General features: G+C 41.6%; 58 protein-coding genes (1 of these 58 only partly in view). 25 read left to right on the top strand and 33 right to left on the bottom strand.

Going from position 1 to position 57,465, the window contains the following annotated elements; genetic code table 11:
• From lpxL to FTV03_RS06465, 3 genes are all read right to left on the bottom strand, one after another.
• Positions 1-873, bottom strand: partial view of an LpxL/LpxP family Kdo(2)-lipid IV(A) lauroyl/palmitoleoyl acyltransferase gene (lpxL, locus tag FTV03_RS06475; RefSeq protein WP_180040581.1) — the 5' portion only. The gene continues 63 nt to the left of window position 1, outside the view; 873 of the gene's 936 nt are visible here — the first part of the coding sequence; the start codon lies at positions 871-873; its stop codon lies off the left edge, out of view.
• Positions 874-960: 87 nt separating this feature from the next.
• Positions 961-1,722 (bottom strand): 3-oxoacyl-ACP reductase, encoded by a 762-nt coding sequence (locus FTV03_RS06470; protein ID WP_180040579.1) that lies wholly within the window; start codon positions 1,720-1,722, stop codon positions 961-963.
• 186 nt (positions 1,723-1,908) lie between these two features.
• Positions 1,909-3,813 (bottom strand): ATP-binding cassette domain-containing protein, encoded by a 1,905-nt coding sequence (locus FTV03_RS06465; protein WP_180040577.1) that lies wholly within the window; start codon positions 3,811-3,813, stop codon positions 1,909-1,911.
• Between the two features lie 34 nt (positions 3,814-3,847).
• On the opposite strand from FTV03_RS06465, the gene FTV03_RS06460 reads away from it, so the two are divergent.
• The 7 genes from FTV03_RS06460 (at position 3,848) to FTV03_RS06430 (ending at position 10,781) form a co-directional block, all read left to right on the top strand.
• Positions 3,848-4,093, top strand: a complete 246-nt coding sequence (locus FTV03_RS06460) for a SlyX family protein (RefSeq protein WP_078189840.1) — start codon at positions 3,848-3,850, stop codon at positions 4,091-4,093.
• Between the two features lie 132 nt (positions 4,094-4,225).
• Positions 4,226-5,227, top strand: a complete 1,002-nt coding sequence (locus tag FTV03_RS06455; RefSeq protein ID WP_180040575.1) for a hypothetical protein — start codon at positions 4,226-4,228, stop codon at positions 5,225-5,227.
• Between the two features lie 70 nt (positions 5,228-5,297).
• Positions 5,298-5,747, top strand: coding sequence for an ammonium transporter (locus FTV03_RS06450; protein ID WP_180005286.1), 450 nt, complete (start codon positions 5,298-5,300; stop codon positions 5,745-5,747).
• 38 nt (positions 5,748-5,785) lie between these two features.
• Positions 5,786-8,428, top strand: coding sequence for a type I DNA topoisomerase (gene topA / locus FTV03_RS06445; protein WP_078192741.1), 2,643 nt, complete (start codon positions 5,786-5,788; stop codon positions 8,426-8,428).
• A 90-nt stretch (positions 8,429-8,518) separates the two neighbouring features.
• On the top strand, positions 8,519-9,322 hold the full coding sequence (locus tag FTV03_RS06440; protein ID WP_180010183.1) for an NYN domain-containing protein: 804 nt from the start codon (positions 8,519-8,521) through the stop codon (positions 9,320-9,322).
• 1 nt (position 9,323) lies between these two features.
• Positions 9,324-10,082: a hypothetical protein gene (locus FTV03_RS06435; RefSeq protein WP_180010184.1), complete on the top strand. Its 759-nt coding sequence runs from the start codon at positions 9,324-9,326 to the stop codon at positions 10,080-10,082.
• A gap of 126 nt (positions 10,083-10,208) precedes the next feature.
• Positions 10,209-10,781, top strand: a complete 573-nt coding sequence (locus FTV03_RS06430; RefSeq protein ID WP_180010185.1) for an HdeD family acid-resistance protein — start codon at positions 10,209-10,211, stop codon at positions 10,779-10,781.
• A 78-nt stretch (positions 10,782-10,859) separates the two neighbouring features.
• Here FTV03_RS06430 and FTV03_RS06425 read toward each other — a convergent pair whose 3' ends face one another.
• Positions 10,860-11,309: a carboxymuconolactone decarboxylase family protein gene (locus tag FTV03_RS06425; protein ID WP_168377894.1), complete on the bottom strand. Its 450-nt coding sequence runs from the start codon at positions 11,307-11,309 to the stop codon at positions 10,860-10,862.
• 83 nt (positions 11,310-11,392) lie between these two features.
• On the opposite strand from FTV03_RS06425, the gene FTV03_RS06420 reads away from it, so the two are divergent.
• Entirely contained in the window at positions 11,393-12,562 is a 1,170-nt protein-coding gene (locus FTV03_RS06420) for a glycerate kinase (RefSeq protein ID WP_180040574.1), read from the top strand.
• Positions 12,563-12,574: 12 nt separating this feature from the next.
• Here FTV03_RS06420 and FTV03_RS06415 read toward each other — a convergent pair whose 3' ends face one another.
• The gene (locus FTV03_RS06415) at positions 12,575-13,687 is read right to left on the bottom strand and encodes a S41 family peptidase (protein ID WP_180040572.1); all 1,113 of its coding nucleotides are present in this window, start codon (positions 13,685-13,687) and stop codon (positions 12,575-12,577) included.
• Between the two features lie 251 nt (positions 13,688-13,938).
• Between FTV03_RS06415 and FTV03_RS06410 the strand changes: the two genes are divergently transcribed.
• From FTV03_RS06410 to FTV03_RS06390, 5 genes are all read left to right on the top strand, one after another.
• Positions 13,939-15,927 carry an ATP-dependent helicase gene (locus FTV03_RS06410; protein ID WP_168377891.1) on the top strand — a complete coding sequence of 663 codons (1,989 nt, stop codon included), beginning with the start codon at positions 13,939-13,941 and terminating at the stop codon, positions 15,925-15,927.
• Between the two features lie 86 nt (positions 15,928-16,013).
• Positions 16,014-16,265: an RNA-binding protein gene (locus FTV03_RS06405; protein ID WP_078189697.1), complete on the top strand. Its 252-nt coding sequence runs from the start codon at positions 16,014-16,016 to the stop codon at positions 16,263-16,265.
• Positions 16,266-16,306: 41 nt separating this feature from the next.
• Positions 16,307-16,669, top strand: a complete 363-nt coding sequence (locus FTV03_RS06400; protein WP_180040570.1) for an ASCH domain-containing protein — start codon at positions 16,307-16,309, stop codon at positions 16,667-16,669.
• 75 nt (positions 16,670-16,744) lie between these two features.
• Complete coding sequence (locus FTV03_RS06395; RefSeq protein ID WP_111884067.1) at positions 16,745-17,248, top strand: DUF6586 family protein; 504 nt, start codon at positions 16,745-16,747, stop codon at positions 17,246-17,248.
• Positions 17,249-17,353: 105 nt separating this feature from the next.
• Positions 17,354-17,632, top strand: coding sequence for a hypothetical protein (locus tag FTV03_RS06390; RefSeq protein ID WP_078192732.1), 279 nt, complete (start codon positions 17,354-17,356; stop codon positions 17,630-17,632).
• Positions 17,633-17,710: 78 nt separating this feature from the next.
• On the opposite strand, the gene FTV03_RS06385 is transcribed toward FTV03_RS06390, so the two are convergent.
• The 5 genes from FTV03_RS06385 to FTV03_RS06365 all read right to left on the bottom strand — a co-directional run bounded on the left by FTV03_RS06385 (position 17,711) and on the right by FTV03_RS06365 (position 22,017).
• A complete protein-coding gene (locus FTV03_RS06385) occupies positions 17,711-17,953 on the bottom strand; it encodes a hypothetical protein (protein ID WP_180010191.1) in 243 nt (80 codons plus the stop codon).
• A 187-nt stretch (positions 17,954-18,140) separates the two neighbouring features.
• Positions 18,141-19,859: a cation:proton antiporter gene (locus tag FTV03_RS06380; RefSeq protein ID WP_180040568.1), complete on the bottom strand. Its 1,719-nt coding sequence runs from the start codon at positions 19,857-19,859 to the stop codon at positions 18,141-18,143.
• A 142-nt stretch (positions 19,860-20,001) separates the two neighbouring features.
• Positions 20,002-20,157 (bottom strand): 50S ribosomal protein L33, encoded by a 156-nt coding sequence (gene rpmG, locus FTV03_RS06375; RefSeq protein WP_001205031.1) that lies wholly within the window; start codon positions 20,155-20,157, stop codon positions 20,002-20,004.
• Between the two features lie 12 nt (positions 20,158-20,169).
• Positions 20,170-20,406, bottom strand: coding sequence for a 50S ribosomal protein L28 (gene rpmB / locus FTV03_RS06370; protein ID WP_000048256.1), 237 nt, complete (start codon positions 20,404-20,406; stop codon positions 20,170-20,172).
• A 162-nt stretch (positions 20,407-20,568) separates the two neighbouring features.
• Entirely contained in the window at positions 20,569-22,017 is a 1,449-nt protein-coding gene (locus tag FTV03_RS06365; RefSeq protein ID WP_180040566.1) for a coniferyl aldehyde dehydrogenase, read from the bottom strand.
• A gap of 116 nt (positions 22,018-22,133) precedes the next feature.
• On the opposite strand from FTV03_RS06365, the gene FTV03_RS06360 reads away from it, so the two are divergent.
• The 5 genes from FTV03_RS06360 (at position 22,134) to FTV03_RS06340 (ending at position 25,814) form a co-directional block, all read left to right on the top strand.
• A complete protein-coding gene (locus tag FTV03_RS06360; RefSeq protein ID WP_168377888.1) occupies positions 22,134-22,835 on the top strand; it encodes a TetR/AcrR family transcriptional regulator in 702 nt (233 codons plus the stop codon).
• Between the two features lie 79 nt (positions 22,836-22,914).
• Complete coding sequence (purU, locus tag FTV03_RS06355; protein WP_078192727.1) at positions 22,915-23,781, top strand: formyltetrahydrofolate deformylase; 867 nt, start codon at positions 22,915-22,917, stop codon at positions 23,779-23,781.
• A 210-nt stretch (positions 23,782-23,991) separates the two neighbouring features.
• Positions 23,992-24,756, top strand: coding sequence for a TonB family protein (locus FTV03_RS06350; RefSeq protein WP_180040564.1), 765 nt, complete (start codon positions 23,992-23,994; stop codon positions 24,754-24,756).
• A gap of 30 nt (positions 24,757-24,786) precedes the next feature.
• On the top strand, positions 24,787-25,410 hold the full coding sequence (locus tag FTV03_RS06345) for a MotA/TolQ/ExbB proton channel family protein (RefSeq protein WP_078192725.1): 624 nt from the start codon (positions 24,787-24,789) through the stop codon (positions 25,408-25,410).
• Positions 25,410-25,814 carry a biopolymer transporter ExbD gene (locus FTV03_RS06340; RefSeq protein WP_078192724.1) on the top strand — a complete coding sequence of 135 codons (405 nt, stop codon included), beginning with the start codon at positions 25,410-25,412 and terminating at the stop codon, positions 25,812-25,814. The genes FTV03_RS06345 and FTV03_RS06340 overlap by 1 nt, the downstream gene beginning before the upstream one ends.
• Before the next feature lie 84 nt (positions 25,815-25,898).
• Here the strand turns inward: FTV03_RS06340 and msrA are convergent, their stop codons facing one another.
• The 5 genes from msrA to thyA form a co-directional block, all read right to left on the bottom strand.
• A complete protein-coding gene (msrA, locus tag FTV03_RS06335) occupies positions 25,899-26,423 on the bottom strand; it encodes a peptide-methionine (S)-S-oxide reductase MsrA (RefSeq protein WP_180004565.1) in 525 nt (174 codons plus the stop codon).
• Between the two features lie 159 nt (positions 26,424-26,582).
• Positions 26,583-27,041 carry an META domain-containing protein gene (locus FTV03_RS06330; protein ID WP_180004564.1) on the bottom strand — a complete coding sequence of 153 codons (459 nt, stop codon included), beginning with the start codon at positions 27,039-27,041 and terminating at the stop codon, positions 26,583-26,585.
• Positions 27,042-27,125: 84 nt separating this feature from the next.
• Entirely contained in the window at positions 27,126-28,196 is a 1,071-nt protein-coding gene (locus FTV03_RS06325) for a DUF4105 domain-containing protein (protein WP_180040562.1), read from the bottom strand.
• 27 nt (positions 28,197-28,223) lie between these two features.
• Complete coding sequence (locus FTV03_RS06320; protein WP_180040560.1) at positions 28,224-28,736, bottom strand: dihydrofolate reductase; 513 nt, start codon at positions 28,734-28,736, stop codon at positions 28,224-28,226.
• 99 nt (positions 28,737-28,835) lie between these two features.
• Positions 28,836-29,678 carry a thymidylate synthase gene (gene thyA / locus FTV03_RS06315; RefSeq protein ID WP_180040559.1) on the bottom strand — a complete coding sequence of 281 codons (843 nt, stop codon included), beginning with the start codon at positions 29,676-29,678 and terminating at the stop codon, positions 28,836-28,838.
• Between the two features lie 560 nt (positions 29,679-30,238).
• On the opposite strand from thyA, the gene FTV03_RS06310 reads away from it, so the two are divergent.
• Positions 30,239-30,751, top strand: coding sequence for a peptidoglycan amidohydrolase family protein (locus FTV03_RS06310; protein ID WP_180040557.1), 513 nt, complete (start codon positions 30,239-30,241; stop codon positions 30,749-30,751).
• A 21-nt stretch (positions 30,752-30,772) separates the two neighbouring features.
• Here the strand turns inward: FTV03_RS06310 and FTV03_RS06305 are convergent, their stop codons facing one another.
• The 3 genes from FTV03_RS06305 to lgt form a co-directional block, all read right to left on the bottom strand.
• Positions 30,773-31,141 carry a hypothetical protein gene (locus FTV03_RS06305; RefSeq protein ID WP_180040556.1) on the bottom strand — a complete coding sequence of 123 codons (369 nt, stop codon included), beginning with the start codon at positions 31,139-31,141 and terminating at the stop codon, positions 30,773-30,775.
• Positions 31,142-31,534, bottom strand: coding sequence for a hypothetical protein (locus tag FTV03_RS06300; RefSeq protein WP_180040554.1), 393 nt, complete (start codon positions 31,532-31,534; stop codon positions 31,142-31,144).
• A gap of 156 nt (positions 31,535-31,690) precedes the next feature.
• Complete coding sequence (gene lgt / locus FTV03_RS06295; protein WP_078189677.1) at positions 31,691-32,503, bottom strand: prolipoprotein diacylglyceryl transferase; 813 nt, start codon at positions 32,501-32,503, stop codon at positions 31,691-31,693.
• Positions 32,504-32,596: 93 nt separating this feature from the next.
• Here lgt and FTV03_RS06290 point away from each other — a divergent pair, with 93 nt between their 5' ends.
• Positions 32,597-33,376, top strand: coding sequence for an NRDE family protein (locus FTV03_RS06290; RefSeq protein ID WP_180040552.1), 780 nt, complete (start codon positions 32,597-32,599; stop codon positions 33,374-33,376).
• A gap of 42 nt (positions 33,377-33,418) precedes the next feature.
• Here FTV03_RS06290 and FTV03_RS06285 read toward each other — a convergent pair whose 3' ends face one another.
• The 4 genes from FTV03_RS06285 to tatA all read right to left on the bottom strand — a co-directional run bounded on the left by FTV03_RS06285 (position 33,419) and on the right by tatA (position 37,334).
• Positions 33,419-35,635 (bottom strand): PhoX family phosphatase, encoded by a 2,217-nt coding sequence (locus FTV03_RS06285; protein ID WP_180040551.1) that lies wholly within the window; start codon positions 35,633-35,635, stop codon positions 33,419-33,421.
• A 221-nt stretch (positions 35,636-35,856) separates the two neighbouring features.
• Positions 35,857-36,627, bottom strand: coding sequence for a twin-arginine translocase subunit TatC (gene tatC, locus FTV03_RS06280; RefSeq protein ID WP_180040549.1), 771 nt, complete (start codon positions 36,625-36,627; stop codon positions 35,857-35,859).
• Entirely contained in the window at positions 36,624-37,100 is a 477-nt protein-coding gene (gene tatB / locus FTV03_RS06275; RefSeq protein ID WP_180040547.1) for a Sec-independent protein translocase protein TatB, read from the bottom strand. The genes tatC and tatB overlap by 4 nt, the downstream gene beginning before the upstream one ends.
• Before the next feature lie 12 nt (positions 37,101-37,112).
• Positions 37,113-37,334: a Sec-independent protein translocase subunit TatA gene (tatA, locus tag FTV03_RS06270; RefSeq protein ID WP_078189673.1), complete on the bottom strand. Its 222-nt coding sequence runs from the start codon at positions 37,332-37,334 to the stop codon at positions 37,113-37,115.
• Between the two features lie 141 nt (positions 37,335-37,475).
• Here tatA and FTV03_RS06265 point away from each other — a divergent pair, with 141 nt between their 5' ends.
• The gene (locus FTV03_RS06265) at positions 37,476-38,357 is read left to right on the top strand and encodes a permease (protein WP_180040587.1); all 882 of its coding nucleotides are present in this window, start codon (positions 37,476-37,478) and stop codon (positions 38,355-38,357) included.
• A 36-nt stretch (positions 38,358-38,393) separates the two neighbouring features.
• Here FTV03_RS06265 and FTV03_RS06260 read toward each other — a convergent pair whose 3' ends face one another.
• From FTV03_RS06260 to FTV03_RS06215, 10 genes are all read right to left on the bottom strand, one after another.
• Positions 38,394-38,687, bottom strand: a complete 294-nt coding sequence (locus tag FTV03_RS06260; RefSeq protein WP_180040545.1) for a hypothetical protein — start codon at positions 38,685-38,687, stop codon at positions 38,394-38,396.
• Between the two features lie 65 nt (positions 38,688-38,752).
• Complete coding sequence (gene rdgB / locus FTV03_RS06255) at positions 38,753-39,376, bottom strand: RdgB/HAM1 family non-canonical purine NTP pyrophosphatase (protein ID WP_078192870.1); 624 nt, start codon at positions 39,374-39,376, stop codon at positions 38,753-38,755.
• Between the two features lie 103 nt (positions 39,377-39,479).
• Positions 39,480-40,070, bottom strand: a complete 591-nt coding sequence (locus FTV03_RS06250) for a tetratricopeptide repeat protein (protein WP_078189669.1) — start codon at positions 40,068-40,070, stop codon at positions 39,480-39,482.
• On the bottom strand, positions 40,067-40,660 hold the full coding sequence (metW, locus tag FTV03_RS06245; protein ID WP_067763682.1) for a methionine biosynthesis protein MetW: 594 nt from the start codon (positions 40,658-40,660) through the stop codon (positions 40,067-40,069). Before metW ends, FTV03_RS06250 begins: the two co-directional genes overlap by 4 nt.
• Complete coding sequence (locus tag FTV03_RS06240) at positions 40,660-41,820, bottom strand: homoserine O-acetyltransferase (RefSeq protein ID WP_168377871.1); 1,161 nt, start codon at positions 41,818-41,820, stop codon at positions 40,660-40,662. The genes metW and FTV03_RS06240 overlap by 1 nt, the downstream gene beginning before the upstream one ends.
• A 104-nt stretch (positions 41,821-41,924) precedes the next feature.
• Complete coding sequence (leuA, locus tag FTV03_RS06235) at positions 41,925-43,622, bottom strand: 2-isopropylmalate synthase (RefSeq protein ID WP_111884051.1); 1,698 nt, start codon at positions 43,620-43,622, stop codon at positions 41,925-41,927.
• Between the two features lie 263 nt (positions 43,623-43,885).
• Entirely contained in the window at positions 43,886-44,986 is a 1,101-nt protein-coding gene (locus FTV03_RS06230; protein WP_180040543.1) for an alpha-hydroxy acid oxidase, read from the bottom strand.
• A complete protein-coding gene (locus FTV03_RS06225; RefSeq protein WP_180040541.1) occupies positions 44,983-45,666 on the bottom strand; it encodes a Fe2+-dependent dioxygenase in 684 nt (227 codons plus the stop codon). The genes FTV03_RS06230 and FTV03_RS06225 overlap by 4 nt, the downstream gene beginning before the upstream one ends.
• Positions 45,667-45,763: 97 nt before the next feature.
• Entirely contained in the window at positions 45,764-48,052 is a 2,289-nt protein-coding gene (locus FTV03_RS06220; RefSeq protein ID WP_180040538.1) for a catecholate siderophore receptor Fiu, read from the bottom strand.
• 301 nt (positions 48,053-48,353) lie between these two features.
• On the bottom strand, positions 48,354-50,564 hold the full coding sequence (locus tag FTV03_RS06215; protein WP_180040536.1) for a TonB-dependent receptor domain-containing protein: 2,211 nt from the start codon (positions 50,562-50,564) through the stop codon (positions 48,354-48,356).
• Between the two features lie 274 nt (positions 50,565-50,838).
• On the opposite strand from FTV03_RS06215, the gene tig reads away from it, so the two are divergent.
• The 4 genes from tig (at position 50,839) to FTV03_RS06195 (ending at position 55,187) form a co-directional block, all read left to right on the top strand.
• Entirely contained in the window at positions 50,839-52,170 is a 1,332-nt protein-coding gene (tig, locus tag FTV03_RS06210) for a trigger factor (protein WP_180040534.1), read from the top strand.
• 194 nt (positions 52,171-52,364) lie between these two features.
• Positions 52,365-52,970 (top strand): ATP-dependent Clp endopeptidase proteolytic subunit ClpP, encoded by a 606-nt coding sequence (gene clpP / locus FTV03_RS06205; protein WP_078189662.1) that lies wholly within the window; start codon positions 52,365-52,367, stop codon positions 52,968-52,970.
• 29 nt (positions 52,971-52,999) lie between these two features.
• Positions 53,000-54,310, top strand: a complete 1,311-nt coding sequence (gene clpX / locus FTV03_RS06200; protein WP_078189661.1) for an ATP-dependent protease ATP-binding subunit ClpX — start codon at positions 53,000-53,002, stop codon at positions 54,308-54,310.
• A gap of 163 nt (positions 54,311-54,473) precedes the next feature.
• Positions 54,474-55,187, top strand: coding sequence for a DUF2846 domain-containing protein (locus FTV03_RS06195; protein WP_180040532.1), 714 nt, complete (start codon positions 54,474-54,476; stop codon positions 55,185-55,187).
• 129 nt (positions 55,188-55,316) lie between these two features.
• Here the strand turns inward: FTV03_RS06195 and FTV03_RS06190 are convergent, their stop codons facing one another.
• The gene (locus tag FTV03_RS06190) at positions 55,317-56,843 is read right to left on the bottom strand and encodes a fumarate hydratase (RefSeq protein WP_078189659.1); all 1,527 of its coding nucleotides are present in this window, start codon (positions 56,841-56,843) and stop codon (positions 55,317-55,319) included.
• Positions 56,844-57,465: the final 622 nt, after the last annotated feature.

Genomic DNA, 57,465 nt, shown 5'->3' with positions numbered 1-57,465 from the left:
TGTCGGTGCGATTCGCAGCTGATTTTCAATAATTTTATTGGTTCGAATAGCATCCGAAACTTCATCGTCACTCGGAAAATTGTCTAAAGCAGGTTCAATCAGCACATGATATTGAGGGTTGCTGATGTCGCCGTCTCGATAAAAATACAATGGGATCGCTACCGCTTTAGCAATTTTTAATAAGCGACGATGCGCAGTAACAGTGGCTGCGGGAGTACCAAAAAACGGAGCCATGACCCCTTGTTTTAAACCAAAGTCTTGATCGGGAGTGTACCAAATGGCATGGCCATTTTTCAGATTGCGAATTAAGCCACGCATATCATCATGGTCGATTTGGTTGGCATAGATGGTGGCACGGCAACGCACAATCAACATATCCAACAGCGGATTATTTTGCGGACGATAAACCACATCCGGCTCAAAGAACTGTGCGCATAAATAGCCACCAGCATCGAGCAGGGTAGAATGTGTGCCGAGGAGTAAAATACCTTTGCCTTCAGCTTGTGCATTTTGAATATGTTCTAAGCCTTCAATTTGCACCCGATTTTTGAACCACTGCGGGCTGTACCATGCATTTAAGGTTTCAAAAATACCAATCATTTGGTCGATAAAAACCTGTCTTGCATTGGCTTCAACCTGTTCTGCCGTCCATTCAGGAAAGCAAACTTCCATGTTGCGAATCGTGGTTTTACGACGTGATTTGAGATTATTAAATGCAACAGAACCGAGGAATTGCCCAAGGCGATATTGAACTGCCCATGGAAGAATCGCCAAAATCATAAGAAATACAATCCCTATCCAAATTCCCCAATACTGAGGAAGTAAGAAAGACCATTGGAATTTTCCGGGTTGATATGTTGGCTTTTGACTCATAGGGCTAAATCAAAGATTAAAAAATAGGGTTCAGTTTAGCATGAAGCTGAATTGAAAGAGAAAGTTCAAACTCATGCTGCGCTAGACTTAACCTTTGACTAAACCGCCATCGACAATCAAATTCTGCCCGGTGACTGCACGTGAGTAAGGGGACAAGAATATCATGATGGCCGCAGCAAATTCTTCAGGCGTGGTCACTGTGCGTAAAGGTGTCGATGCCGCAATTAAATCAAACACGGCATCGGGTGTGGCTTTACTGGCATCGGTGCTTTGTAATAAGCCACCTGAAAGCATATTGATGTTAATCCCAAACTCACCTAGCTCATGCGCCGCTGTGCGGGTGAAGGCCAACAGAGCTGCCTTTGCTGCAGTGTAGTCGTGGTAAGGCACGACAGGGTTTTGTATCAGGTTGGTACCAATATTCACAATGCGACCAAAACCCTGTGCTTTCATCTTGGGAAGCGCCGCTTGCGTGGTGTTGAGTGCAGCGACGACTGCGCCATCAAACTGTTGCTGTAAGTGCTGTGCAGTCAGTTCTTCAATTTTAGGACGGGCATCGCCATTAAATTGAAAATGGATAAGGGCATTATTCACGACAGAGGTGATCGCGGTCCCAAAATGTGATTCTGCTGCAGCAAAGAGCTGTTCTACTTGAGCTTTATCGGTGACATTTGCTTGATAGGCAAACACTTGCTGAGGAAATTCGGTAGTCAATTGTTCTGCTGCAGTTTGACTGGATAGATAGTTCACGACCACGCGTGCGCCTTCAGCAATTAACGTTTGGCTAATCGCCAAACCGAGGCCACGTGCGCCCCCTGTAACCAAGACAATTTGATCTGAAATTTGCATGCTCGTGACTCAATCTAATATTGAGCGTCACCATAGCAAGCTTTTCACATTAGCGGAATCGTCTTTACAGACGCTGTATGCTCCAATTTGAAACTGAGTCATCCGATCTAATAATTCAGTCGAGTCATACGAGATAAAAAAAGCCGTATCGAAATACGGCTTTTTCTGTGTGGAATATTTGTGGACTTAGCCTTTAGCAAGCGTTTCTAGCTCATCTAGACGTTCCATTTTTTCCAGCATTTCGTCATCAATTTCAGCTAGACGTTGTGATGCTTGGGTTGCAGCATCTGCGTCAGTCATGAACCAAGAACCGTCGGCTAATTTTTCAGACAATTCAGCTTGCTCTTGTTCCAATGCTTCAATTTCAGTCGGCAGTTGTTCTAGGGCACGTTGGTCTTTATAGCTGAGCTTGACTTTTTTAGGCACCGCAGCGGCAGCCGCTGCTTCGGCTTTAGCCATGGCTTTTTTCACATCGCTTTTTTGATCCACGACAGTTTGGTCAGGACGCTGTTCCAAATAGTCTTGGTAACCGCCGATGTATTCATCGATTTGACCTTTACCATCAAAGACCCAAGTTGATGTCACCACGTTGTCCATAAAGGCACGGTCATGCGAAATCAGTAACAGTGTGCCTTTGTAAGCGCTGAGCATTTCTTCCAACAGTTCAAGAGTTACCATATCCAAGTCGTTGGTCGGTTCGTCCATCACGATAAGGTTCGATGGTTTCAGTAGCAGTTTCGCCAACAGAATACGGTTACGCTCACCCCCAGACAGTGCTTTAACCGGTGTACGTGCGCGTTCTGGAGAGAATAAGAAGTCTTGTAAATAACTGTAGATGTGACGACGGCTACCATTTACATCGACATGGTCTGAGCCTTCAGAGACGTTATCTTTCACTGATTTTTCAAGATCAAGTGCATTTCGAAGCTGATCAAAGTAAGCAACTTCAAGCTGTGTACCTGTTTTTACTGTACCAGTATGTTCTTGCTCACCCAAAATAGCTTTGATAAGAGTGGTTTTACCCACACCGTTGTCACCGACTAAGCCGATACGGTCACCACGTAATACCAGTGCCGAGAAATCTTTGATGATTGGCGCGCTGTTGCCAAATTGCACAGCTAAGTTTTCAATTTCAAAGACCACTTTACCTGAGCGCTGCGCATCTTGCGTTGCCATGCTCACTTTGCCTTGTTGTGAACGGCGCGCTTTAGACTCTTCACGCAATGCTTTTAAGGCACGAACACGACCTTCGTTACGGGTACGACGCGCTTTAATGCCCTGACGAATCCATACTTCTTCTTCAGCGAGTTTTTTATCGAATAGCGCATTTTGCTTTTCTTCAGCTTCCATTTGCTGAGCTTTGAGTTCGAGGTAACGTGAATAGTTGCCTTCATAGCTACGCAAAATGCCGCGGTCAAGTTCCACGATACGAGTCGCAATATTGTCGACAAATGACCGGTCATGCGAAATAAACAACAGAGTTAAGTTGTTTTGATCGAGTAAGAATTTTTCGAGCCATTCAATACTTTCAACGTCCAAATGGTTAGTCGGTTCGTCGAGTAGCAATACATCGGGCTGCGTTAAAAGGGCGCGTGCTAACAAAACACGACGCTTACGACCACCAGACAAATCTGCAAGGTCAGCTTCTGGGTCTAGGCCCATTTTACTGAGGATGGCATTCACCTTGGTTTCAAGTGACCAGCCATCCATTTGATCCATCTGATGTTGTAGGTTACCCATGCGCTCACAGGCGTCCATATCGCCGAGTACGCAGGCTTCGCTGGCTTCATGATAAGCACGTAATACAGTTGCAGCTTCACCTGCACCATCGGCAACAATATCAGCAACTTTGCCCGAATCCATGGGTACATCTTGAGCAAGCATTGAAATCGTAATGCCATTTTGCAATGAAACTTCACCCCCGTCTGGCAATAAAGTTCCCTCAATCAGTTTAAGTAAAGTAGACTTACCTTCACCATTACGACCGATTAAACACACTCGTTCGCCACGCTCTAAACTGAAGTTCGCGCCGTCGAGTAGGGAAGGTCCGCCAAACGCAAGCTGGACGTCCCTTAAGGTAATATAGGCCATAATGTTTCCTGAAATCTTATATGAGGAGTGTAAATTGACTACACAACAAAATCTTGATGAACAGGCGTCATTTTCCGCACCCATTGAAGATTTGCAAGTCCGAATTGCATTTTTAGATGATTTAGTTGATCAATTGAATGATCAAGTTGCCCGTCAAAATGCCGAAATCGCTGATTTAAAGAAACAAATGCAGATGTTGTATCGTCGTATTGAATCGGCAGATTTATCTGAAGGCATCGCAGCATTTGACCCAATGACCAACCGCCCACCGCATTATTAATGTCGATATTGAATGACAGGCAGATGACGAATCAGCGCCAAAGCTGTGGATTGGTGTAAATTTATTTGACCTTTTGCAGCGTGACAGGTCTAATGCACCGCATCTGCTGATCGAAACCCATTATTTCATCTCATGAGTCAAAAAGTTGTCCTGCTAGATTTGGAAAATAACCCGCCCACAGCAAATCTATTGCGCAATATCATTGAACATTACAGTACTTTGTATGTGTTTAGCTGCAGCGGAAAATTTGAATATGCACTTGAAGATTTAACTGAAATTGCAGGGTGGATCGTGAGTGGCCAATTGGTGGTTTTGGATATTCCAGAAACGCCGCAAAAAGAATTTGAATATGCGGTGATTGTGGGGCAACTGATGGCCTTGATGGATCTAGATGCGCATATTGAAGTGATTTCAGCGATGCCTGATATTGAATTACTGATGGAACAATTGGACGGCTCTAGACTCAGCGCACATCTCATTCAAATTCAGTCAGAACAAGAAGTTTCACATAAAGTGAAATATAAAATTCCTGACCTTGAAACCATTCGGAATAAACCTGATTTATTACTGATTAAACACTATTGTGATGGTCTGGAAAAACTCAGTGGCAAACCCAACAGTTTGCATAAACTGAAAAACTCGCTGATGAATATTTTGCAAGTCTCTAGCGAAAAAGCTCAGCATTTGGTTGGTATGTTGATCAATCTAAAAATCGTCAAACGCTTTGATGAGCAAATTTCGATTCGAAAAAAAGTACTCAAACAATGGGTACAGCTAGATTTAAATGCGACTGCTGAAACAGCATTGCCGATAAAAACAGACCTGAATGCATTTACTGCTTCACTCGAAGATCAAACCTCAAAGACTGATGATACGGCATCGATGATTCAGGCTGCACAACAAGGCTTATTTAAAAATTTCAATAAAATTGATCCTGTGCAAATGGAAGTGATCCGAAAATTGCATGAATTAAAGTCAGATAAACCAAAAGATATCTACGCCTTACGTGATTTATTGGAGCAAATGTTCCCACAATCTGATGTTCGATTATTACTTAAAGAGTTGATCGAAAAAGGATATATCTATTGGAATGGTCACGAAGTGCTATATAGCCACGAGATGTTCCTGAATTAATTTTATCGAGTGAACTTGCGTTTTATATTGCGCTTATGCAACTCTAATAAAGGAATATAAAGGTTGTGCTATGGAAAATACTGGAATCTGGGTTACTGTTTTTATTGTGGTCTTTGTACTTGGGTCGATTTTTGGACTTCGAGTAAATCCTAGAGAAAAAGCCTTAGGCATTATGCGCGAGAAGGCGCGTAAGATGGGGCTGCACCCACGTTTAGTGGCTGCACCTGCTTGGACCAAGATTCCAATGGCTTCTGAAAAACGTGCCAGTATGGTGGCGTATTACAGTGTGCTGATTCCAGATGCGCGTTTGCCTTTAATGCGTGCTTTAGTGGTCGATGACAAACTTGAACTGGTACATGGTGATGACAAGTTCAAGGATTTAGCCATTACATTAAAGGGCATTTATGCTATTGATATGCAGGCAAACTGTGTAGGACTCTATTGGAACGAAGAATCTGACTTAAGAGCCACACAGCTTGAAGATATGAAAGCATTTTTACATTCATTGGCTGAACTTTAAATTTTAAAAAACCTATTAAACAGGAATGATGGTTAACTATGGCGAACGCTCCTCGGTCCACATCTAAAAGTACCACAGCAAAATCTGCCGATGCTGGGAAAAAGCGTGCGTTAGTGATTGTGGAATCGCCTGCAAAAGCGAAAACAATCAATAAATATTTGGGCTCTGATTACATCGTAAAATCATCGGTGGGTCATGTCCGTGATTTGCCTACAGGCGGCTCGAGTAAAACAGCAGAGAAAAAGCCAGTAACTCGTGCGAAATTAACTGAAGCTGAAAAAGCCAAAAAAGCACAAAAAGCTTTGGTTAATCGTATGGGTGTAGACCCTGAAAATGACTGGAAGGCACAGTACGAAGTCCTACCGGGTAAAGAACATGTTGTTGCGGAACTGAAAAAGCTTGCATCGCAAGTTGACGAGGTCTATCTCGCAACGGATATGGATAGGGAAGGAGAAGCAATTGCTTGGCATTTAAAAGAAGTCATTGGCGGTGACGACTCACGTTATCAACGTGTGGTGTTCAACGAAATTACCAAAAATGCCATCCAAGAAGCGTTTAAACATCCTTCTCGCCTGGATACAGATAAAGTCAATGCTCAGCAAGCCCGTCGTTTCCTCGACCGTATTGTGGGCTTTATGATCTCGCCACTCTTATGGGAAAAAATCGCCCGTGGTTTATCGGCAGGTCGTGTGCAATCTGTGGCTGTTAAACTTGTGGTTGAGCGTGAACGTGAAATTCGTGCCTTCGTTCCAGAAGAATTTTGGCAAGTTTTTGCAGATACCAAGTCGAAGAAAGACGATATCCGCTTAGAAGCGGTGAAGCAAAATGGCAAGACTTTAAAACTGCACAATAAAGCTGAAACGGATGCTTTACTGAACCTGATTAAAGATGCCGACTACACAGTTTCAGCACGTGAAGACAAACCCACCAAGGTTAATCCAAGCGCGCCTTACATCACGTCTACATTGCAACAAGCAGCAAGTACACGTTTAGGTTTTTCTGTGAAGAAAACCATGATGTTGGCACAGCGGTTATATGAAGCCGGCTTTATTACCTACATGCGTACAGACTCAACATTCTTGAGTGATGACGCTGTAAATATGGTTCGTGGTCATATTGAAACTGAGTTTGGTCAAAAATATTTACCGGCTAAACCAAATCGCTACGGCAATAAAGCTGGTGCGCAAGAAGCCCATGAAGCGATTCGTCCATCAAATGTCGCGCTAAAAGGCGATAGTTTGGTGGGTGTAGAGCGTGATGCACAGCGTCTTTATGACTTGATCTGGCGTCAGTTCGTTGCATGTCAAATGACCCCTGCAGAATATTTATCATCAACGATTTTAGTCAATGCCAATGGCGTCGAACTCAAAGCCAAAGGCCGTACATTGGTCTTTGATGGTTTCACTAAAGTGCGTGGCCAAAACAAATCGGATGATGATGTACTGTTACCTGCTGTAAAAGTCGGTGAAGTACTGAAACTTGAAAAATTAGATCCATCGCAGCACTTTACTAAACCACCTGCGCGCTTCACTGAAGCATCATTGGTCAAAGAGCTTGAGAAAAAAGGGATTGGTCGTCCATCGACGTATGCTGCGATTATCTCAACCATTCAAGACCGTGGTTATGTGAAGCTTGATAACCGTCGTTTGTTCGCCGAGAAAATGGGTGAAATCGTGACAGACCGTCTCGATGAAAACTTTAATAACTTGATGAACTATGCATTCACGGCAGATCTTGAAGGTCAGCTGGATAAAGTCGCTGATGGTGATCGTAACTGGAAAGAGTTACTCAATAGCTTCTACGGTGATTTTAAAACACGTTTAACCACAGCTCAGGGTGAAAATGGCATGCGCCGTAATTTACCTGTAGAAGTGGATGCGGTGCACTGTAAAGAATGTGATCGTCCGATGCAGATTCGTACAGGGACTACAGGCGTGTTCTTGGGTTGTTCAGGTTATAACTTACCGCCAAAAGAGCGTTGTAAGGGAACTTTAAACCTGACACCTGTAGAATCATTGGCTGCACTGTCTGACGATGACTCGGCAGAAACAGCAGATTTGATGTCGAAAAAACGTTGTCCAATCTGTGAAACAGCCATGGATAGCTATGTGATTGATGGTGGGCGTAAGTTGCATATCTGTGGTAATAACCCAGACTGCGCTGGTTTTGAGCTTGAAGAAGGTGAGTTCAAAATCAAAGGTTATGATGGCCCAACTATTCCTTGCGACAAATGTGATGGCGAAATGCAATTGAAGACAGGCCGTTTCGGTCCATACTTTGCATGTAATAGCTGTGACAATACACGTAAAGTGTTGAAGAGCGGTCAGCCTGCACCTCCACGTGTAGATCCAATTAAAATGGAACACTTACGTTCAACCAAACATGATGACTTCTTTGTCCTTCGTGATGGCGCAGCAGGTTTATTCTTAGCTGCGAGTAAGTTCCCGAAAGTACGTGAAACCCGTGCGCCTAAAGTCGCGGAACTACGTTCTGTCGCAGATCAGTTGGATGCGAAATATCAGTTTATCTTGCAAGCACCGGATGTCGATCCTGAAGGAAACCCAACATTGGTGAAATTCAGCCGTAAGAATCAAGCACAATATATTGGTTCTGAAAATGCTGAAGGCAAACAAACCAAATGGTCTTTGGTGTACCAAGACGGTAAGTGGGTTGAGGCTTAAGCTTTAAAATCAATAAAATGCTGACTTCGGTCGGCATTTTTTATGTCAGAATTAATCAAAATTTAAATGATAAAAATGATTGGGGGAATAGTGGAAATTCAAACAAAAAAGTTTGCTGTACTCATAGATGCGGATAACTCATCAATCAATGCTATTCCATCTGTGTTGGAAGAAGTTGCAAAATATGGAATCGCAAGTGTTAAACGCGTTTATGGAGATTGGAGCAGCGAAACCTTAAAAAATTGGCGTGAAGTCTTACTTCCTCATGCAATCACACCTGTTCAGCAGTTTGCTTACACAAAGGGCAAAGATGCAACGGATATGATTTTGATCATTGATGCGATGGATTTGCTGTACGCAGGTGCATTGGATGGCTTTTGTATTGTTTCAAGCGACAGTGATTTTACCCCTTTAGCATCTAGAATTCGTGAAAATGGGCTAAGTGTTTACGGTTTTGGAAAAAAGTCGACGCCAGAGGCATTTAAAAAAGCATGTGATAAATTTATTTATGTTGAAAACTTACTGCAAGATAATGAGCTAAAAAATACTGAAGAAGATCTTATTGTTTCACCAATTAAAGAAGTCATTGAAAATACAAAAGTAAGTGAACCAAAGCCATCTGTGCAGATTAAAGAGAATACAATCACTGAAATCATTGATAAACCCACATTAAATTTGATTTATAAAGCTGTGAAAGATAATGCGGATGAAAATGGATGGGCCAATTTAAGTATGGTTGGGCAATATATCAGCGCAGTCAAACCTGACTTTGATTCTAGAAACTACGGTCGAGCAAAATTATCTGGACTGATTAAAACGCTAAATTTGTTTGAAACAAAAATAGAAATGAGTCAAATGTATTTAAGAAAGATAAAAAAGCAGAGTATGATTTAAAATGTGGAAAAAAATTCGGGTACTGTGCTTATTGTTGATTTTATTGGTTGTCGCAGTCAATGCCTATAAAGACAAAAATCAAGACTGGAGTAAACCGATCTTTGTATTGTTACATCCAATTAATGCAGATGGTCGAGAGAGCACACAAGCTTATATACAGCAGCTTTCTGTCAATGATTTAAACGATGTTCAACAATATTTACAAACGACGGCACAGAAATACCGAGGACAACCGACTTATGTGTATTTTAAGTTAGGTCGTGAGCTGAAAGTTTTACCTCCCAAAGTACCCAATGATGCTGGCATGTTGGACGTTATCTTATGGAGTTTGAAATTCCGCTACTATGCTTGGCAGCAGCATGAAAATGTAGATGGTGTTTCGAGTGTGACGCTATTTTTAAATTATTACGATCCGACTCAAACCAAAGAACTTAAACATTCCACAGCTTTGGAAAATGGTCGAATTGGATCGGTGAATTTATTTGCATCGAATAAACAGACTGCGCAGAATAAAATCGTTTTAGCCCATGAGTTATTACACGCTTTTGGTGCAACGGATAAGTATGATTTGGCCACAGGTCAGCCAATCTTCCCTGTCGGTTATGCAGAGCCCCAGCGGCAGCCTTTGTTTCCACAAAGCAAAGCTGAATTAATGGCAGGGCATATTCCTACCTCACAGACGCAAAGTAAAATGCCTGAAGATTTAGCTGATACTGTGGTGAATGACGTCACAGCGATTGAAGTGGGATGGAACAAATAATGTGGATAAAGCGTATTTTATCCACAGTTTCAATTGGCAGTGTGGATAAGATTTGGACTTTTCTTTCATTTTTCTTCATCATGAAGTTGCATAATCCATTGAATAACGAATAACTTGAGAAAAAACATGAGAACAGTAGGCAACGATTTAATTCGCAGTCAGCTCCATGAAAACCGTAAGTGGTATCTCGGTTTAGGTGCTTTATTGGTGGTCTTCGGATTGGTCCTTTTGGCAGCTTTGCCATTTGCGACACTTACGGTGATTTATATTTTTGGTGTGCTGATGATGTTAGGTGGCGTAATCCATTTCATTGCAGCATTTAAAATTTTTGAAGGCGGTTACCGCTGGTTCTGGGCACTATTTGGTGTGCTGTATTTGGTCGCAGGCTATTATGCATTTTCAACGCCTGTCAAAACGGCCATTGTCCTGACCAATTTATTGGCGATTATTTTGATCATTGCAGGGGTCATTCGTATCTTTAATGCTGTGCTATTTCGAGCATTTCAAGGTTGGGGATGGACACTATTTTCAGGTCTATTGACCTTGATTACGGGTGTGATCATTTTGATGTCGCCTGATGCGCCATTTTGGGTATTAGGATTATTCTTGGCGGTTGATATTTTATTCCAAGGGGTCAACTACCTTACTTTGGCTTCTTATATTCGACGTGAAGTGCCGAAAAGCTCGGCAGAGCAGTAAGCTGCTTGCGGATCTGATAAATAAAAAAAGAGTGCTGAGGCACTCTTTTTTTTATTCACTTTTAATGTGTACAACCCGTTAAGGTTTAACGCTATAGCGGCTACTAATTGCAATTCGGTTCCATGTGTTGATCACAATAGCCAGCCATTCCACGGCACTGATTTGCTCATCTGTTAAAAAGGGCAAAGCATCTTCATAAACTGCATCGGGAACTTGGCCTTCAGCAATTAACGTGATCGCTTCGATCAAGCTTAAAGCCGCACGTTCTTTTTCATCGTAGTACGCAGTTTCACGCCATGCATTGAGTAGGCTAATACGTTCAATGCTTTCACCTGTTTTAAGTGCATCTTGCGCATGCATGCGAATACAGAACGCACATTCGTTGATTTGGGATGCACGTAATTTGAGTAAATGAGCTAATCCTTCACTTAGGCCAGCTTCATTTATTTTTTTCATTGCCAGTGCATCAAGTTCTGCGACTTTTTTATATAGCTCAGGTGCAGACTGACCTAGATTGATTCGTGACATTTCGAGCCTTTCTGATGTTTTTAGATATACCTGCTATTTTAAAACCGTTATGGTTGAGGACAAGTTTTATTTTGAGCATTTAGATGACCACTTTTGTTCTTGCGCCCGATTCATTTAAAGAAAGTATGAGTGCTCAACAAGCCTGTGACGCGATGCGGCGTGCAATTTTAAAACTCATACCTGATGCAAATGTCATCGCTGTGCCAATGGCAGATGGCGGTGAGGGAACTGTGGATGCGTTACTCAGTGCTTGCCACGGTCAAAAAGTGCCGATAGCGCTTACAGGTCCTTTGCCCAATCAACGTGTGACGACGTATTTCGGTTTGATTGACGGAGGAAAAACCGCGGTGATTGAAATGGCAAAAGCCAATGGAATTCATCTTGTCGATATGGCTCAGCGAAATCCATTACTGACGTCAACTTATGGTACGGGCGAAATGATCAAGGCTGCTCTAGACTTTGGAGTAAGTAAAATTATCATTGGCTTGGGCGGGAGTGTGACCAATGATGGCGGTGCAGGTATGGCGCAGGCCTTGGGGGCGCAATTTTTAGATGAAAATGGCTTCGAAATAGCAGTTTGTGGTGGTTATCTGGATCAAATTAACAGTCTTGATTTGACGCAGCTCGACTCACGTTTAGCGCATACAGAAATTATCATTGCCAGCGACGTCATTAATCCACTATGTGGTGAAAATGGTGCATCCCATATCTTTGGCCCGCAAAAAGGCGCAACGCAGGAGATGGTACGTCAGTTAGATCAGAACCTCAGTCATTATGCCGATGTGGTTGAAGCGACACTGGGTTGTACTTTACGTGCTCTCGCAGGTGCAGGTGCTGCGGGTGGATTAGGTTTTGGGTTGATGGCTTTTGCAGGTGCATCAATGCGATCAGGTGTGGAATTGGTCATTGAACAAAGTCAGTTGAATGAAAAAATAGCACAGGCAGACTATGTACTGACTGGTGAGGGGAAAATTGATCATCAAACCAAGTTAGGTAAAACACCATTTGGTGTGGCGCAAGTTGCAAAAAAATATAATAAACCTGTGATCGCATTTACTGGTCTAGTGGGTGAGGGGATAGCAGAACTCTATGATTTAGGTTTCACACAGATTGTTGGGATTAATCCACCAGATTGTAAGTTGAAAGATACATTAAAAAATGCAGAAACATACTTAGAAAAAAGTTGTAAAGATCTCATCAATTCTATATGTAAAAGATCAGAACCTACTCCTCTTAAGATGGATCGGTTCTGAAAAGTGTTATTTCTATAAGCGATTTTCTAAATAGTGCTGTGCAAATGTAACTTCTGCTTGGTACTCGGTTAGATTTTGCGGTTTAGGGAGACGAATATTAGGTGCAATACCAATGTCGTCAATTTGCTGCCCGGTACGGCGGTGGATAAATGTGGTTGCATAATACAGTGTGAATTGTTGAGATGGCGTTTTGATGGTTCGAATATTTGAAGCATCTAAAGCCCCATAAGTGTTACGCCCCATGACTAAAACATTCGGATTTTGACGTGCGGTTAAAATAAACATTTCACACGAACTACCGCATTCTTCATCTGACAGAATAACAACTTTTTGGGGCGTAGCTTTTACGTCTGAATGGGCGATCACATATTTTTCCTCTTTCTGCTTTGTCATCCCAACCCAGCTATTTTTGTTGCTTTCAAGTTTAGCAATCATACGATTAAATTCTACCTTGATTTCTCCATCAGGTAAGGTTTTGGCTGTTTCTTTCCATGATTGAATATTATCTGTAGATGCATAAATTTGGGGCATTTCAAACCAATACTCAGCTGCTCCCAAAAGTGGATAAAGGGGTTGTGCTGATGTATCAAAACCGCCTGAGTTTTTGCGTAGATCAAGAATTAAAAAACGTGCGTCTAACACTTGGTTTTGATTGTCTTGAATGATCTTTTCAAGTTGATTTTGAACAGACAGATCAAAAGTTGGGATGGTAATTAAGGTTGTCTGCTCGGATAATTTTTGCGTGGTCACGAGATTGCTTGATTGTATTGTTGAACTCTCTGTGATGGCTTCTGATATGGTTTTTTGGCCTAAGCTCAGATGGCCTTTACGAATAGATTTGAGAAAGTGATTGGTAATTTCTTTACAGGCATCGACCGAATTTACTTGTGTAATTTTAGTGTTTTGCTCATTTATGACCTTTTGAATATTTTCTGGATAGTTGTCCCAGTTTTTTGCTCGAATACCAGCATCATTTTTGAGTATAAATTCAGAGCTAAAGTTAAAATCTTTTTGGCACTCACTAGGTGTCATGGGACTAAGTCCATCTGCAGCTTGAATACTTGGGCTTAGAAAAAAACTACCACTCAGTACCAACAATGAAAGCTGTGAACATTTATTGAACATGTCATGATTCCTAGAGACGGTTATTTTCTAAAGTTATAAGCCTATGGATTTAAATAGGTCTTTGTTTTTCTAATGATATTGAATTGTAAATCTACTGATTTTTTACTGTATAAACAATGAAAATTTTAAATGAATAGTCATGGTTAAAACGGTGTGTTTCCGCGTCAAGTTGAGTCACTTTGTAGTCGTCTACGCTGTGAATTTAGGGTAGCTCTGTTAAACTACCAATTCACATAGCACGATGAGACACCATGAGTTTAGCCAACCTGATTGATGAATTAAATCCTCAACAAAAACAAGCCGCAACAACAGAAGCACAGCATAGCTTGGTTTTGGCGGGAGCAGGTTGTGGTAAAACCAAAACTATCGTAGCGCGTGCAGCTTATTTAATTGATCAAGGCGTGCCTGCTAATCAAATTCAAATTTTGACTTTTACTCGTCGTGCAGCGAGTGAAATTGTTGCTCGTGTGGAGTTGGCTCTAGGTGAGCAAGCCAAAGGGTTACGTGCATCAACCTTTCATACCTTTTGTATGTACCTCTTGCGCCGTATTCCAAAAGCCTTTGGTCTAGAACAGTTTTCGATTATTGATCGTGATGATCAACTCATGATGTTCCGCCTGATTCGTGGCCGTGATGATAAGAAAAACCCCAATCACTTGCCCAAGCCAAAAGAACTCTGTGACCTATATTCTTTTGCGCGGAATACGCGTCAAAAACTTAGCATTGCCATGGAAAAGCAAATGCCTGAGTACTTTGCTTTAAAAGATCAAATCGCGGATATCATGAAAGAATACGAAGCTCGTAAACGTGCGCGTAGTTTTCTCGATTATGACGATATCTTGGCGATTGTGGCGAAAGCTTTGGCGGAATCAGATGGACTGGTCGATTATGTCGCTTCAATTTGTCGCCACATGTTGGTTGATGAAATGCAGGATACCAATCCGCTGCAATGGGCGTTACTTGAGCCACTAAAAGAACGTGTCAGCTTGTTCTGTGTCGGCGATGATGCACAGTCCATTTACGGCTTCCGTGGTGCAGACTTTGAAAATATTCATCATTTCAAAGAGCGTGTACCCGACGCACAGATTTTCAAACTCGAAAAAAATTATCGTTCAACCCAAGAAATTTTAGATCTGTCGAATTGGTTGTTGGATGAAAGTGAAATTAAATATGACAAACGCCTAGATGCCTATCGTGGTGAAGGGATTAAGCCGAAAATGCATATTTTCCCGAATGAGTTTGATGAAGCCAAATGGATTGCCATCGACATTAAAGAACGTCATTACCTCGAAGGCAGCAAATGGTCGGATCATATGGTGCTTGTGCGTTCAAGCTTTGCTGCTCGTCATATTGAAGCAGCCTGTATTGCCGCAAACGTGCCGTATCGCTTTATTGGCGGCATGAAATTACTTGAAACAGCCCATGTAAAAGACTTGCTCAGTGTACTGCGTGTAGTGGCCAATCCTTTAGATGATATCGCGTGGATGCGCTTTTTAACCTTATGGAATGGTGTGGGTGATGTCGGTGCGAGTAAGTTATCGCAGCAGATTTTACTTGAGCCAGAAATGCAAGCCATTGCAACCAAGTTGGAAAAGTTTGGCAAAGTACCTGACCAAGCGATTCTGATGATGAAGCAAATGTCGGTGTTGAAAGATCAGGTCAAAGAATGCGTAAGCTTGGCTGTTCAAGCGATTTCTGAGCAGCTGGAAGAAAACTATAAAAAAGATTGGAACCGCCGTGTCGGGGATTTTGATCTGGTGAAACAACTGGCATCCAAACATACGCAGTTGAGTGAATTCTTAGAAGAATATGTCCTTGATCCAGTTTCCATTTCTGAAATTGAACGCCAATCTGACAGTGATGTCGTGACCTTAATTACCATTCATTCGGCAAAAGGAACGGAGCAAAAAGTCTGTTATGTGGCGAATGTCACACCAGGGCAATATCCACATGCACGTGCTCAAGGTAATTTCGATGAAGTGGAAGAAGAGCGTCGTGTGTTATATGTGGCACTGACACGTGCGCAAAATGAATTGATTTTGACTAAGCAAAACTTGAACCACTGGGCGCGTGAAACTGTCGATGAGCAAGGGCGTAAAGTAGAAAGTTACTTTATGAATGATTTAACTCGAAATTTATGTAGTTTGGAAACACACTATAAAACCCGTCAGCAAACCGTAAAAAGTGCGTTAATCGAAAGAAAATCGATTAATTTAGATTTTGGTATCGATCTCGATTAAAATAGATTTTTGACGTGATTTACACGCAAGTTAAAAAGCAAAATAGACAAATGCTTTTTGATGATGCTGTCTATTTGGAAGATTGAATGAAAATTTTAGTACGTAACTTAGAGCGTTCAGTTACTGAAGCAGAATTGGTTGAACTGTTTAAACCATTTGGCGCAGTAGAGTCTGCTGTTGTTGTTATGGATGCAAGCACAGGTAAATCGAAAGGGTTTGGTTTTGTCGAAATGCCAAATGGTCGTGAAGCTGTAAAAGCGATTAAAGGCCTGAATACTTTGAAAGTCAAAGGTGCGGGTATTCGCGTAAAAGCGGCTGAAGATAAGCCTAAAGCATAAATTCAAAAAGGAGCGTAACGCTCCTTTTTTATCGGTGATCTATGAAAAAATGCTACTCGGCCTTGTCGATTGTTGCGCCATCTGGTTCGAACATTGCGTGCGGACGTAAAACGCTTGAAGTCCGCTCATGGCAGCCTGAGCATTTGCCTTTAAAAGATTTAGTGATTGTGGAAAATCAACGCTACTTACATGAAAGTGGAGATGAAGATATTGGACGTGCGGTGGCGATGGTCGATGTATATGACGTTCATGCATGGACTGAAAATGAGGTAGAGCTAGCGCAGGCGACATATTGGACAGCAGGGTACTGGGCTTGGCGTTTGGAAAATATCAGGATGATCCATTGGGATATGTCTGTTCCTGCAAAGCGTGACATTTATTTAATTGAAATCGATCATCCATAATATTTATTGTGAATTTCCTAAAAATCCGTTTAAGCTTATTCATGTAGAAAAACGCCAAAATTTAGGGAATTGTTCATGTCTCGTGTTGCTCGCTTTCATGCTGATCGTACCAATCAAAAGTTATATTTTAGCCGTCTTGCATGTCAGCAAGCCGAGCAGACCGATCATGTTCAACAAGCTCAGGCTTATCGCGAAGCAGCGGTTTTTCATTTGCATGGTGCAGTACTTGCGTTTTTACAAGAGTTGGTGCGTTACTATCGTTTAAATGAGCCTGCGCCCACGTTAAAGTCGATTGAAACGCTGATGGCTGAAAAAGGTCAGGTATCACCTGAAGTGACTGTTATGCAGCAATTGGCAAAGCAGGGTTTTATTGCAGAGCTGAAACGCGCACATCGTATGTGTCAGTATGCACCTGAACCGTCTGCACCAGAGCCAGAAGATGAAACGTCTTCAAATTTAATTATTAAAGTCACTCAAACACCGCAAGCATGGTTGCCAGATACCGCTATTTTGCGTGAATGGCATCGTGATCTAACCCAATTGATTGATGGATTTCGTAACGAGATGGTGGAATTCTAATCGGACTATTGCTACTTGAAATAAATTTATTTAACCCGATATAAGATTATCTAAGTAATACAAAGTGCAGATGCCTTTATCACCATGTTGCGCATGGAGGGATATATGTCTATAGAACAGTTGAAAGAACTCTTTGGGAACCAGGAAGCAATTTTAGAGCTGGTTCAATTGGAAGGTGGTGAGTTGGCATTGCGTAATGCAGGCTCAGAAAAAGAGCCTTTGGTGACTATCCAATTCAATGAAGAATTACGCAATATTTTGGGCGATCAAATGAGTGTGATCGCTCAGCAAATGATTCAGGCTGCATTGTTTGGTTTGTTAGAAAAACAAGTGGATGAATGGCATGCCGAAGTGGTTGATGAAAAGCCAAAATATATGAGCTAATCATATAGCTGCTGATTTTGTGGATCATGTTGATGAAAACGCACCTTTTGGTGCGTTTTTTTATACTCAAAATGGCACTTAGACTTTGCTCAGTTCAGCAGGTGAGATCAGTATCGAACCTAAAAATACAATAAAGACCCCGATGAGCTGTAAGAAAAAAGGATTTTTGGCATCTTGCCAATACAGAATCAGAAAGACGATGGAAATGGGATAAAACAATAGACAGCCCAGTCCCCATAAAATACTGGTTTTAAATGCAGCGATGAGAAAGCCCAGACCGCCAATCAAAATAATGGCAAGGCCTAAATAGAGGATGTACATGTTTTTCTCGTTTCTTGTTTGAAGTATTTAACATGATGCTTCGTTTGATGCTCATTTTATCAATATGTTTTTTAAATTCAATTATTTGTAATTTTAAAATTACTGAATTATATCAATTAAAAAAAGGCGATGCTTTAATGCATCGCCTTTTGGGTTTTGCTCATAAGAACTTAATTAGGCACTTAGTTTAGTGTGTCGGAGTTTGGTGATGGGCAATTTGGATTTGATTTAAAATATGATTGCTCATATTTTTCGCCATTTCCTCTTTGGCATAATAAACCTCACCGATATTGTCACGACGAATGACTTCAGCTTCTTCTTTACTTTCCGCACACACCAATACTTGGATAGAAGGATTCAGCATTTTGGCAATATCGACAATTTTATGAATATCTAAAATATCCATAGGTGAAATGACCAAAAGGCGTGCGTGTTGAATATGGGCCTGAATTAAAACACCCGGTTCTGTTGCTACACCGGATACCGCAGCGATGCCTTTTTCCCGCAAGTTTTCCACGATTTCACGGTTTTCTTCAGCAATAACCACTTTAATGTTTTCATTCATTAATTCACGGGTAATACGACGACCGACTTCACCATGACCAATTAGTACCACCTGATCACGTAGATAATCCTGTGAGACCTCATCCGGCAACATAGCTAATGGGTCACTACTACGTTCCAGTAATCGGGCCAAATTCGAGCGCTCACGGATGAGTCGCTGCATAGGCTCGATGGCTGAAAATACAAATGAGTTGAGTGTAATCGAGATTAAAGCACCTGCCAGTATCAGGTTTTGTCCTTCCATAGAAAGGAGGTTTAGAGATACACCTAAGGTCGCCAAAATAAATGAGAACTCACCAATTTGCGCCAAGCTTGCCCCAACGGTTAATGCGGTATTGATGGGGTAACGGAAGAACAACACCAACGCCATTGCAGCGATGGTCTTACCAATCATGATAATGCCGACCACAGCTAAGACGTGAAGCGGTTGTTCAATCAAGATCCGTGGATCAAACAGCATGCCGACGGAGACGAAAAACAAAATCGAAAAAATTTCACGTAGCGGAAGGGTTTCTTCTTCTGCACGGTGACTAAAGTCAGACTCTTTGACCACCATACCGGCAAAAAATGCGCCCAGTGCCATGGATACACCAAATACCTTGTAGGCACCAAAGGCAATAGACACAGCTGCTGCAACCACGGTAAGCGTGAATAATTCACGTGAGCCTAAGCGTGCAACCACTTGCATAATCATTGGCACTAAGCGTTTACCAATGATCAGCATGAAGGCAATAAAGCCAGCAACTTTGAGTAAAGTTAGACCTAAGGTCAGCCAAATATTTTCATCGGCACTGCCTGATGTGAGCGGTTGACCGCCAAGCAGTACGGCAGTCGCAGGTAGAAGGACCAGGACCAGAACCATCACCAAGTCTTCAACCAAGAGCCAACCCACGGCAATTTTACCATTGACGGAGTTGAGTAAGCCGCGATCACCTAAGGCTTTGAGTAGAACGACAGTACTTGCACACGACAAACTTAAGCCAAACACTAAGGCTGAGCCCATGCTCCAGCCCCAAAGCATGGAAATTCCCATACCGAGTAAGGTCGCCACTGCAATTTGTAAAATGGCACCCGGGAGGGCAATACGACGTACTTGCATCAAATCATTGAGTGAAAAGTGCATACCCACGCCAAACATCAGAAACATCACACCGAGTTCGGCCAACTGGTTAGCGAGATGGATATCGCCAACTACCCCAGGTGTGTTTGGGCTAATAATAATACCGGCAATCAGATAGCCGATAAGGGGAGGAAGTCGCAGGCGTGCAGCAATATAGCCAAAAATTAAGGCAAAACCAAAGCCAACAGCAAGTAATATTATGAGTTCTACATCATGAGGCACTAAAAACTCCTTAAGCCTAAGTTAAGGGTAAAAAAGACAAGCACAAAAAGTGCCAAAAAGCATTTTAAAAGTTTAGCAATTCGAATAAAAAAAATGCAAAAAAAAACGACCTAAGTAGGTCGTTTTTTTCAAAAAACTAAAATTATTTGATTTTAGCTTCTTTGAAGATTACGTGTTGACGGATTTTTGGATCAAATTTTTTGATTTCCATTTTTTCCGGCATAGTACGTTTGTTCTTAGTGGTAGTGTAGAAATAACCTGTACCAGCAGAAGAAACTAGGCGAATTTTATCACGCATGTTCGTAGCTCCTTAGATCTTTTGACCTTGAGCACGTAGGTCAGCAACAACCTTTTCGATGCCCAATTTGTCGATAATACGCATACCTTTAGTAGTTAGACGAAGACGTACGAAACGTTTTTCGCTTTCTAACCAAAAACGGTGGTGATGCAGGTTCGGCTCGAACCGGCGTTTAGTTTTGTTGTTGGCGTGTGAGACGTTGTTACCAACGACTGGACGCTTGCCGGTAACTTGGCAAACCTTAGACATGGTGTAACTCCATTGATTTAGCCAACAGCAAATCTGTATGGCCAGTCAAAAAAAACATTGAATTCATTCAAGGGGCGTTTTATATCAAAAATGCGCTTAAAAGACAAGCGATTTTGCATAAAACGAACGATCACCTAGTGTGATCGTTCATGCCTTGATCGTTTATCGAAGAAGTGTCTTCGAAATCAGTTTGTGGATCGGCTTATTGAACGGTGGAAGAATGAATTTCAAACTATAGAGTTTTGGATTCGACATCACCGAGCGTTCATGCGACAAACTGAAGAAACCTTCTGGACCATGATATTTCCCCATACCCGAAGCCCCCACACCGCCAAACGGCAGGTCATCTTGAGCAACATGGGTTAATACCGTGTTTTGTCCGAAATGTCCTGAATGGGTACGTGTTGCGACATAGTCGGCACGTGCCTGATCAAAGTCGAAATAGTATAAAGCAAGTGGACGAGGACGGCTATTAATAAAAGCAATAACCTCGTCAATTTGATCATATTCCATGATCGGAAGGATCGGACCGAAGATTTCATGCTGCATAATTTGCATGTCTGGAGTGACACCCGTTAAAACAGTCGGTGCAATTTTACGTACAGCGTCCACATCTTCATTTTGTGGGTTAAAACTGATGATTTGTGCGCCTTGATCACGCGCATCTTCTAAATAACCTTGTAGGCGGTTGTACTGCTTGTCATTAATAATCGAGGTGTAGTCCTGATTATGGGCAATACTTGAGTACATGGCTTCAACGCACACTTTATAGTGATCTAAAAATTCAGCCGTTTTACCACGAGGTAAGAACACATAGTCAGGTGCAACACAAGTTTGACCTGCATTCCAAAGTTTACCAACAGCAAGACGCTGTGCGACATCTGCTAGGTCAATAGACGGATGAACCAATACAGGTGACTTTCCGCCTAATTCTAAAATCACCGGAACTAAATTTTCAGACGCTGCCGCCATGACGGTTTTACCGACATTGGTCGAGCCAGTAAAAATCATTTTGTCGAAGGCAAGGTGACTAAACGCATCTGAAATTGGGCCACCACCGTTGACGACTGCGACCAATTCTTGAGGAAATGCTTCTGCGAGAGCTTTTTCTAGCACATCACCAAATGCCGCAGAGGCACTCGAAATTTTGATCATGGCATGGTTGCCCGCAGCCAAAGCACAAATCAGTGGGCCTATAGAAAGAAGCAGTGGGTAGTTCCATGGCGTAATAATGCCGACGACACCAAGCGGTTGATATTGCACCCATGCTTTTGCAGGTTGGTGAATAATTCCGACATGGCGTTTGGATGGTTTCATCCAGTCTGTCAAATGCTTGCTATAATATTTAATGTGTTCAAGACATGTAAGTAACTCACCAATCTTGGTTTCACCAATAGAACGGTTACCATAGTCTTGATTAATTGCATCAGCAAATTGATCTTGATACTTAACTAAGATACGCTTAAGCCGAGCCAAACGATCAATACGTTCCTTCGCTGTAGGCAATGGGTAACGTAAATACGCTTGTTTCTGCTGTTCCAACATATTGTTGAGATGCTGCTGATCAAAAGAATGTGGTGTCATTGAAGTTGTTTTTGTCTGACTATTCATGTCGCACGACCATATCCAAATTAGCGATTAATTAATTTTTAGAGTAAATACTCTAAATAGTCAAGTTACTTTATGTGTTAGTGTTCTAATGCTTTGAAATAAATGGTTGTTTTAGGATGTCTCACACCAAAACCTTAAAAACGAAAGAACGTATTTTGCAGCTGAGTTTGCAGTTGTTTAATGAGCGTAGCGAGCGTTCAGTGACAACCAATCATATTGCTGCTGAACTGGGAATGAGCCCAGGTAACTTGTATTACCATTTCCGAAATAAAAGTGAAATTATTAAGGAATTAATGGAGCAATATCAGCATGAAACGCTAGAAATGTTAGCGCTTCCTGATGATCGTCAGCTTGATGCCAATGATAAAATTCGCTATTTCCAAGTGTTAAGTAGCCAATTATGGGCTTATCGCTTTTTACATCGTGATGTTTATCACTTGGTCGAAAATAATGAAGATTTCCGCAAAATGTATCCACGTTTTGCCGGTCAAGTCATGCAACAAGGGCAGAAAATTTATCGTGCCTTTGTTGACGCAGGCTTAATGCAGATGACCGATTCTGAAATTGAGGCCTTAACCATTAACTTGTGGATCGTGCTGACCAACTGGACCAACTTCCTTTATATGTCTGGCCATATTACTGACTCAAACACTTTGGAAGAAAAATGGGTGTGGCAAGCACTACGACAAATGGTGTTCTTAGAAGGTGCATATCTACGTGGTGAAAGCCGTGAAACCTATGAGCGATTGCTCGAAACTTTAGGGCCGTCGGACTTATTTGCAAGTCTTTCAAACGCAAAGCATCAGGTTACTGAATAAGACTATTTAGTCTGGCTTTAAAAAGCGTTAGAATACTCGGCTCTTTTTTCAATTTAACTGATTAGTGATATAAACCAACATGAATATGTCGACCGCTAACACAGCACGCTTACTCATTACCTGTGAAGATAAACCGGGGATTGTGCAAGCTGTATCGAGCTTTTTGTATCATCAGGGAGCAAATATTACCGCACTTGATCAATACGCGACTGAAGCTCAAGGGGGGCGATACTTCATGCGTGTTGAGTTCGAATTGGACAATTTACAAAGCCGTAAAGAAAGTCTAACTCAAACATTTGCGAGCAATGTTGCTGAGCGTTACAACATGCACTGGCGTTTAGCTTTAGTCAGTGATGTGAAGAAAGTCGGTATCTTGGTGTCTAAAGTTGACCATGCTTTGCTTGAACTGTTATGGCGTCATGCACGTGGTGGTTTACCATGTGAAATCACCAAAGTCGTGTCTAATCACGATGCTTTACGTGAATCTGTAGAAAATTTCGGTATTCCGTTTGAAGTGGTTCCTGTGAACAAAGAAAACAAACGTGAAGCTTATGAGCAAATTGATCAATTGATGCAAGGCAATGATTTATTGGTTCTTGCTCGTTATATGCAAATTTTAGACGAAGAATTTGTTCAAAAATGGGAAATGAAAGTGATTAACATTCACCATTCATTCCTCCCAGCCTTTGTTGGTGCGAACCCATATAAACAAGCGCATGAAAAAGGTGTGAAGTTGATTGGTGCGACAGCACACTATGTGACTGCGGATCTTGACCAAGGGCCGATTATTGAGCAAGACGTAGAGCGTGTAAGTCACGACTTTACCGTTGAACAATTGCGCGAGTTAGGTCAGGACGTAGAGCGTAATGTACTCGCACGTGCAGTCAAATGGCATCTTGAAGATCGTATTATTGTCGATGGTAATAAAACTGTTGTATTTCAATAAAACGAGATAAATTTTTGAATAAAAGGGCATACTTTAGGTATGCCTTTTTTATATTATGATTAAAAAAAGTCATTAAAACTGACGAATTAATAGTTGCAAATGAAAACACTTCTCATTTATTATTGCCGTACTTTAATTGTGCTAACCGATGAGCATGATTGTATTTTTGACAAAATAAATGCAATCGCTTCTTCAAGGTAACTGAGTTTAATGAGTCAATCTCCCGCTCCAATGATGCAATCACCTAACCCGATGAAAAAGAAAATCATTACTGCGCTTCTCGCTGTTGTGGTAGGGCATATGGGGGTATTGTGGGCGGTCAGCAATATGAAAGCACCAGAACTTAAACCGATCGAAAAAGATCCGATTAAAGTTCGCTTTGTGAAGATTGTTGAAGAGAAAAAACCAGAACCTCCGAAGCCAAAACCAGAACCGAAGAAAGAGCCACCAAAGCCAAAAGAAGTTAAAATTGTAGATAAGCCTTTACCACCTCCACCGAAGAAAGTGGAAAAACTGGAACAGGTGAAAAAGAAAGATGCGCCGAAACCAACTGTTGAAGCGGTCAAAAACGTACCACCAACACCTGTTGTTTCAACTGTGGTTTCTGAAACGAAAGTCGTTCGTGTTGAACCAACACCTCCGGCACCTGTTGCACCACCACCTGCGCCTCCAGCACCACCTGCGCCACCGACACCTAAAACTGTGAGCATTGGTAATGGTGTCAGTTGGATTAAGAAACCGAATGTTCAATTTGAAAATGGTGAATTAAAAGCGTCGTGTACAGTTGAAGTTGCGATTGCTGCAAGTGCTGAAGGTAAAGTCGAATCAGCAACGATTAAAAACTCGACTTGTGGCGCTGCTGTAAACCGTAAAGTGACTGATGCAGTGAAGCGTGCACGTTTATCCAAATATATTGATAATGGTGTGGCAACTCCGACGCGAGTTGATCAACCATTCAACTTTAAACTTAATTAAGATTCCGGCTAACCCATTAGGAGTTCGAATATGAACTTTTCAGTTTATTGGCAACATGCAGATGCAGTCAGCAAAACACTGTATTTCGTGTTACTTGCAATGTCGATTGCGACTTGGACGATCTTCGTTCTTCGTATTATGGGCACACGTCAGCTCAAACAAGTGGCGTATAACCACCTTGCAGATGCACTAAGCAAACTGAAAGCGAAATTTGCTCCTTTGGCTTTTGAACAACGTAAGGCTGTGGCTGAACAAGCATTACTACGTCAAATTTCGGTAGAAAAAGCTAATGCTGAAAAAGGCGTATCTGTATTGGGTACGATTGCTTCAATTGCACCGTTCGTAGGTTTGTTCGGTACAGTATGGGGTATTTTTCATGCCCTTGTAGCAGTGGGTAAAAGCGGTCAAGCGGGTTTAGCGCAAGTGGCAACTCCAGTCGGTGAAGCTTTGATCATGACCGGTCTTGGTTTGGCTGTGGCGATTCCTGCGGTATTGGCTTATAACATCTGTGTTCGTTTTAACCGTACACTGTCGAATGAATTGCAAGATCAAGCGCATGGTTTATTGATTGATACTATGTTGCAACAAGAATCTGCAGCGAAGAAAGAAGACGTGAAAACTGCACAGCAAAGTTTAGCTGGAGGTCAAGCTTAATGGCTTTTCAATTGGGTGAAGACAACGATGCTGGCATGAATGAGATGAACCTCATTCCGCTCATCGATATTATGTTGGTATTGATGATCATCTTCTTGGTGACTGCGACTGTTGCCAACCCATCAATTCCATTAACCTTGCCACAAACGACTGCAGAAGTGATTGATCTGCCAACTGAAAGCGTAACCATCAGCATTAACTCAGCGGGTGATATTGCTTGGAATGGTGATATTGTCACGCTCGAAGATTTAGAAAGTCGTCTAAATACAGCTGGTCAGCAAGAACGTAAGCCTGCATTGGTATTAAAAGCCGATAAAGAATCACGTTATGACACAGTTGCACAAGTGATGTCGCGTGCGAGTGGAGCCGGACTCAGCGATATCGCCTTTGCCAGTGATAACTAAGCACTGAGCAAAGATAACTAAAAAAAGCGACTGAAATGTCGCTTTTTTTATGTCTCTATTTCGAAAAGACGTCGTACAATTAGATCATTCAGATTTGAGTAGCTCTTGAAATTTGCTACGTAATTTCATGAGTTTAGGTGGTATTGAAAAATTACAGTAGCCTTGGTTTGGGTTACGCGCAAAGAAGTTCTGATGATATTCTTCGGCAGGGTAGAAGGTCGGCATTGGACTGAGTTCAGTCACGATATTGATGCCTTCAGCTTTTAATTCTTCAATACGGTGTTCAGCGATTTGCTTTTGTGAATCGTCCTGATAGAAAATCACTGAGCGATACTGTGTGCCGACATCATTGCCTTGACGATTCAGCGTGGTTGGATCGTGGGTTGCGAAAAATACATCCAGCAATTGGCTAAAACTGATTTGGCTGTCATCAAAATTGATCTGAATGACTTCTGCATGTTGGGTATTCCCCTCACAAATTTGCTCATAGCTCGGATGCTGAGTAACTCCCCCTGCATAACCACTGACGACTGTTTGCACGCCCTTTAGTTGTAGAAAAACTGCTTCTATACACCAAAAGCACCCACCACCAAATACCGCTTGTTGCATAGTGAAATCCTATTTTGTTCCCTGATGTTTAATATGGGGTTATAGCTAAAAACTGCAATGTACGTCTGTATACTAATCACTAGTTTATGTGCATTAAATGTCTCTGGCATGACTGAACAGTGAATAAAAAAGTCTGCCGAAGCAGACTTTTAAAATGATTTAACGCGGTTGAACAGCGCTTTCATATTGAATTAATAAATTGCCGTGACGGTCTAGCAATTTCAAGGTTTTTCCAAAAACTTGATAATGCGTTACCTTTTCGAGTGCTGCATGGTACTGTCGCTCTAGCCCATTGTTATTGAGACAAGCCATTTGTGTCGATGCAATCGGGCCAAACGTTATGGTGTCTTTGCCAGCATTATAGCCACCCATTATACGATTACAGCCGTCTGCACCTGAGACACGTTTTGAAGCCGCATCGAATTGAATGCTTGGAATATTATGCGCATTGGGTGCTGTTTTGATTGGGGTGTTGCCAATCTGAGTGGCAATCCAAGTACGGTTTTGTAATAGGTTTAAATTTTCAGTTATGGTGTTGTCTTGTGCAGGCATGCTTTCACAGCCTGTCACCACTAAAGTTGAAACCAAAGTTGCAGCAACAAATATTTGTTTTAGCATCGGAATTTCCCCGTGGAAGCATTTCAATTATCTAAGCAAATATCGCACAGATAAGCTAGCCATATTTGTATCAATATTTAAGAATTACAATTGATTGGCGCTTGGATTAGACTGTGAATGCGGCAAACCTTGTCGGATTAACTTCGAATATTGTTCACTGCTCAGTTGCTTAATTTGAGAGACGCGGGGGTTAACATGGGCTTTTTGATACCATGTTTTCATATCCCAATTTTGGTCTATGGCATGGAGGTCGTGCAAATAATTCGGCAAATAACCGGATGCAAATAAGCGGTAATCGGTTGGAAGTTGATGTTTGGAAACCGCTTGAATCATGTCAAACACCAGTGTTGTACAATTACTAGTGAGTGTGTTGTACCATTTGGGTTGAGTCTGCAGTTCATCGGCTTTATGTAGATATTCAATAAACAGCGCCTGCATTTCAGATTTTGGCATGTTTACGGGGAAGAAATAGACCTGTTCTCCGCGTGTATTGCTGCGGGTATAGATAATATCTTTTTCATCTGATGCAATGAGGCTCAGTTCATATTTACGGAAAAAACCACCAATCGCAGAGAATTCTTCATTTTTCTCTTTGCGAATTTCAATCGAAAACGTCAGCGGTGGTCGGTCAGCAAAATCAAAAGTGACCAGTGTATGGGCAATTTGCGGCCCCATCCAATACGAGGTAATGATGTTGACGCCATTGATTTGACTCAGGTCATATTGGCGAGTTTCCCAACGCGGGGTATAGCTGCCATCGGCATGCCAGTCGAAATTACGCACATTGTGTAAGGTGACGAGATTGCCTTGCTTTTCATAATGTAGAATTTCTGCTACTTCAGGATTCCATTCACGATCTTGGCGTGCTTCCATGCCAAAATACCAAAATAGACCACAGATAAAGCCCACAATATAAATCAAGACATCTTTACGACGGCTAAAAAAGTGTTGGGTAATATAGAAGCCTAAAATGCTCAGGGCAAAAGCGATCCAGATCCCAATGATAATGCGGCTGCCTAACCAGCCTGCCGGTTGCTGTATCCACAGGGCGGCACAGAGCCAAATCGAAGAACAGAGGACAAACACACTAAATAGAGCATGAAGAATACTTCGCCCTATTTTTTTGAACATTGCTTGTTGGTCACTCTGTTGCATATTTTTCTTTTAGCTTAAGATTTTTCTTTATTTTCTGTAAGTTGCGAACTCAAAAGCAATCCCAGTTTTGTCGTCGATATGTTGTTCTGACGCCATTTTTTGAAAGTCCGCAGGAATTTCAGGATAATGCGCATCACCTTGAACATCGAGTTCAACATGCGTGAGTTCTAAACGGTCTGCGATGCCGATGGTTTGCTTAAAAATTTCGCCACCACCAATAATAAACAAACTCGTTGGTTTTTCTGAACTTGCGACATCGGCAACTGCTTGCGTTAACGCCTCGTCGATACTATATGCGACTTTGGTGCCTTCAAATGACCAATTGTTATCTCGTGTAATCACCCAATTGATACGTTTTGGTAGGGTGCGTCCCATAGACTCTAAGGTTTTGCGTCCCATGACCACGACGCCGCCTTGGGTGATGGCTTTAAAGTGCTGTAAATCGGCAGAAATATGCCACGGCAAATCATTACCTTTACCAATGCAGCGCTGTTGATCCATAGCGACAACGTGCACGATTTCTAAATTTTGAAATGCCATAGTTTGAACTCAAATAGCCGAAATATTTGCCGTCTATTAGAATGCAAAATCCCGCTTGAGGTAAAGCGGGATTTTGCTTTTCACTTGGGATTTCTAAAATTAAACCGCAACAGGCGCTTTAATCGCAGGATATGATTCATAACCTACGATTTCAATATCTTCAAATTTAAAATCGAAAAGATCGGTAATTTCAGGATTGAGTTTTAATTGGCACAGACCCATTGGTTCACGTGTCAATTGCAACTGCGCTTGTTCGAAATGGTTGGCATATAAATGTGTATCCCCACCGGTCCAAACGAAGTCACCTACACCTAGTCCACAAACTTGCGCAATCATATGTGTTAACAGGGCATAGCTGGCAATGTTAAACGGCACACCCAGGAAAACGTCAGCACTGCGTTGATATAATTGGCAGGATAATTTTCCATTTTGGACAAAAAATTGGAACAAGGTGTGGCATGGTGGCAGTGCAACATTACCTGCCTCATTTGGGTTCCAACCCGACACGATTAGACGACGTGAGTTAGGATTGGTTTTGATTTCATTGACCAACCATTTAATTTGGTCAAAACCATCTTGTTCATATAGGCCATCGGCTTTTTTGGTTGCACCGAAATTACGCCATTGATGACCATAAACAGGACCTAATTCACCGGCAGGACGACCAAAACGAGCAGTTTGTTCTGCTGTAGACCATTCATCCCAAATCGAGACTTTATTGTCTTGCAAATATTGAACATTGGTATCGCCTTTAAGGAACCACAACAGTTCAATCACGATAGAGCGGAAATGAACTTTCTTGGTGGTGAGTAAAGGGAAACCTTGAGAAAGATCGAAGCGCATTTGATGACCAAATACAGAACGTGTTCCCGTACCCGTACGGTCGCCCTTGTCGCCGCCGTTGTCGAGAATGTGTTGTAAAAGGTCTAAATACTGGCGCATGTCTCTCTCATAATTTGCTAAATTTCTTGTGGCACATATTAGCTTGTTTTGCGTGTGGAAGGAACTGTGATGGGCGCTTGAATATAGTCAGGTTTAAAAAATCCAAAACATACGGTGTTTATTGGGTGATGACCAAATTTTGCAGGCAACAAGAGCTGAGTTGCCTGAGCTGAAGACGTCTATTTATAACAACTACATCAAGTGTTAACGAGACAATATGTCTGTTAAATCAAGCATGAGCTTAGAAAACGAAGCTCTATTTTTTACATATTGAGAGATGCTTCTTTCGCAGTGTTGAAAAAAAATACAGATAAGTTTGATTAAAAAATAAACGTGATTTTTCTCATTATGAAGAGGTGATATTGAACAACTATTTTTGATTAAGAGTTTGATATAAAAAATAAATCTATTTGAATTAAAAATAGACGATCGTATTTAAATGTGAAGATTTGTTTAAGAAATCTTACATTTTTTACATGAAAAAACATGATTTACGCGGTACTATCACCCTCGTTAAAATTTTTGAATGCCTAAATATAGGCGGGAGTGTGGGTTAAAGAATGGCTTATGATCACAATGTAAACTTGAGTGAAGTGCATGCTCCAGTTCAGGCAAATATCATAATTCGTTCTCAGGCGAGTAAAAATACGGGCAAGTCCAATACCACTCAAAAAGCAGCGACTAAAAATGTGGTATCCCGTAATGGTCAGCGTATCGATATCGATCGTTTGACAGGATTTTTACAAGGCATTACCCGCCAAAGCAGTACTCAGAAATGTGCCCGCAGTGTTCGTTTAGCACTTGAGTCCGCAGGGGCACGTTTTAACGGTCACCCTGTTGCTGCAGCAGACTGGGGCAGTACATTACAAAAAATTGGTTATCAAAAAATTAATTTAGCGTTTGATCGACCTAAGAAAGGCGATATCTATATTATCGACCGCAATCAAAGTAGTCGTTATGGTCATATCGCAGCATATTCCGGCAAGGGGTGGGTGTCTGATTATCGTCAAGCGGGTTATGCGGTCTATCGAACTCCAAATGTGAAATATAGCTATTATCGCTTAGCGGATTAACAGCCCGTGGATGCAAAAAGGTTAGTCTTCAAACCTTTTTGCACGTTGGCTGTAGATCGAGACGATAAATAATCCAATTGAAGCAAAGCCCACACATTGCAGCGCTAAAATCCAGCGGTGCTCATTGGGTAGAAAATAAATTAAGCACACTAAACATAAAATGGGCAAACTAGCCAAACCGCATTTTAATGACGGAGACAGTGTTTTTAGTTTGTCTTGTCTGAGCTTATAAAGCAGATCAATCATCAAACCAATCGCTAAACTTATGCCCGCAAAGCGGGGATCAAGTTGTTTTTGTTCAGCGCATAGAAAAATAAGTACACAGGTACTGATACAAATGATGAGCTTGATTTGTCGGTTACAGCGCTCAGAGTACCAAAACGTCAGCATTTAAACTTTACCTTGGGGTGAAGTTTTCTCGTTTTTATTCAGCAGTGAAATCGGGGAGAGCAGGCAGATCGCCAAAGCCATAAAGCCAATGCCTTGAGCACCCGGAATCAGAATTTCACCCTTATTCATGTTGATAAAAACCAATGCTAACAGCAGTGCAATCGGTATCCACGTCAATAAACGATAGAGCAAACCTGTTGGATTTTTTGCTGCGAAATGAATCTTGCAATAACGACAAATCAGGAAAATGACGCCTGTACCCATGAACATGAGAATGGCTTGAAGTGTTAGGGGTTCCATCCAATACAGAACACCGGTCAGTACGACCATCGCAATAAAAAACAGGATTTTTTTAAGTACAGAAACGCTGGGGTTAAACCAAAATTCAAGCATGGATCGATAGTTTAAAAATAAGCTGAATAAACTTTAGCACAGATCAGTTGTCTAATTCAGTCACTTCATGTGCAGTAAATACGTATGAAGGGATAAATTTCAGCGCATAAAAAAGCGAGGCTTAGACCTCGCTTGCTTAAAGACAATTATAAAATATTAATGATTTTTTTGTGGACCCCAGTCATAGATTTTTTTCTGGTAGGCATACCACATCATCCATAGTCCAATCAGAATCATCGGAACTGTCAGGAACTGACCTTTACTCATCCATCCGATGAACAGTTGACCATTGTCCGGCTCACGGAAGAATTCAACGGTGAAGCGTGCGATTCCATATCCGATGAGGAACAAGGCTGAAACGGCATAACGTGGACGAGGTTTTGAACTAAACCACCACAGCACGATAAACAGAATTAAACCTTCACAGAGGGCTTGATAGAGTTGCGACGGATGGCGCACCAACTGAAGTGGATCGGTCGGGAAGATCATGCCGAAAGCAAAATTAGGATCGGTCACTGCACGACCATACAGTTCGCCACCAATAAAGTTACCAATACGACCAAACATCAAGCCTGTCGGAACGCAGGGTGCAATAAAGTCGAGGGTCTGGAACCAGGTCATTTTATATTTCTTGCACCACAGTAACATGGCAATCATGACCCCAAGGAAACCGCCATGGAAGCTCATGCCACCTGTCCAAACTTGGAATAGCCACAGTGGGTTGGCAAGGAATTGATCGAAACCATAAAAGAAGACGTAGCCAAAGCGTCCACCAATCACGACACCCAATGCACCGTAGAAAATCAGGTCAGAGACCATTTCTGCGTTCCAGCCGTCACGTTGTTTTGCACGGTAGGTTGCCAAACCCCATGCAAATAAAAAGGCCAATAAATACATCAGACCATACCAGTGAACTTGTAGTGGCCCCAGTGATATCGCCACAGGGTCGATATTTGGATATGTCAGCATTGCTGTTCCTTGTCATTATGTTTTGCACAGATTTTAGCTGAATGTGCTGAAAAATGTTGTACATTCAATGTGTAAAGATATTGAGAGTTGAATATGTGCATTGTGGCTTTTGCTTGGCAGGTCTTGGATGACATGCCACTCTGCCTGATTTCGAATCGTGATGAGTTTTATCATCGACCGACGGCAGGCCTAAAGCAATGGGTAGATAGTCCGATTATTGCAGGGCAGGACTTACAGTCTGGTGGAACATGGATGGGGATAACCGCTCAAGGGCGTTGGGCGATTGTGACCAATTTTCGTGATGGTCGTGATCAGACCACATATCCCACTTCACGTGGCGCTTTGATTCAGCAATTTTTAGAATCTGAGCAAACGCCCATTCGGTTTGCGCAAGCACTGGAACAAATCCAATGTAATTATGCTGGCTTTAATTTATTCGTTGGCGATGCCACTCAAGCCGTTTATATGAGTAATCGCGGTGAAGGGCCACAAGTCTTAGCCAAAGGGGTGTATGTCACATCTAATGGTTTAATGACTGAACATTGGGAAAAGACCCGACATTTACGCAAACGTTTCACGCAAGAATTTTTGCCGATGCTACAAAGCCAGCAACCACAGGCGGATATAGACGCCGCTGCGTGGGATATTTTGGAAGATGAACGTAAAATCATTCCAGCATTGTTACCCAATACTGGGATTCAGGCGGAAATGGAACATTTGTTGTCTTCGACCTTTATTCAAAGTCCAGTGTATGGCACCCGCTGTTCAAATTTATTATGTATGCGGGATTCACAGTGGCATTGGCAGGAAAAACAGCAGCAGGGTGAGCAACAAGGACAGATCACCCAGATAGAAGTGCATTTAAAGCCATAAAAAAAAGCCGACGATTCGTCGGCTTATTTTTTTAGAGGTGTCTTATGCGGTTTTTTGTGTTGGCTGAGCTTGTTCTACCGCTTCGCCAGCAATCACACCACCATCTTTACGGGTGATGACAACGGTTGCAGAACGTGGACGTGAGGTGGCTGCTGCATTGGTTTGTGATGCAGGCCAGTGGCTGGTCGGTTCAGAATAGGATGCTGAATCTTCGCCGGGATGTTGCACATTGATAAAAATCGCTTTGTAGTCAGGTGTCATCGTCACACCTGTGATTTCACATTCTTTAGGTCCAGTCAGGAAGCGACGTAAGTTTTCATCATTCAGTTTTGCACCCACAATGGTTTCTTGACCCGATGATGTCGTGGCTTTTGTACCATCACCGACTTGACCCGGAAGTGCAGCAAGCATCATACAGTTGGTGGTATCGGTATAAGCACCGTCATCGGTTTGAATCCATAACACACCACGTGGGTCGAACCACATCCCATCGGGTGAAGACAAGTCATTGTTGTCATTGAGACCAGATAAGTTAATGTTGCTCGCCATTTTTGCTTCAGCACCAAACAGGTAGATATCCCAAGTAAAGCTGAGTGCTGTGGTTGTATCACCATCTTCACGGAAACGGATAATATGACCGTTGACGTTGCCTTTACCACCTTCAGGGTCGGTGTAGTTACGAGGGTTGGCAGCATCTAGTGCATGCGTCGTACCACGGTTCGAGTTATTGGTGAGGGTCACATAGACTTCACCATTGTCTGGATGCACAGCGACCCATTCAGGGCGGTCCATTTTGGTAGCACCGACAGCATCTGCGGCAAGACGTGCGAAGGTCAGAACATCTGCTTGTGAGCTAAACGGATAAACGCTGTTGCTTTGGTTTAAACCATTGACGTTATAGCTCAATTCAATCCATTGACCTTTGCCATCATTGTTAAATTTGGCAACGTATAACTTACCATTGTTCATGTATTTGTCACCCGCGGCATAGCCACCGTTGACATCTTTTTTATTCCATTTTTGGTCGGATACAAATTTATAGATGTATTCACCGCGTGAGTCATCACCCATGTAAAACGCGAGGTTGTCATCTTCACGTAAGCGACTTGCACGGCAGTCTTCATGTGCAAAGCGACCAAGTGCAGTACGTTTTACGGGGTTTTCACGGCGGTCAAATGGATCGATTTCGACAATCCAACCAAAGGTGTTTGGACCATTACGATAATCTTCTGCTGCCTGAGTACCGGTAACATTCGCTGACCAACGGTCATATAAATCTTGAGACTCATTACTTCCAATCGCTGTTTCCCAGCCATAGCGCGAGTTCGCACCCGCTTTTAGGCCATAACGGTTGAGTGCCACAATTTCAGCATGACTACGTTTGGCATCATCGTTTTTTGCACGAGCGAAGTAACCAATGAAGTTTTCTTCTGTCGTCAGGTAAGTGCCCCAAGGGGTATAGCCATTACCGCAGTTGTTGTGTGTACCACGGGTTTGCTGGCTATTGGTTGAAAATTTCGTGCAAACTAAGCTTGAGCCTGCTACAGGGCCTTTAAAGTCCATTACGGTCGATGCGGTAATACGACGGTTAAATGGAGAATTTTGTACCAGTTTAACGGCTTGAGTCTTGCTGTCTTTTTCAATTTGAATCACAGAAACACCGTGTGCATTGACTTCACGGATGACTTCATCTTCAGGGCGACGACCATCCACTTTGGTTGGGCCTTGTGGGTGTAAGAAGGTTGGATTGATGTATTCATGGTTCATCACCAACAAACCTTGGTCAGACTGCTTGGCATCATAACGTCCAGAGGTGGTATTTAAACCAAAGAAGCTCATACCGTCATGGCAGTCACCAGAGCGGAATTGGAAGCTCGGGCCAGAAGGAACATTGTTATCATCCCACGCTGGGTATGCAGGGTTAATCGAGTCACCCATCGCATATAGCACATGCGCTTGATAGCCTTCAGGAACAGTCACAATATCGTCTAAATTTTTTTTCACCGGTGTGAAATTGAACTTGGTCGGTTTTTGATTTGGATCGGTTACAGGTGGTTTGGTATTGCTATTTGAACCTGAGTCATTGTCATCATTACACCCCGTTAATGAAGATGCCAATGCAAGTGCGACTGCACCACTCGCAGTCTTGGTAATCAAGCTACGACGGCTGATGCGCTGTTCTAAAATGTCACGAAAATGAAGGTTATCCGAAGTGTTGTTATCAAGTTCTTGATCTTCGTTATATGGCATGTTTGTCATGAATTTAAATCCTGGCAAAGGTGTGCTGGGTAAAAGTTGATCACATAAAACTATCGATAAAATATGACAATGCTTTGAAGCTAATGTTGCAAACTGATGAAATAGGCGTTTAGATTTCGCTGCATGTAAATTGCAAAACATTAAATGGGTGCATAAAAAAAAGAGGCTATCTCAGCCTCTTAGGTGTAAAACTCACCAAAATTGTCGAAACATCAGTCTATTTAAGTTGCAGATGTACGTCGTTTTTCAATCAGCTTGCCAAAGAACAAACCCAGCTCGAACAGCATCCACATGGGTATGGCCAACATGATCATCGAAAGTGCATCGGGTGGCGTGGCAAACATGGCGACAAAAAAACAGCCAACGATAATAAAACGACGCTTCTCCACCAAGGTTTGAGTAGACACCACCCCGATCAAAATCAAAATTAATGTGATGATCGGAATCTCAAAGGTCAGTCCAAACACCAAAAAAAGCTTTAAGCAGAAACTTAAATAACTATTGATGTCCGTCATTGGGGCGACCGTTTCAGGGGAAACACTCATAAAAAAATGTAGGATGGATGGCAGGGCAACCCAATAGGCAAAGGCAATACCGGCATAGAAGAGGACGATACTGCCGAATAATAAGGGCATCGCCAAATGCCGCTCTTTTTCATACAGTGCAGGTTTGATGAAGGCCCAAAGTTGATAAATCACGAAGGGCATCGCGAGCATTAGCGCGACAAAGAAATTCAGCTTAAACGGCGCCATAAACGTGGCGGTCACATCCGTTGCGATCATGGATGAGGTCATTGGCAGTTGAGCACGCAGTGGCTCTGACATCAATTGATAGCTTTGATTGGCAAAGGGCAATAAACAAAAGAACAGAATCAAAATGAGTCCTGTAATTTTGATCAAATGCCGACGCAAAATCACCAAATGTTTGGTGATTGGCATTTCTTCCAAATCAGGCACAGTGTTCTGTGAATTGTTCAGTGAAAGATCTGTCATACGGCCACCTGATATTCTGCTAATGCATCGGTCGAACTTAATACAGGAGCTTGATCTGTTTTAATTTCGTGCTTTATTTTCATTTGGGGTGTAACCACGGCAAATATCGTGCTCTGACCACGTTCGATGTACTGATAACGTGGGGATAAATTTTTATTGTCAGGTAGGACTGCTTCTTGTTGTTTTTGCGCAGTCTGTTCTATGGGGTGTTGCGTTTGTTGCAATTCATTCATCTGAGCCTGCATACGCGCTTCGAGCTGTTGAATACGTTGCATTTCTTTTTGCATTTCTTCACGAAGTTCGGACATGCGAAGTTCACGGTCAATATCTGTTTGCACGTTACTGATCAGTCGTTTAACTTTCCCGTACCATTTACCTGCAAAGCGGATACCTTCAGGCAGTTTTTCTGGGCCAAGTACGATCAGCGCAATAATGCTGAACACCAGTAATTCGCTAATACCAATATTAAGCATTATGACAACTCCTTAGCTTTGAACTGAGGAATTGGTTTTATTTTGAGCTTCATGCTCTAGCGTGCGAGGCTCATTAAGCTGTGTATTTGCTGCGTCTTCATCACGCATCGATTTTTTGAAATCTTTGACCGCGCCGCCGACATCTTTGCCCAAGTTTTTTAGCTTAGAGGTACCAAAGAGTAAAATCACCACAATTGCAAAAATCAGTACATGCCAAATCGATAGTCCAGCCATCTTGTTATCCTCTTGTTGGTCTGCACAACATTTCAGCAGTTGTAGATGACAGTGAAGTGACCAAGATGTTGCAGTTTAAAGACAGCCGCGAAGCTTATGTTCAGTGTTACTATGCATGGATTGAGCAGTGAGGGTGGTGTAGTGGCGTTTCTTCTTCCGATATTGGGTTTTTTAAGTGGCCTCGGATTGGCATCATTATCAGGAACATCATCGCTCAAATCGATTTTCTCTAGCTTACTTGCACGCTGTTTTATTCCAGCCGTAATCATCTACAACATGGTGTTCTATCAAGCAGGCAGTTTAGCGCTCATGCTCTTTAGCTTTAGTGTTGCCGTGCTGATGTTTTATTTATTTCGCTGGCTGTTAAAAGATAGTTTACGTGCCTTGTGTGTCAGTTATTTGAACTTGGCTTGGCTGGGTTTTCCTTTTGCCTTAGCACTGTTTGGCCCTGAAATTAGTGCAGCGATGGTGGCTCTGTATGTCGGTGGTTCTATCTTTGGCAATATGTGGGCCGTGACAGCCGTCAGTTCAGCCCAATTACCATGGTCGAGCGTGATGCAAAAAGTGGCGATGTCTCCCCCTGTATTTGCCCTGATGATTGCAGGTGTCTGTCGAATAGTTGGATTACAACATTTAGAAGAACATCAGATCTTAGATTGGCTGTATCAAGCTGCAAAAATAGGAATGAGTTTCACAGGGATGTGCGTCTTAGGCATGTGGCTGCGCCAAACTAAGATACAGTGGCGTGATCTGATTAACAGTAGTCGTATTTATGCGATGAAACTCACCGTTGGCGCGGTGATCTGTAGTTTGAGTTATGCCTTTCTTCCGATTCCCCAGATCGAGAAATATATTGGGGTGATGTTCATGCTGTTCTGCTTACCCCCTGCAGCGAATATTGTGGCTTTAGAAACGCATTATCAAGGAACAGGCACTTCGGCACGTTATATTGCTTCAGGCACGATTATGAGCTGTATCGTCGTCAGTTTTTATGGGTTAATTTTGCATCTTTTTTCGCTTTAAAATGAAAAGTGAATTATAGATGCCAGCAAAGGGTGACTACTTGAGCTGTTTGCGAATCTGCCAATCACGCACGAGGGCATATATCATCGCGATACCTATCAGCCCTGGAAATCCAACCTGACCTTGCGACAGATTAAGCATGATCGACAATATGATCAACACTGCAAAAATAGCGTAAGTGGTACGAAAGCCTGAGGTGAGCGGGTAGGTCAGTTGCGCCTGGCAATGAGGGCAGCTTAATTTTTGAAAACCAAGAAAAGAGCGTGTCGGGATTTCAGTTGAGGTGTGATGACATGCGTTGCATATGATCTGTATCGGTTGAAGTGCCATAATTATTCTATTTTTATTCAGGGATTGGAGTTAATCTTTGGCATTAAGATTAACTCCAATTTAAATTATTTCAAACTTGCTTTAAATAATTTCATCGCCTGACCACGATGGCTGATTTTATTTTTTTCTTCTTTTGATAATTCAGCACTAGAAACATTCAGTTCTGGCAGCCAAAACAGTGGGTCATAGCCAAAGCCATTTTCACCACGTGCTGCTTCCATCACTTCACCGCGCCAAATCCCTTGGAAAATTTGTGGGAGTGGGTCTTCTGCATGTTGGACCAAAGCCAAGACACATACAAACATCCCTTCGATGGCTTCACCCTCTTTGCGGAGCGGTTTGAGGTCAGCAAGCAACTTGGCATTGTTAGCGGCATCATTGCCATGTTCACCTGCATAGCGCGCAGAGTAAATCCCTGGTGCGCCACCGAGTACAGGAACGCAAATGCCAGAATCATCTGCAATGGCTGGCTTGCCTGAAATTTTCGATGCGTGACGCGCTTTAATAATGGCATTTTCAACAAAGCTTAGACCGTCTTCAATGGCATCTTCAATGTTCAATTGACCTTGAGGAATCACTTCAACAGGAAGATTAAGCTCGGCAAACATTTTTTCAAATTCTGCAATTTTGCCTTTGTTATTACTTGCAAGCACCAAAGTGCCTTGAGATAACCAATCAGTTGAAGCCATGTGAATATTCACCATAAAACAAGATTTGAGGCTATTTTAACAAGATGCTGTGGCTGACAGGCAATAAAAAAGCACCCGAAGGTGCTATTTAAGATTCAAAAACTTATTGTGCTTGAATCCATTTGTCTGCACGGTCACGTGCTTGACGAATTTGGTCTTGGCTTAAGTTGGCTGCCAATGCCGTTTTCTTACCTTCAGATAAGCTAATCACTTTGTTGTCGAGCATGCCATCACGAGTAGACAGCTCATACCATTGGTATGCACCCATGTAGTTTTTCTTTTGCTCTTCCATCATGGCTAAGTTAAAGCTTGCACGGTTATCACCACGGCTAGCAGCTTTTTCGAAATATTGACGAGCAAGCGCTTCATCTTTTTTAGTCCCAATGCCATCTGCAAGCATACGACCTACATTGAGCTGTGCCGCAGATAAACCTTGATCAGCAGCAGCCTTGTACCATGCAAAAGCTTGACGTTCATCTTTGGCAACGTCTTTACCTTGTTGATATTTAGTGCCTAAGTAAAACTGAGCACCGGGCTGACCTGCTTTAGCAGCTTTACTTAAGCTGTGAATATCCATAATTGAATATTGAGCAGCTTGGCTAGAAACTGAAGATGATGGAGCAACATAATCCGCATGGGCTTGTATGCTAAAAAGTCCAATCAGTAGCGTCGTGCTTAATAATAATTTTTTCATAGAGCGCTCACTCGATAAATTGCGACTTCACCAAATAGATTTGGGAGACGTTTACTGAGTAAACTGTCTTGTTGATCCCCATTCACGGCAAGTCGGTTAATAATCCGGATGTTATTTTCAGCACACAGCGCTTCAAAATCACGGAAAGTACATAAATGAATATTGGGCGTGTTATACCACATATAGGGTAACGCGTCTGAAACGGGCATCATTCCTTTTAATGCAAGGAAAGAACGAGTCTTCCAATGTGCAAAGTTTGGAAAGGTAATAATAGCCTGTTTCCCCACACGCACCATGTCTCTTAAGAGAACGTCTGGTGCATCTACAGCTTGCAAGGCTTGTGCCATAACCACATAGTCAAAAGACTGGTCGGCAAAGCGACTTAAACCTAAGTTCAAGTCCTGTTGGATGATATTTAACCCGCGACTGACTGCAATTGCAATCTTTTCTTGATCAATTTCTAAGCCATATGCACGAATATTGTGCTTTTTGCTCATATGTGCAAGCAGTTCACCGTCACCACACCCTAAATCGAGTACACTTGAATCTGGTTTAATCCAACGTTCAGCCAGTTGATGATCAATACGCATTAGTTGGTCTCCTTCGGTGTTTCTTGCAGGTGTTTTACACCGCCTAGGAATGCACGTAAGCTTTTCACATATAAAGGAATCGGGAACAAGAAAGAGTCATGGCCTTGTTCAGCATCAATATCCACATAGCTCACAGGCTTATGATTGCTAATTAATGCATCTACAATTTCTTGCGAACGAGCAGGGGTAAAACGCCAGTCCGTTGTAAATGAAACAACTAAAAATTGACACTTGGTTTTAGACATCGCGGTTTTTAATGATTGCTCATATTCACGTGATGGATCGAAATAATCTAAAGCCTTGGTCATGATCAAATAGGTATTGGCATCAAAGTTACGGCTAAATTGCTCACCTTGATAACGCAAATAACTTTCGACTTGGAATTCGACGTCAAAGCCATACATAAATTTACCTGACTTTAAGTCACGGCCAAATTTCTGTTTCATGGCCTCTTCAGAGAGGTAAGTGATATGACCCACCATACGGGCCAAGATCAAACCACGCTTAGGATAACTATCATTTTCTAAATAGCGACCATCATGGAAATCAGGGTCAGACAAAATCGACTGACGCGCCACTTCGTTAAAGGCAATGTTTTGCGCAGACAGTTTTGGTGTACTGGCAATAATCACGCACTTTTGTAAACGATCTGGATAGTCCACAGACCATTGTAGAGCTTGCATACCGCCTAAAGAGCCGCCAATCACCGCATACCACTGCTGAATCTCTAAACGATCAGATAACATGGCTTGGGTTTTGACCCAGTCACGGACAGTCACTAATGGGAAATCAGGACCATAAGGGCGATTGTCATTTTCAGGATTTGGAGAGGTCGGTCCAGTAGAACCGCTACAGCCGCCGATATTATTTAGTGCTACGACAAAGAATTTTGACGTATCAATGGCTTTGCCTGGTCCAATACATGCGTCCCACCAACCCGGCTTACGGTCATCTTCATGATGATAACCTGCAGCATGGTGATGGCCTGACAGTGCATGACAAATCAAAATTGCATTGGATTTGTCTGCATTCAGTTCGCCATAAGTTTCAACCATGAGCTCAAAACGTGGGAGTATGCGATCGCATTCGAGCTCTAACGGCTCTTCAAAAATAAACTTTTGTGGGGTAACTAAGCCCACTGAGTCAGCTGGAAAAGACACAGGAATAATTCGCCTTAAATCTTTAGTATGAATAATAAAAGGATACCACTTGAGGGTATCCTTCTAAAGTCATTTTATTGCTATTTGATATTTATAGCATTGAATTAGACTGCAGCAGCAATCACTTGTTCAGTACTCAAAACACCTTGTTCAATTAAACGGTTAGTGCTGGCAATAATCGCCTCGATAGATGCGGTCACGATGTTGTCATGCACACCTGCGCCGAATGCAGACTTACCTGTACCTTTCACTTGAAGCTCAATTAAAGCCAAGGCTTTAGCATGTGCGCCTGAACTGATGCTACGTTCTTCATAGTTCAAGACATCAATCGGTAACTGCAAGGCATTTAAGATGGCAGAGATTGGGCCGTTGCCTTCACCGCGTAATTGCTGGATCTCACCGTTCACTTCGACATCAAGCTCAATGACTTGTTTGCCATTTTCATCATGTAAGCGGTAGTTTTTCGCCGCATAATGCGTATCTTTGGCAGCCACATAAGTGTCTTTAAACAATGACCAGATCGCTTGCGCAGAAATCTCAGTACCGTCTTCATCTGTTTTTTGCTGTACGATTTGCGAGAATTCAATTTGAATACGACGAGGCAACACCACGTTGTAATTTGATTCTAACAAGTACGCAATACCGCCTTTACCAGACTGAGAATTGACACGAATCACCGCATCATAGTCGCGGCCCAAGTCTTTCGGGTCGATTGGCAAATAAGGCATATCCCACATTTCTTCGTTCTTTTGGAACTCAAAACCTTTTTTAATGGCATCTTGGTGTGAACCAGAGAACGCGGTGAAGACCAAATCACCAGCATACGGATGACGAGGGTGTACCGGCAAGCCTGTGCATTCTTCAATGATTGAAATGATTTCGTTAATGTTTGAGAAATCTAAGTTTGGCGCAACACCTTGGGTATACATGTTCAATGCAATCGCTGCAACGTCTACGTTACCTGTACGTTCACCATTACCAAACACACAACCTTCGACGCGGTCAGCACCAGCCATAATCGCCAACTCAGAAGCGGCAATACCACAGCCACGGTCGTTATGACAGTGCACAGAAATAATCACACCGTCACGGCGCTGAATATTACGGTGCATCCATTCCACTTGGTCTGCATAGACGTTTGGACCAGAAACTTCAACCGTTGCAGGCAAATTTAAAATCACTTTGTTCTCTGGAGATGCTTCCCAAATTTCAGTGACCGCATCACAGACATCTTTAGCCACTTCTAATTCTGTTGCAGTAAAACACTCTGGACTGTATTGGAATACAAATTCAGTTTCAGGCTGTTTTGCAGCGTATTCTTTGACTTTCGTTGCAGCGTTAATCGCTAATTGTTTTGCACCAGCAACATCAACATTCAACACTTTATTGCGGAAGGTTGGAGAATTTGAGTTGTAGATATGCACGATGGCACGTTTTGCACCTTGTAATGATTCAAATGTACGTTGAATCAAATGATCACGTGCTTGAACCAAAACTTCGATGTACACATCATCAGGAATATGACCGCCTTCGATCAACAAACGAGTGAAATCAAAGTCGATTTGTGATGCAGAAGGGAAGCCGATTTCAATGTGTTTGAAACCAATTTTCACAAGCATTTGGAACATTTTGAACTTTTGTTCAATGTTCATTGGCTCGAAGATCGCTTGGTTACCGTCACGAAGGTCGGTACTCATCCAGATCGGCGCTTTATTGATTTCGTTATTTGGCCATTGACGGTCTGGTAAGTCTACACGTTGGTACATGCGACGGTATTTTTTGCTTGGATCTGCCAACATCATGTGAAAACTCCTTATAGCACCGTGGATAAATGTCGTGGATAAACGGCAAGGTACTACTTATATAGATTGTGTCTATTCTAGCAATTTACAAGTTTAATTTCGGAGTCTTTAGTCGAAAGTCGAAATAAATCTGTAAAGATTCACATGACTTAGCTTTACCGTAAGCTCGTAAATGTATAACTAAATATTAGTCCATATATTTCGGAAATAATTTCCTATTTTTGCGTCAAGATGCCATTACTGGAAAATATTTTTCTATAAAATTAGCTTTTTTGAAAAATATAATCTTTATTAATCTCATCGACGGTGGCTGTTCCCATCAATGCCATTGTAATCTCAAATTCTTCTTTCAGTATTTTGAGTACATGTGCAACGCCTAAAGCGCCCGCTGTAGCTAAACCATAAATGCAGGGACGGCCGACTAATACGGCAGATGCACCCAAGGCTATCGCTTTAAACACATCTGAACCACGACGAATACCACCATCATATAAAACTGGGAAATCCAGAGGCACAACTTTTTTAATCAGTTCTAAGGCGGTGAGAGGGGAAATGCAACCGTCCAGTACGCGCCCACCATGATTCGACACAATAATGCCTTGTACACCGTGTTGCAGGGCAAGTTCAGCATCATGTGGACTGACAATGCCCTTTAAAATAATTGGTAAAGATGTATTTTGACTGAGCCAAAGGATATCCGCCCATGTCGGTGCAATTTTCATTAGACCTTGAAATAATGGATGTTCATTTTTATTGGTTTGAGGTTGTTGAATAGAGTGATGAGGCTGCGGTTCATGCTTAGGAAGTTCAAAAAACGCATGTCTCTCTCGGTCACGAATTCCTGAATGTGGAGAATCAACGGTCACCACAATCGCTTTAAAACCATGTGCTTCTGCCATTTTGACCAGTGATAATGACTTTTCGCGCTCACCTTGCCAATACAATTGGAACCATTTGAATGGATTGTCCTGCTTTAACTCACGCATATCTGTATTGGTAAACGTACTGAGGATCATATTGCTGCCAAGGACTTCGGCGGCGAGGGCTGTTGCAGCTTCAGCATCAGGATGAAATTGTTGTTGATGACCAATGGGTGCTACAAAAATAGGATGCGGAAAACGTTGCCCTAATATCTCAATTTGGGTATGACCTTGGGTCAGATCTCTGAGCATACGTGGTAGAAGTTGTATCTGTTCAAACTGAGACAAATTGCCACGTACACTGTGTTCATCCATAGAACCACCTTGTAGGTATTGCCACACCATGTGTGACAGGTGCAGTTCAGCCTGTTTTTCGTAATCGGCAATGGTTTGTAAATGAGCAGGAATCTGAGTCAGTGGTTGCAATGGTGAATGTTGACTCATAGAACTGCCCATTGACGTAAAAGATTATGGTAGTGATTCGTCAGTTGTAAAATTTCTTTGCTATCACCTAAATTTTGTCGTAATTGCATAATGGTCTGATCTAAGTTAAAGAGCATACTTCTCTGCCAATCATCTTTGACCATGCTTTGTACCCAAGTACAAGCTGCTATACGGGAGCCTGAAGACACTGGCTCAACACGATGTAGACTGGTCGCAGGATAAACAATTGCATCGCCAGCATCTAACTTTACTTCATGTTCACCATAAGTATCTTCAATGATCAGTTCACCACCTTCATATTCATCGGGTTCTGATAAAAAAATGGTCATTGATACATCAGTACGTACAGTTATATTTTTTTCATTAAAGTAATGGATTGCATTATCGACATGATTACCGTAGTGGCCCGTATCTTGGTAGCAATTGAATAGCGGAGGTAAGATTTCTTTAGGTAATGCAAAAGATTGAATGAGCAGACTTTCTTTAATTTGCTGTAATACTTGCTGACTTAACTGCTGATAGAGCTCACTGTTTGAATTGATTTGTAAATTTTTTTTGATGTTTTGAGCTTGTGCTCCGGCCGAACTCTTTCCTGAAACCCACTGATTATCTTGGTTCATCGCTTGTCTGATGCTTTGAACGTGTTGCTTTGAGAGGACATGAGGGACATGAAGAAGCATAATTTAACCTTAATCTAATTTTAATCAAATTTACACAAGATAAGCATAAATAAAAAAGCCTTAATACAAGATTAAGGCTTTTTTTAGAATATTTAATTTAGAACTTAAAATTAAATGTTAGGCGATAGTTACGTTCAGCACCTGCGATGTAACGTAATCCACCACGGTTAATGCTGTTAATGTAGTCTTCATCAAATAAATTGTTGATGTTGAATTGAATCCCTACATTTGGTGTTGCTTGGTAACTAACCATTGAGTCAAATACCCAGTAGTCAGGGATGACAGCAGGACCGACCTGATTGCCATCTTTGTTTTTAGTCATTTCACCATTGTAACGCGCGCCGCTACCAATGCTCCATTTATCCATATTGTAGGTCGTCCACAATGTGAATGCATCAGAAGGCGTAAATGGCATATTACTTGAACCATCTGCTGAAACTTGCTGGTTACTCGCAGCTTGGGTTACATTTTTAATGTCTGTTTTTTGATGTGTATAACCAGCAATAACTTGCCAATTGTCATTTAAGTTACCAATCACGCCAAGTTCAACCCCTTTAACTGATTTTTCACCAGTTTGGTAGTATTCTTCACCATCTTTTTCCAACTCATTTGTGAGTTCAGTTTGGAAAAGTGCACCTGTTAAGAGTAAACGGTTGTCAAAAAATTCCCATTTAGCACCAACTTCAATGGTTTCAATTTCTTGAGGATCAAGATCTAAGTTGTTATTGCTGCTCGCTGAACCAGATGGGGCAAATGCATTGGCATTACCAATACCGTCACCACCTGTAATAGTACCCGGTGCTTGTTGTTGGATGGCGTAGTTAGCATACAAGCTACCGTTTTCAGTTGGTTTATATAGTGCCCCAACTTTCCAGTTGAATAGGTTGCCGTCATCTTTAAAGCTTTGTGCAACATAATTTGCCGGTTGACCTGAAACAGCCGTATTCACAAATGTATCGGCATCAAGTTTATAACGATCTAGACGAACGCCACCATTCACAGAAAATTGTGGTGAAATTTCAATAGTATCGAAGGCAAAAATAGAGTAGGTATCCATTTGAGCTTCAGAATCACCATTACCATTGGTATTTCTGACTAAAGCGGTATGTACAGTGCCTTGTGGGTTATACAATGAACTTGTACCGGTAACCGTAGCAGTCCAACCACGTGTTTTCATTTCTTCACGTGTAAATTCAACCCCTGTACTGACATCATGTTTTAAGCGACCTGTATTGAAACTTGTAACCAAGCTAGTTTGGTTAGTTATAATTTCATTTTCAGTATCACTATTATTTGCACTGCCTGAAACGCGCATCGCAGTAGGATCATTCAGGTCAGTTGACGTTGTAGTGAAGGCATTACCTGAGAATGTCGTTAAATATTGATGCTCTGTTTTGCCCCAACGAGAAGTATTTTTGATTTTCGTATTTTCTGATAAATCATACTCTAAACGAGCAGTTGCCATGTCCGCAGTGACATCATCAAAATCTTCAGGTGCACCATAATAATTTGAAGTATCAACTTTATGGCTATTTAGATATGGCGCAAGACTTTTAATACTTGCATTCGTACTTTTATTTGCATCAAACCCTGGTAAACCTACAGTTGGGATACCACCATCCAAGACATTGTCTTGTTCAATATGTAGATAGTCTAAGAAAAAGCGAAGATCTGTGCCTAAACCAAAGCCTGCTGAAAGTGCAGCAGCCCATTTTTCATTTTCAACACCGTCACGACCAATACCGTCTGAGTTTTCACCCATGGCATTAAAACGGATGGCCGTTGTATCGTTTATTGCTTTATTAATATCCGCAGTTGCTCGGTAATATTCATCTGAGCCGAAACCAAGAGTTGCATTGTTAGCGTCTTGAAGTTTTGCTTCTTTTGTTGATAAATTAATTGAACCTGAGGCAGCTGTACGACCATTATCTGTACCAGCAGGGCCTTTAAATACTTCAATTTGTTCGTAATTAAACATGTCTCGAGTAACGTTACCCAAGTCACGTACTCCATCGATGAAGATACTATTTGCTGTATCAAATCCACGCATGGTAACAGCATCACCAGTATTCATTCGTCCGTTTTCACCTAGGGAGAATGTGCCGACACCAGGAACGTTTCGAAGTGCTTCTGTTAGGGTCTTTGCATTTTGTTCTTTTAATACTTTCTCAGGGATAATGGCCATAGTCTGAGTCGTATTTAGTTGAGATTGCGTAAACTTATCTGAAGACGCTTTTTCTACTTTATAATTCTCTTTATTTACAGTTTGATTAATCGTCTCGAGTTGGACAGCTTTTTCTTCAGCCATTACATTGCCTGCAATGATTGAAAGTGATGAAGCAATCGCTGTAGAAACAATTTTCTTACGTGTTTTAATGAAGGCCATTTCGAACCCGATTCGGAGTAGTGAATTTGTATGCGAATAATAATGATTCTTATTTGTTCTTACATCTTTATGTAATTGTTATTCACGATAAATAATCGTATCGTGATAGCCCTATTTAATGTAATGATATAACAAGTATTAATTAAGTATCTGTTTTTTATTAAGTATTGATAAAACATATTATTGGTTTGTAATTGATTGAGATTACAAATATAGCCATGATTGTGAATTAAATAAGAATAAATCGTAAATTGTTGATGCAAAAAAACCTGCCGAAGCAGGTTTTTTTATAAAGTGTTATTTAGAATTTAAAGGTTGTACTTAATTGTACGCGGCGGCTTTCTTGAGTATTGCTATAATGGTTGTAATAGCTATTTGCGACTTTCTCATAATCGTTAAAGTCTTTATCAAAGACATTGTACAGAGCAACACCAATATCCCAGTTTGGCGTGACATTAAAGTTTGAACCGACATGTAATAATGCGTATTCCTTGTAGTCACCAAGGGCATCATAAACCTGTTGATTCGCTGCAGTTAGATTGTCATAGGTTGAGGTGAAACGTGCACGTTCACTTCGATACTCACCACGCGCCCATAAATTCATAAAGTCAGCAGCTTGCCATTTAAGCGACGCATTAACTATGTGTTCTGGTGTGTCATTAAGTACAGGATTGCCTAAACTGCTATCTTTAATTTCAGTTTCAGTCCACGTGTAGTTCAGTCCAAATTTCCAATTATCGGCAAATGCCCAGTTTAAACCAGCTTCAATACCATAGACTTCAGCTTCTTCGGCATTCACAGGGCGAGTCACATTCCATGAGTCTGGTGTGCCACGGTTATAATCCATCACCCATGGCGTTCCAACCGATGCCATGAAAGCTTCACAGTCAGCTTTAGACCAATTAATACCTGAAGTCGTTGTGTTATCAGTATTACAGCTAATTTCCTTATTACCCGTCATAATCTTATCTTCGATTTGACTAAAGAAAGCCGTAACGTTGAAGTCAAAATTATGATTGGTTGAGAAATATGTACCAAATTCAAAGTTTTTACTGGTTTCAGGTTTTAGATTTGGGTTACCAAAAGTTGGTGTACGACCCTGACCACTGACATTGACCACACCGTCAGTTAAGCGTTCCAAACGTGGGGCTTTATAACCCTCACTATATCCGCCTTTGAAGGTCCAGTTTTCATGTGCATTCCATACCAAATATGCACGTGGCGTCCAAAAATCACCAAACGTATCGTGGTCGTCATAACGAAGACCAATTGTTAATGCTAGATTGTCGTTCAGCGACCAAGTATCTTCGGCAAATAGACCCAATTGCTCAAAAGAAACTTCTTTTTTTACACGTAAACCATCACTGATACTGGCTTCCCACCATTGACCGCCTAGAGTAATACGGTGGTCTTCAAAATGTTGAGTGGTAAATTTAGTATCAAAAATCGTATCTTCACTTTCTAACACACGAGGAGTGATGGCTGTTGACATCCCTTGTGCACGTGCAGGAATTAAACGTCCAACCGTTTCTGTTTGAGTATTGATAATACTTGACTCAAGTTTACCAATAGCATTATTCCAAGTATGTGCGAGGATCATTTTCTCACGGTTATATTCTTGAGCATCACCATAACCACCGTTTGCGCCAAGCGTCCCTAATTGACCTTTGCTATTGTCATACCATTGTTCAGTTTTTTCATATTCAACTGAAATATCATGGTCGCTGTGCGGTGTCAGGGTTAAGCGAGCACCGATAGTTTCTAGATCAGATTTAGTTGGGCTATTTCCGCCACTAAGTTCAGCACCAGTATCATCGTCATCACTACGTATTAAATCTGATTGATCACGTTCCGCTTTACGTGCACGGATTTGTAAGCCCAATAAATCTTGAATGATTGGCCCTGTTAAAAATGCATCGACAGCGCGTTGGTTACCAAAGTCTGAGTGATTTGGCAGTACTGTGCCTTCTAACGTGACCGAACCTGTCCATTCTGGTGAAACTTTTTTGGTAATGATATTGACTACACCACCAATTGCATCAGAACCATATAAAGTAGAAGCTGGTCCGCGGATGACTTCGATGCGTTGGATAGCCGAAACAGGGGGGATAAAACTATTATTCGACTCACCAAATCCATTAGGGGCAATGTCACCTGTACTATTTTGTCGGCGGCCATCAATTAAAACCAAGGTATATTCGGCGTCCATACCACGAATACGAATATTTAATCCGCCGGTTTTCCCTGCTGTAGGGCTAATATCGACACCTTCTACATCACTTAATGCATCTGCAACGGATGTAATTCGTTTATTTTTTAAGTCTTCAGCCGTAATCACGGTAATTGAAGCAGGAGCATTCTTGATCTTTTGTTCAAAGCCCGCTGCAGAAACAACAATGGTTTCCATCTGTTGAGCTTGAGATTCAGTCGTTTCAGCATGTGCGAAACTCGTAGTAGTTACAATTGCCCCAAATAAAGCAGCGGAAAGAGGGTTGAGATTAAATTTACTCATAAAAGAATACCAAATATGGACAAGATAAATATATGAAAATAAATTAAAAAAATGTAGCATTAAGAATAATAGTGAGAAAGTTTCTCATTTGCAATGATGAATTAAAAAATAATCAATATTTATTCAAGAAAAGCTGAAAAATTCTAAAAATAAGAAGGGCATCCATGCCTGAATTTATAGTGTTATAATCCATTTTTGTATATCTTTAATTGTTGTCATATAATGTGGCACTTTTTTTTAAAACTGTTTTAACTAACAAATTATCGAGGAAGCCATGCAAGTAACTTCTGAAGCGGTTTCGGGCGTTGCCCGTCGTTTAAATGTATCTGTACCGACGAGCCGTATTAACGAGCAGTTTGAAGCTCGCTTGAAACGCACTGCCAAAACTGTGAAGATCAACGGCTTCCGTCCAGGTAAAGTACCTGTAACCGTTGTTCGTCGTGAATACGGTGCTGGTATCTATCAAGAAGTTGTAAACGACATCATTCGTGACACAGTATTCGAAGCGATCCAACAAGAAAAAATCAATGCTGTTGGTATGCCAAACATTGAAAAAACTGAAATGAAAGATGATGCTTTAGTTTATGAAGCAACTGTAGAAGTTTATCCAGAAGTTGAAGTTAAGTTCGAAGGCCTAGAAGTTGAACGTAAAGCAACTTCAGTTGACGACAAAGACGTTGAGAAGATGATTGAAAATCTTCAAAAACAACGCGCTTCATGGGTTGAAACTAAAGGCATGGCTAAAAAAGACATGCAAGTAACTTTCGACTTTGAAGGTACTGTTGATGGCGAGAAGTTTGAAGGCGGCGCTGCTGAAGACTTTAAACTCGTTCTTGGTTCTGGTCGTATGATCCCTGGCTTCGAAGACGGTATCGTTGGTATGAAGAAAGGCGAAGAGAAAGTTATCGATGTAACTTTCCCTGAAGACTACCAAGCTGAAAACCTTGCTGGTAAAGCTGCTCAATTCAAAATCACTGTTAAGCTTGTTGAAAAACAAAAACTTCCAGAAGTTGATGCTGAATTCTTAAAAATCTTCGGTCTAACTGAAGAAGAAGGCGTTGAAAAGCTGAAAGCTGACGTGCGTAAAAACATGGAACGTGAAGTGAAAAACGGTCTTCGTAACCAAGTGAAAGGTGCAACTTTTGATGCGCTTGTAGCTGCAAACGAAGTAGAACTTCCAGAAGCAATGGTTGCTCAAGAAATTGACCGTCAACGTCAACAAATGATCCAACAATTCACTCAACAGTTTGGTGCTCAAGGCGCTAAAGCGTTTGATTCAAGCATGCTTCCAGATGACCTATTCAAAGAGCAAGCTGAAAAATCAGTTAAACTTGGCGTATTAGTCAGCAAAGTATTGGCTGATGCTAAAATTGAAGTTGATGCTGCACGTGTTGATGCTTACATCGAAGACATGGCTTCTTCTTACGAAGATCCTAAAGAAGTAATTGAATACTTCAACAACGATAAACAGCAACGTGCTCAAATCGAAGCTGTTATTCTAGAAGACCAAGTTGTAGATCACATCTTAGCTTCTGCTAAAGTAACGGATACAACTGTGAGCTATGAAGACTTATTGAAAGAGCAACAAGCTCGTCAACAAGGCTAATTTTTAGCTTTCAAAAAAAGGCGCATTAAGCGCCTTTTTTTATCGAAATTTGCCCCCAAATAAGTTGTCCTGATTTCACAATGCTTATGAAAAAAATATCTGTTATTTAATTGGGAATCTTTTGCAATTTCGACAAATATCCCTCATATTGTGAATTATGGGTTGAGTCAGAAAAATTTAGGAATAAATAACGTATGTATGTTCCAACAATTGAAAACGCACTAGTGCCAATGGTGGTAGAACAGTCATCTCGTGGCGAGCGTTCTTTTGATATTTATTCACGCCTTTTGCGTGAACGTGTGATTTTTTTAACCGGTGAAGTTGAAGACAACATGGCAAATTTGATTGTTGCCCAAATGTTGTTCTTAGAAGCAGAAAACCCAGATAAAGATATTCATTTATATATCAACTCACCAGGCGGTTCGGTTACTGCAGGTATGGCGATTTACGATACCATGCAATTTATTAAACCTGATGTTGTGACTTACTGCATGGGGCAAGCAGCATCGATGGGTGCATTCCTGCTTAACGCCGGTGCTAAAGGCAAACGTTACTGTCTTGAAAATGCCCGTGTCATGATTCACCAACCCCTTGGTGGTTTCCGTGGTCAGGCATCTGACATTGAAATTCATGCACGTGAAATTCTATTCATTAAAGAACGTTTAAATCGTTTAATGGCAGAGCATAGTGGTCAAGACTACGATACTGTTGCTCGAGATACTGACCGTGACAACTTTATGACAGCACAAGCTGCAAAAGAATACGGTCTTGTGGACGAAGTTTTATCTAAACGTCCATAAGTTTTAAAGAATTAATTATTGGAGTGAATATGTCCGAACATCCTCAAGGACAAAAGCATTGTTCATTTTGCGGTAAAACGCAGTCTGAAGTCGGGAAACTGATTGCAGGTGAGGACGCGTACATCTGTAATGAGTGTGTGGACGTATGTCTTGACCTAGTTCAGACCAGTCAGCAAGTTGAATCAAATGACTGGGCAACTCGTCCTTTACCAAAACCGCATGAAATCCGTGCTGCGCTTGACCAATATGTGATTGGGCAAGATGTTGCGAAAAAGACCCTCTCTGTTGCGGTATACAACCACTATAAACGCCTAAAAGTTGGCACCAGTGGTAAAAAACCAGAAGACGGTGTAGAGATTTCTAAAAGTAACATCATGTTGGTTGGACCAACAGGTTCAGGTAAAACACTGCTTGCTCAGACACTTGCGCGTCTTTTAGATGTGCCATTTGCGATGGCAGATGCAACGACTTTAACTGAAGCAGGTTATGTGGGTGAAGACGTTGAGAACATTGTTCAAAAACTCCTTCAAAAAGCCGATTACGATGTAGAAAAAGCGCAAAAGGGCATTATCTATATCGATGAAATCGACAAAATTACCCGTAAGTCTGAAAACCCATCAATCACTCGTGATGTATCGGGTGAGGGTGTTCAGCAAGCGTTATTGAAAATGATCGAGGGTACGGTTGCGTCGATTCCACCTCAAGGTGGTCGTAAGCATCCGCAGCAAGAATTTATTCAAATTGATACTTCAAATATCCTGTTTATCTGTGGTGGCGCATTCTCTGGTTTAGAGAAAATCGTACAGCAGCGTCAGGAAAAAGGCGGTATTGGCTTTACAGCTGAAGTGCGTAAGAAAGATGAAACTAAAAAATTATCTGACTTATTCCGCCAAGTTGAAGCGACAGATTTGGTTAAATTTGGTCTGATTCCTGAATTTATCGGTCGTTTACCTGTGATTGCTACATTGGAAGAACTCGACGAAGAAGCATTGATGCAGATTCTGACAGAACCGAAAAATGCATTGACACGTCAATACCAATATTTATTTGAAATGGAAAATGTTGACCTCGTATTTGAAGACTCAGCATTGCGTGCTGTGGCTAAAAAAGCACTCGACCGTAATACGGGCGCACGTGGTCTACGTTCGATTTTAGAAAATTCATTGCTTGAAACGATGTATGACCTACCAAGTCGTTCAGATGTCGGTACGGTTGTCGTCAATGAAGCGGTGATTAATGGTGAAGCGGAACCTGAATTTAAATCAGAACGTCAACCAAAGAAAACTGAAGAAGCTGCACCGAAGTCAGATTTAAAAGTTGTAAACTCTAAATCTGCTTAAGCGCTATTCGTCTGAAACGTGTGTAAATCCAAGATTTGCACACGTTTTTTATTTCCAAAAATAAAAGCAGAATGTTAATCTCAGCAGGATGGCGTGGATGCCTGAATGTAAAAAACTGAAAACAAAAGTGTAAAAATAAAAAAAGACGCAGTGAGGGATAATCATGCGTGGAGTTGCAATTCTACTTTTAAGCAGTCTAGCGCTGCTAGGTTGTCATGGAAAATCAGCCGTTGAGCAAACGTCATTGGCTTCAACATTAAAGCCCGTGGATCCTGAAAGTACACCGGGCCATATTGAGCAATATCGATTGGGTATGTTTACCATTGGTGGTTGGGTCAATCAGAAACAAGGTCGACATTTTCAAGAAGTGAAAGCTCAGCATGATCAAGCAGCGATTGTGTATTTATATCGTCCAGACAGTAAATGGAACCGCCAAGAAATTGTGGCCAGCAGCTTATTTCTCAACAGTGAGCGTATCCCAAGTTTATTGAATAATCATTATTACTGGGTGGAGTTACCAGCAGGGAATTACCGCTTATCGTCGAGTCGCCCTTTGGGTGTGAATCATTTTCAAAAGCCTAAATATTTAGACTTTGATGTTGAAGCAGGTCAAACTTACTTCATCAAATATGATGAAGAGAATTTATCCAGTAAACGAACAGTTTCAGGTCCATTGCTGCTCATGCCTGAGAAAATTGGTCGAAATGAAATCGCATTTACAGAGTTGAAATCCAACAGTTTTAACTTTGTGGCAAAAGATCAAAACACTGGAAAAGTGCGGAAAAGTGCGCAGAAGTTGAAGGCACCTCATTATGATCCTGCGGAAGATGTGCAGTTGACCAAGCCTTTTAAACTGTGGAATCCATTAACTTGGTAATGTAATTAGCTCGTGTTTTTGAGTGTGTGAAAGCATTAAATAGCGAATGTCATTCGACAGACAGTCTAAATATTGACAATAAAAAAGCACCCGATGGGGTGCTTTTTTTTGATCTTGAACGTGGCGAAATTAGTTCGCAGCAGCATCAACTACTGGGATTTTACCAATTTTTGCTTGCCAGATTTTTGGTGCAGTTGCGTGAACAGAAGTACCATTTACGTCAACAGCTACAGATACCGGCATGTCTTTTACAACAAATTTGTAGATCGCTTCCATACCTAAGTCAGCAAATGCTACAACTTCAGCTTCACGAATCGCTTTCGATACTAAGTAAGCAGCACCACCAACAGCCATGAGGTAAGTTGCTTTGTTGTCTTTGATTGCTTCAACAGCAGCAGGACCACGATCCGCTTTACCAATCATACCGAACATGCCAGTTGCTTCAAGCACTTGACGTGTGAACTTATCCATACGTGTTGCAGTTGTTGGGCCAGCTGGACCAACAACTTCGTCACCGACTGGATCAACAGGGCCAACGTAGTAAATAAATTTACCTTTTAGGTCAACTGGAAGTTCTTCACCTTTGTTTAACATGTCAACCATACGTTTGTGCGCAGCGTCACGACCTGTATAGATTGTACCGTTAAGAAGTAGTGTGTCACCAGGTTGCCAAGAGTTCATTTCTTCTTGAGTGATGTTATCTAAGTCAACACGTTTAGACGTTGATGAATCCCAAGTTACCGCAGGGTAGTCTTCAAGGCTAGGCGCTTGAATATGCGCTACACCTGAACCGTCTAATTGGAAATGCGCATGACGAGTTGCAGCACAGTTAGGAATCATACCTACTGGTTTACCCGCAGCGTGACATGGGTAGTCTTTGATTTTGATATCAAGAACAGTCGTTAAACCGCCAAGACCTTGAGCACCAATACCTAAAGCATTTACTTTTTCGAAGATTTCGATACGAAGTTCTTCGATTTGGTTTTGTGGGCCACGACGAAGGAGTTCATCCATGTTGATTTCTTCCATCAATGCTTCTTTTGCAAGCATCATGGCTTTTTCAGCAGTACCACCAATACCGATACCGAGCATACCAGGAGGACACCAACCTGCACCCATTGTTGGAACAGTTTTAAGTACCCAATCTACGATAGAGTCAGAAGGGTTAAGCATTGCAAGTTTAGATTTGTTTTCTGAACCGCCACCCTTAGCAGCAACAGTAATATCAACTTTATTACCCGGAACGAGTTTGTAGTGAATTACAGCAGGGGTGTTGTCTTTGGTATTTTTACGACCAAAAGCAGGATCAGCTAATACTGATGCACGAAGAATGTTTGAGTTTTCAAGATAACCTTGACGTACACCTTCGTTAATTGCATCGTCTAGGCTCATGGTTAAATCAAATTTAACGTCTAAGCCCACTTCAAGAAATACGTTCACAATACCCGTATCTTGACAGATAGGACGATGGCCTTCTGCACACATACGAGAGTTAATTAAAATTTGTGCAATCGCGTCTTTTGCGGCTTTGTTTTCTTCACGGTCATACGCACGGCTCATCGCTTGGATGAAGTCCTGTGGGTGATAGTAAGAAATGAACTGAAGCGCATCTTTTACCGATGTGATCAAGTCATCTTGCTTGATAATAGTTGTCATACAAATATCTCTTGAGCGGGCTGATAGCTAGCGGGCTAAATTATAAGACAAAAATACAGTTGTGTGGGTATTTCGCTTAATCTTTGGCCGAAAGTTTAATAGGCTTAAACAGCGCCATATTTAACTGTCATAAATGGCCTGAAAATGACATTTTAACTGTCATATTTCATGAAATATTTGTCACATAACTAGAGGAGGAGATATGTTTTAATTTTTAAGATATTGAAAATAAACAATATTTATTATTTTTGAAAATTTTATATTTGTCATATAACTGTCATATAACTTTTACATAATGACGTCATCAAAGTTAGAGTGTGAATTATATGGTTACTCCAGTGTTGTCAGTTATTGGTTTTTCTCTATTTATCGCAGCAACTTGGTTCTACGGTCAACAAGAAGATCAAGCCTAAAGCTTTATCTTCTTTTTTTTTTTGCTTTAAATTTTATAAAAATAATATTCTTCTTCAAATCTTCAAATCTTCAAATCTTCAAATCTAGGACTTACGCATTGACGGATTCAAAAAAGTATTAAAATACTTTATAAAGTATCTGTGATCAGACGAATTAAAAATGCTTCTACAGCAACTTGTACTCTACCCATTTATATGGGCTTTCTCAT

The organism is Acinetobacter sp. YH12218, assembly GCF_013417925.1.
In the GTDB taxonomy this organism is placed as follows: Bacteria; Pseudomonadota; Gammaproteobacteria; order Pseudomonadales; family Moraxellaceae; genus Acinetobacter; species Acinetobacter amyesii.
The sequence above is the reverse complement of the archived record's forward strand: the minus strand, read 5'-3'. Positions and strand labels throughout refer to the sequence as shown.

Coding starts and splice junctions, on each gene's coding strand:
- FTV03_RS06330 (WP_180004564.1), bottom strand. CDS start 27,041: ATGCTAAAACAAATATTTGTTGCTGCAACTTTGGTTTCAACTTTAGTG.
- msrA (WP_180004565.1), bottom strand. CDS start 26,423: ATGCAACAAGCGGTATTTGGTGGTGGGTGCTTTTGGTGTATAGAAGCA.
- FTV03_RS06395 (WP_111884067.1), top strand. CDS start 16,745: ATGTCTCGTGTTGCTCGCTTTCATGCTGATCGTACCAATCAAAAGTTA.
- FTV03_RS06430 (WP_180010185.1), top strand. CDS start 10,209: ATGAGAACAGTAGGCAACGATTTAATTCGCAGTCAGCTCCATGAAAAC.
- rpmB (WP_000048256.1), bottom strand. CDS start 20,406: ATGTCTAAGGTTTGCCAAGTTACCGGCAAGCGTCCAGTCGTTGGTAAC.
- FTV03_RS06390 (WP_078192732.1), top strand. CDS start 17,354: ATGTCTATAGAACAGTTGAAAGAACTCTTTGGGAACCAGGAAGCAATT.
- FTV03_RS06435 (WP_180010184.1), top strand. CDS start 9,324: ATGTGGAAAAAAATTCGGGTACTGTGCTTATTGTTGATTTTATTGGTT.
- FTV03_RS06340 (WP_078192724.1), top strand. CDS start 25,410: ATGGCTTTTCAATTGGGTGAAGACAACGATGCTGGCATGAATGAGATG.
- rpmG (WP_001205031.1), bottom strand. CDS start 20,157: ATGCGTGATAAAATTCGCCTAGTTTCTTCTGCTGGTACAGGTTATTTC.
- FTV03_RS06365 (WP_180040566.1), bottom strand. CDS start 22,017: ATGAATAGTCAGACAAAAACAACTTCAATGACACCACATTCTTTTGAT.
- FTV03_RS06215 (WP_180040536.1), bottom strand. CDS start 50,564: ATGAGTAAATTTAATCTCAACCCTCTTTCCGCTGCTTTATTTGGGGCA.
- rdgB (WP_078192870.1), bottom strand. CDS start 39,376: ATGGCTTCAACTGATTGGTTATCTCAAGGCACTTTGGTGCTTGCAAGT.
- topA (WP_078192741.1), top strand. CDS start 5,786: ATGGCGAACGCTCCTCGGTCCACATCTAAAAGTACCACAGCAAAATCT.
- FTV03_RS06195 (WP_180040532.1), top strand. CDS start 54,474: ATGCGTGGAGTTGCAATTCTACTTTTAAGCAGTCTAGCGCTGCTAGGT.
- FTV03_RS06310 (WP_180040557.1), top strand. CDS start 30,239: ATGGCTTATGATCACAATGTAAACTTGAGTGAAGTGCATGCTCCAGTT.
- FTV03_RS06290 (WP_180040552.1), top strand. CDS start 32,597: ATGTGCATTGTGGCTTTTGCTTGGCAGGTCTTGGATGACATGCCACTC.
- FTV03_RS06225 (WP_180040541.1), bottom strand. CDS start 45,666: ATGCTTCTTCATGTCCCTCATGTCCTCTCAAAGCAACACGTTCAAAGC.
- FTV03_RS06360 (WP_168377888.1), top strand. CDS start 22,134: ATGTCTCACACCAAAACCTTAAAAACGAAAGAACGTATTTTGCAGCTG.
- FTV03_RS06350 (WP_180040564.1), top strand. CDS start 23,992: ATGAGTCAATCTCCCGCTCCAATGATGCAATCACCTAACCCGATGAAA.
- tatA (WP_078189673.1), bottom strand. CDS start 37,334: ATGGCTGGACTATCGATTTGGCATGTACTGATTTTTGCAATTGTGGTG.
- FTV03_RS06305 (WP_180040556.1), bottom strand. CDS start 31,141: ATGCTGACGTTTTGGTACTCTGAGCGCTGTAACCGACAAATCAAGCTC.
- FTV03_RS06405 (WP_078189697.1), top strand. CDS start 16,014: ATGAAAATTTTAGTACGTAACTTAGAGCGTTCAGTTACTGAAGCAGAA.
- FTV03_RS06300 (WP_180040554.1), bottom strand. CDS start 31,534: ATGCTTGAATTTTGGTTTAACCCCAGCGTTTCTGTACTTAAAAAAATC.
- FTV03_RS06320 (WP_180040560.1), bottom strand. CDS start 28,736: ATGGCATTTCAAAATTTAGAAATCGTGCACGTTGTCGCTATGGATCAA.
- FTV03_RS06465 (WP_180040577.1), bottom strand. CDS start 3,813: ATGGCCTATATTACCTTAAGGGACGTCCAGCTTGCGTTTGGCGGACCT.
- FTV03_RS06285 (WP_180040551.1), bottom strand. CDS start 35,635: ATGACAAACATGCCATATAACGAAGATCAAGAACTTGATAACAACACT.
- tatC (WP_180040549.1), bottom strand. CDS start 36,627: ATGACAGATCTTTCACTGAACAATTCACAGAACACTGTGCCTGATTTG.
- FTV03_RS06250 (WP_078189669.1), bottom strand. CDS start 40,070: ATGAAAAAATTATTATTAAGCACGACGCTACTGATTGGACTTTTTAGC.
- FTV03_RS06220 (WP_180040538.1), bottom strand. CDS start 48,052: ATGGCCTTCATTAAAACACGTAAGAAAATTGTTTCTACAGCGATTGCT.
- thyA (WP_180040559.1), bottom strand. CDS start 29,678: ATGCGCCAGTATTTAGACCTTTTACAACACATTCTCGACAACGGCGGC.
- tig (WP_180040534.1), top strand. CDS start 50,839: ATGCAAGTAACTTCTGAAGCGGTTTCGGGCGTTGCCCGTCGTTTAAAT.
- FTV03_RS06450 (WP_180005286.1), top strand. CDS start 5,298: ATGGAAAATACTGGAATCTGGGTTACTGTTTTTATTGTGGTCTTTGTA.
- clpX (WP_078189661.1), top strand. CDS start 53,000: ATGTCCGAACATCCTCAAGGACAAAAGCATTGTTCATTTTGCGGTAAA.
- clpP (WP_078189662.1), top strand. CDS start 52,365: ATGTATGTTCCAACAATTGAAAACGCACTAGTGCCAATGGTGGTAGAA.
- FTV03_RS06325 (WP_180040562.1), bottom strand. CDS start 28,196: ATGCAACAGAGTGACCAACAAGCAATGTTCAAAAAAATAGGGCGAAGT.
- FTV03_RS06400 (WP_180040570.1), top strand. CDS start 16,307: ATGAAAAAATGCTACTCGGCCTTGTCGATTGTTGCGCCATCTGGTTCG.
- FTV03_RS06455 (WP_180040575.1), top strand. CDS start 4,226: ATGAGTCAAAAAGTTGTCCTGCTAGATTTGGAAAATAACCCGCCCACA.
- lgt (WP_078189677.1), bottom strand. CDS start 32,503: ATGCTGACATATCCAAATATCGACCCTGTGGCGATATCACTGGGGCCA.
- leuA (WP_111884051.1), bottom strand. CDS start 43,622: ATGATGTTGGCAGATCCAAGCAAAAAATACCGTCGCATGTACCAACGT.
- FTV03_RS06425 (WP_168377894.1), bottom strand. CDS start 11,309: ATGTCACGAATCAATCTAGGTCAGTCTGCACCTGAGCTATATAAAAAA.
- FTV03_RS06345 (WP_078192725.1), top strand. CDS start 24,787: ATGAACTTTTCAGTTTATTGGCAACATGCAGATGCAGTCAGCAAAACA.
- tatB (WP_180040547.1), bottom strand. CDS start 37,100: ATGCTTAATATTGGTATTAGCGAATTACTGGTGTTCAGCATTATTGCG.
- FTV03_RS06415 (WP_180040572.1), bottom strand. CDS start 13,687: ATGTTCAATAAATGTTCACAGCTTTCATTGTTGGTACTGAGTGGTAGT.
- purU (WP_078192727.1), top strand. CDS start 22,915: ATGAATATGTCGACCGCTAACACAGCACGCTTACTCATTACCTGTGAA.
- FTV03_RS06190 (WP_078189659.1), bottom strand. CDS start 56,843: ATGACAACTATTATCAAGCAAGATGACTTGATCACATCGGTAAAAGAT.
- FTV03_RS06410 (WP_168377891.1), top strand. CDS start 13,939: ATGAGTTTAGCCAACCTGATTGATGAATTAAATCCTCAACAAAAACAA.
- FTV03_RS06260 (WP_180040545.1), bottom strand. CDS start 38,687: ATGGCACTTCAACCGATACAGATCATATGCAACGCATGTCATCACACC.
- FTV03_RS06385 (WP_180010191.1), bottom strand. CDS start 17,953: ATGTACATCCTCTATTTAGGCCTTGCCATTATTTTGATTGGCGGTCTG.
- FTV03_RS06230 (WP_180040543.1), bottom strand. CDS start 44,986: ATGAGTCAACATTCACCATTGCAACCACTGACTCAGATTCCTGCTCAT.
- FTV03_RS06420 (WP_180040574.1), top strand. CDS start 11,393: ATGACCACTTTTGTTCTTGCGCCCGATTCATTTAAAGAAAGTATGAGT.
- metW (WP_067763682.1), bottom strand. CDS start 40,660: ATGCGTATTGATCATCAACTGGCTGAACGTTGGATTAAACCAGATTCA.
- FTV03_RS06470 (WP_180040579.1), bottom strand. CDS start 1,722: ATGCAAATTTCAGATCAAATTGTCTTGGTTACAGGGGGCGCACGTGGC.